52 protein-coding genes (2 of these 52 only partly in view) are annotated in these 55,755 nt (G+C 75.0%); 17 read left to right on the top strand and 35 right to left on the bottom strand.

The annotated features are described in order from the left end of the window. Window positions 1-183, bottom strand: the beginning of a protein-coding gene (locus IE287_RS00800; RefSeq protein WP_444545977.1) for an SCO4402 family protein. Its footprint begins 261 nt before the window's first position; only the first 183 of its 444 coding nucleotides appear in the window; the start codon lies at window positions 181-183; the stop codon falls past the left edge of the window. 203 nt (window positions 184-386) lie between these two features. On the opposite strand from IE287_RS00800, the gene IE287_RS00795 reads away from it, so the two are divergent. Beyond that, window positions 387-1,688: an ABC transporter substrate-binding protein gene (locus IE287_RS00795; RefSeq protein WP_189846903.1), complete on the top strand. Its 1,302-nt coding sequence runs from the start codon at window positions 387-389 to the stop codon at window positions 1,686-1,688. Window positions 1,689-1,706: 18 nt separating this feature from the next. Here the strand turns inward: IE287_RS00795 and IE287_RS00790 are convergent, their stop codons facing one another. Together IE287_RS00790 and IE287_RS00785 are read right to left on the bottom strand one after the other, a co-directional pair. Beyond that, window positions 1,707-3,128 (bottom strand): hypothetical protein, encoded by a 1,422-nt coding sequence (locus tag IE287_RS00790; RefSeq protein WP_189846902.1) that lies wholly within the window; start codon window positions 3,126-3,128, stop codon window positions 1,707-1,709. Window positions 3,129-3,271: 143 nt separating this feature from the next. Then, entirely contained in the window at window positions 3,272-4,654 is a 1,383-nt protein-coding gene (locus tag IE287_RS00785) for an NsdA family TPR-like regulatory protein (RefSeq protein WP_189846901.1), read from the bottom strand. Between the two features lie 267 nt (window positions 4,655-4,921). Here IE287_RS00785 and IE287_RS00780 point away from each other — a divergent pair, with 267 nt between their 5' ends. The 3 genes from IE287_RS00780 (at window position 4,922) to IE287_RS00770 (ending at window position 8,177) form a co-directional block, all read left to right on the top strand. Further along, window positions 4,922-5,626, top strand: a complete 705-nt coding sequence (locus IE287_RS00780) for a bifunctional DNA primase/polymerase (RefSeq protein WP_229883210.1) — start codon at window positions 4,922-4,924, stop codon at window positions 5,624-5,626. A gap of 86 nt (window positions 5,627-5,712) precedes the next feature. Continuing rightward, window positions 5,713-6,570, top strand: coding sequence for an ABC transporter ATP-binding protein (locus IE287_RS00775; protein WP_189846899.1), 858 nt, complete (start codon window positions 5,713-5,715; stop codon window positions 6,568-6,570). 59 nt (window positions 6,571-6,629) lie between these two features. Next, window positions 6,630-8,177 carry a transporter gene (locus IE287_RS00770; RefSeq protein WP_229883239.1) on the top strand — a complete coding sequence of 516 codons (1,548 nt, stop codon included), beginning with the start codon at window positions 6,630-6,632 and terminating at the stop codon, window positions 8,175-8,177. Between the two features lie 236 nt (window positions 8,178-8,413). Here the strand turns inward: IE287_RS00770 and IE287_RS00765 are convergent, their stop codons facing one another. Then, window positions 8,414-8,782, bottom strand: coding sequence for a hypothetical protein (locus IE287_RS00765; protein ID WP_189846898.1), 369 nt, complete (start codon window positions 8,780-8,782; stop codon window positions 8,414-8,416). A gap of 135 nt (window positions 8,783-8,917) precedes the next feature. Between IE287_RS00765 and IE287_RS00760 the strand changes: the two genes are divergently transcribed. Then, entirely contained in the window at window positions 8,918-10,369 is a 1,452-nt protein-coding gene (locus IE287_RS00760; protein ID WP_189846897.1) for a hypothetical protein, read from the top strand. A 7-nt stretch (window positions 10,370-10,376) separates the two neighbouring features. Here IE287_RS00760 and IE287_RS00755 read toward each other — a convergent pair whose 3' ends face one another. The 6 genes from IE287_RS00755 to IE287_RS00730 form a co-directional block, all read right to left on the bottom strand. Further along, the gene (locus IE287_RS00755; protein ID WP_373307768.1) at window positions 10,377-10,811 is read right to left on the bottom strand and encodes a winged helix-turn-helix transcriptional regulator; all 435 of its coding nucleotides are present in this window, start codon (window positions 10,809-10,811) and stop codon (window positions 10,377-10,379) included. A 136-nt stretch (window positions 10,812-10,947) separates the two neighbouring features. Beyond that, the gene (locus tag IE287_RS00750; RefSeq protein ID WP_189846896.1) at window positions 10,948-11,406 is read right to left on the bottom strand and encodes a glutaredoxin domain-containing protein; all 459 of its coding nucleotides are present in this window, start codon (window positions 11,404-11,406) and stop codon (window positions 10,948-10,950) included. Window positions 11,407-11,669: 263 nt separating this feature from the next. Next, window positions 11,670-12,569, bottom strand: coding sequence for a GNAT family N-acetyltransferase (locus IE287_RS00745; RefSeq protein ID WP_189846895.1), 900 nt, complete (start codon window positions 12,567-12,569; stop codon window positions 11,670-11,672). 127 nt (window positions 12,570-12,696) lie between these two features. Then, window positions 12,697-13,398, bottom strand: a complete 702-nt coding sequence (locus tag IE287_RS00740) for a DUF6058 family natural product biosynthesis protein (protein ID WP_229883208.1) — start codon at window positions 13,396-13,398, stop codon at window positions 12,697-12,699. A 51-nt stretch (window positions 13,399-13,449) separates the two neighbouring features. Then, window positions 13,450-14,628, bottom strand: coding sequence for a hypothetical protein (locus IE287_RS00735; RefSeq protein WP_189846894.1), 1,179 nt, complete (start codon window positions 14,626-14,628; stop codon window positions 13,450-13,452). 95 nt (window positions 14,629-14,723) lie between these two features. Then, the gene (locus IE287_RS00730; RefSeq protein ID WP_189846893.1) at window positions 14,724-15,134 is read right to left on the bottom strand and encodes a hypothetical protein; all 411 of its coding nucleotides are present in this window, start codon (window positions 15,132-15,134) and stop codon (window positions 14,724-14,726) included. 82 nt (window positions 15,135-15,216) lie between these two features. Here IE287_RS00730 and IE287_RS00725 point away from each other — a divergent pair, with 82 nt between their 5' ends. Both IE287_RS00725 and IE287_RS00720 read left to right on the top strand, forming a co-directional pair. After that, window positions 15,217-16,038: a helix-turn-helix domain-containing protein gene (locus IE287_RS00725; protein ID WP_229883207.1), complete on the top strand. Its 822-nt coding sequence runs from the start codon at window positions 15,217-15,219 to the stop codon at window positions 16,036-16,038. Beyond that, on the top strand, window positions 16,035-16,268 hold the full coding sequence (locus tag IE287_RS00720) for a DUF397 domain-containing protein (protein WP_189846891.1): 234 nt from the start codon (window positions 16,035-16,037) through the stop codon (window positions 16,266-16,268). The genes IE287_RS00725 and IE287_RS00720 overlap by 4 nt, the downstream gene beginning before the upstream one ends. A gap of 62 nt (window positions 16,269-16,330) precedes the next feature. Here the strand turns inward: IE287_RS00720 and IE287_RS00715 are convergent, their stop codons facing one another. The 5 genes from IE287_RS00715 to IE287_RS00695 form a co-directional block, all read right to left on the bottom strand. Then, window positions 16,331-17,569: an FG-GAP-like repeat-containing protein gene (locus tag IE287_RS00715; RefSeq protein WP_189846890.1), complete on the bottom strand. Its 1,239-nt coding sequence runs from the start codon at window positions 17,567-17,569 to the stop codon at window positions 16,331-16,333. A 72-nt stretch (window positions 17,570-17,641) separates the two neighbouring features. After that, window positions 17,642-18,865, bottom strand: a complete 1,224-nt coding sequence (locus IE287_RS00710) for an FG-GAP-like repeat-containing protein (protein WP_189846889.1) — start codon at window positions 18,863-18,865, stop codon at window positions 17,642-17,644. 115 nt (window positions 18,866-18,980) lie between these two features. Next, on the bottom strand, window positions 18,981-19,334 hold the full coding sequence (locus IE287_RS00705; protein WP_189846888.1) for a hypothetical protein: 354 nt from the start codon (window positions 19,332-19,334) through the stop codon (window positions 18,981-18,983). A gap of 205 nt (window positions 19,335-19,539) precedes the next feature. Continuing rightward, window positions 19,540-20,526, bottom strand: a complete 987-nt coding sequence (locus IE287_RS00700; protein ID WP_189846887.1) for an alpha/beta fold hydrolase — start codon at window positions 20,524-20,526, stop codon at window positions 19,540-19,542. Window positions 20,527-21,357: 831 nt separating this feature from the next. Continuing rightward, window positions 21,358-22,047 carry an iron-dependent transcriptional repressor DtxR gene (locus IE287_RS00695; RefSeq protein WP_189846886.1) on the bottom strand — a complete coding sequence of 230 codons (690 nt, stop codon included), beginning with the start codon at window positions 22,045-22,047 and terminating at the stop codon, window positions 21,358-21,360. Window positions 22,048-22,231: 184 nt separating this feature from the next. Here IE287_RS00695 and IE287_RS00690 point away from each other — a divergent pair, with 184 nt between their 5' ends. Next, the gene (locus IE287_RS00690; RefSeq protein ID WP_189846885.1) at window positions 22,232-23,023 is read left to right on the top strand and encodes an SIS domain-containing protein; all 792 of its coding nucleotides are present in this window, start codon (window positions 22,232-22,234) and stop codon (window positions 23,021-23,023) included. 98 nt (window positions 23,024-23,121) lie between these two features. On the opposite strand, the gene IE287_RS00685 is transcribed toward IE287_RS00690, so the two are convergent. From IE287_RS00685 to IE287_RS00675, 3 genes are all read right to left on the bottom strand, one after another. Then, a complete protein-coding gene (locus tag IE287_RS00685) occupies window positions 23,122-24,447 on the bottom strand; it encodes a PAS domain-containing protein (RefSeq protein ID WP_189846884.1) in 1,326 nt (441 codons plus the stop codon). A gap of 123 nt (window positions 24,448-24,570) precedes the next feature. Next, entirely contained in the window at window positions 24,571-25,233 is a 663-nt protein-coding gene (locus IE287_RS00680) for a response regulator (RefSeq protein WP_189846883.1), read from the bottom strand. Between the two features lie 106 nt (window positions 25,234-25,339). After that, window positions 25,340-26,593 (bottom strand): sensor histidine kinase, encoded by a 1,254-nt coding sequence (locus tag IE287_RS00675; RefSeq protein WP_189846882.1) that lies wholly within the window; start codon window positions 26,591-26,593, stop codon window positions 25,340-25,342. Between the two features lie 107 nt (window positions 26,594-26,700). Between IE287_RS00675 and IE287_RS00670 the strand changes: the two genes are divergently transcribed. Both IE287_RS00670 and IE287_RS00665 read left to right on the top strand, forming a co-directional pair. After that, window positions 26,701-27,636 (top strand): ABC transporter ATP-binding protein, encoded by a 936-nt coding sequence (locus IE287_RS00670; protein WP_189846881.1) that lies wholly within the window; start codon window positions 26,701-26,703, stop codon window positions 27,634-27,636. 2 nt (window positions 27,637-27,638) lie between these two features. After that, the gene (locus tag IE287_RS00665; RefSeq protein WP_189846880.1) at window positions 27,639-28,424 is read left to right on the top strand and encodes an ABC transporter permease; all 786 of its coding nucleotides are present in this window, start codon (window positions 27,639-27,641) and stop codon (window positions 28,422-28,424) included. Window positions 28,425-28,709: 285 nt separating this feature from the next. Here the strand turns inward: IE287_RS00665 and pdxH are convergent, their stop codons facing one another. Next, a complete protein-coding gene (gene pdxH / locus IE287_RS00660) occupies window positions 28,710-29,336 on the bottom strand; it encodes a pyridoxamine 5'-phosphate oxidase (RefSeq protein WP_229883238.1) in 627 nt (208 codons plus the stop codon). Between the two features lie 224 nt (window positions 29,337-29,560). On the opposite strand from pdxH, the gene IE287_RS00655 reads away from it, so the two are divergent. After that, window positions 29,561-30,661 carry a citrate synthase 2 gene (locus IE287_RS00655; protein WP_189846878.1) on the top strand — a complete coding sequence of 367 codons (1,101 nt, stop codon included), beginning with the start codon at window positions 29,561-29,563 and terminating at the stop codon, window positions 30,659-30,661. Here IE287_RS00655 and IE287_RS00650 read toward each other — a convergent pair. Then, on the bottom strand, window positions 30,640-31,701 hold the full coding sequence (locus IE287_RS00650) for an isopenicillin N synthase family dioxygenase (RefSeq protein WP_189846877.1): 1,062 nt from the start codon (window positions 31,699-31,701) through the stop codon (window positions 30,640-30,642). The two genes, IE287_RS00655 and IE287_RS00650, sit on opposite strands and share 22 nt — an antisense overlap. 600 nt (window positions 31,702-32,301) lie before the next feature. On the opposite strand from IE287_RS00650, the gene IE287_RS00645 reads away from it, so the two are divergent. Then, window positions 32,302-33,264 (top strand): threonine ammonia-lyase, encoded by a 963-nt coding sequence (locus IE287_RS00645; protein ID WP_189847249.1) that lies wholly within the window; start codon window positions 32,302-32,304, stop codon window positions 33,262-33,264. Window positions 33,265-33,349: 85 nt separating this feature from the next. On the opposite strand, the gene IE287_RS00640 is transcribed toward IE287_RS00645, so the two are convergent. The 4 genes from IE287_RS00640 to IE287_RS00625 form a co-directional block, all read right to left on the bottom strand. Then, complete coding sequence (locus tag IE287_RS00640; protein ID WP_189846876.1) at window positions 33,350-33,967, bottom strand: TetR/AcrR family transcriptional regulator; 618 nt, start codon at window positions 33,965-33,967, stop codon at window positions 33,350-33,352. Further along, complete coding sequence (locus IE287_RS00635) at window positions 33,955-34,683, bottom strand: enoyl-CoA hydratase family protein (protein WP_189846875.1); 729 nt, start codon at window positions 34,681-34,683, stop codon at window positions 33,955-33,957. The genes IE287_RS00640 and IE287_RS00635 overlap by 13 nt, the downstream gene beginning before the upstream one ends. Beyond that, the gene (locus tag IE287_RS00630; protein WP_189846874.1) at window positions 34,680-36,257 is read right to left on the bottom strand and encodes an AMP-binding protein; all 1,578 of its coding nucleotides are present in this window, start codon (window positions 36,255-36,257) and stop codon (window positions 34,680-34,682) included. The genes IE287_RS00635 and IE287_RS00630 overlap by 4 nt, the downstream gene beginning before the upstream one ends. Window positions 36,258-36,366: 109 nt before the next feature. Next, entirely contained in the window at window positions 36,367-37,305 is a 939-nt protein-coding gene (locus IE287_RS00625) for an AraC family transcriptional regulator (protein ID WP_189846873.1), read from the bottom strand. A 153-nt stretch (window positions 37,306-37,458) separates the two neighbouring features. Between IE287_RS00625 and IE287_RS00620 the strand changes: the two genes are divergently transcribed. Continuing rightward, on the top strand, window positions 37,459-38,304 hold the full coding sequence (locus tag IE287_RS00620; protein WP_189846872.1) for an NAD(P)H-binding protein: 846 nt from the start codon (window positions 37,459-37,461) through the stop codon (window positions 38,302-38,304). 22 nt (window positions 38,305-38,326) lie between these two features. Here IE287_RS00620 and IE287_RS38240 read toward each other — a convergent pair whose 3' ends face one another. The 6 genes from IE287_RS38240 to IE287_RS00590 form a co-directional block, all read right to left on the bottom strand. After that, complete coding sequence (locus IE287_RS38240; protein ID WP_229883206.1) at window positions 38,327-38,977, bottom strand: excalibur calcium-binding domain-containing protein; 651 nt, start codon at window positions 38,975-38,977, stop codon at window positions 38,327-38,329. 157 nt (window positions 38,978-39,134) lie between these two features. Then, the gene (locus IE287_RS00610) at window positions 39,135-40,268 is read right to left on the bottom strand and encodes an acyl-CoA dehydrogenase family protein (protein WP_189846871.1); all 1,134 of its coding nucleotides are present in this window, start codon (window positions 40,266-40,268) and stop codon (window positions 39,135-39,137) included. Beyond that, window positions 40,265-42,187: an acetyl/propionyl/methylcrotonyl-CoA carboxylase subunit alpha gene (locus IE287_RS00605; RefSeq protein WP_189846870.1), complete on the bottom strand. Its 1,923-nt coding sequence runs from the start codon at window positions 42,185-42,187 to the stop codon at window positions 40,265-40,267. The genes IE287_RS00610 and IE287_RS00605 overlap by 4 nt, the downstream gene beginning before the upstream one ends. 8 nt (window positions 42,188-42,195) lie before the next feature. Next, a complete protein-coding gene (locus IE287_RS00600; RefSeq protein WP_189846869.1) occupies window positions 42,196-43,794 on the bottom strand; it encodes an acyl-CoA carboxylase subunit beta in 1,599 nt (532 codons plus the stop codon). A 214-nt stretch (window positions 43,795-44,008) separates the two neighbouring features. Further along, window positions 44,009-45,691 (bottom strand): acyclic terpene utilization AtuA family protein, encoded by a 1,683-nt coding sequence (locus tag IE287_RS00595; protein ID WP_189846868.1) that lies wholly within the window; start codon window positions 45,689-45,691, stop codon window positions 44,009-44,011. Continuing rightward, window positions 45,688-46,491 (bottom strand): TIGR03084 family metal-binding protein, encoded by an 804-nt coding sequence (locus tag IE287_RS00590; RefSeq protein ID WP_189846867.1) that lies wholly within the window; start codon window positions 46,489-46,491, stop codon window positions 45,688-45,690. The genes IE287_RS00595 and IE287_RS00590 overlap by 4 nt, the downstream gene beginning before the upstream one ends. Before the next feature lie 184 nt (window positions 46,492-46,675). On the opposite strand from IE287_RS00590, the gene IE287_RS00585 reads away from it, so the two are divergent. Then, entirely contained in the window at window positions 46,676-47,248 is a 573-nt protein-coding gene (locus IE287_RS00585) for a dihydrofolate reductase family protein (protein WP_189846866.1), read from the top strand. Window positions 47,249-47,347: 99 nt separating this feature from the next. Here IE287_RS00585 and IE287_RS00580 read toward each other — a convergent pair whose 3' ends face one another. Further along, window positions 47,348-47,527 carry a DUF1272 domain-containing protein gene (locus tag IE287_RS00580; RefSeq protein ID WP_189846865.1) on the bottom strand — a complete coding sequence of 60 codons (180 nt, stop codon included), beginning with the start codon at window positions 47,525-47,527 and terminating at the stop codon, window positions 47,348-47,350. 119 nt (window positions 47,528-47,646) lie between these two features. Continuing rightward, complete coding sequence (locus IE287_RS00575) at window positions 47,647-48,618, bottom strand: EamA family transporter (protein WP_373307766.1); 972 nt, start codon at window positions 48,616-48,618, stop codon at window positions 47,647-47,649. A 175-nt stretch (window positions 48,619-48,793) separates the two neighbouring features. On the opposite strand from IE287_RS00575, the gene IE287_RS00570 reads away from it, so the two are divergent. Both IE287_RS00570 and IE287_RS00565 read left to right on the top strand, forming a co-directional pair. Beyond that, window positions 48,794-49,687 carry a LysR family transcriptional regulator gene (locus IE287_RS00570; RefSeq protein WP_189846863.1) on the top strand — a complete coding sequence of 298 codons (894 nt, stop codon included), beginning with the start codon at window positions 48,794-48,796 and terminating at the stop codon, window positions 49,685-49,687. A gap of 86 nt (window positions 49,688-49,773) precedes the next feature. Beyond that, window positions 49,774-50,787 (top strand): hypothetical protein, encoded by a 1,014-nt coding sequence (locus IE287_RS00565; protein ID WP_189846862.1) that lies wholly within the window; start codon window positions 49,774-49,776, stop codon window positions 50,785-50,787. 19 nt (window positions 50,788-50,806) lie between these two features. Here IE287_RS00565 and IE287_RS00560 read toward each other — a convergent pair whose 3' ends face one another. Further along, on the bottom strand, window positions 50,807-53,557 hold the full coding sequence (locus IE287_RS00560) for an FAD-binding and (Fe-S)-binding domain-containing protein (RefSeq protein ID WP_189846861.1): 2,751 nt from the start codon (window positions 53,555-53,557) through the stop codon (window positions 50,807-50,809). A gap of 51 nt (window positions 53,558-53,608) precedes the next feature. On the opposite strand from IE287_RS00560, the gene serC reads away from it, so the two are divergent. Then, window positions 53,609-54,727, top strand: a complete 1,119-nt coding sequence (gene serC / locus IE287_RS00555) for a phosphoserine transaminase (protein ID WP_189846860.1) — start codon at window positions 53,609-53,611, stop codon at window positions 54,725-54,727. A gap of 78 nt (window positions 54,728-54,805) precedes the next feature. On the opposite strand, the gene IE287_RS00550 is transcribed toward serC, so the two are convergent. Both IE287_RS00550 and IE287_RS00545 read right to left on the bottom strand, forming a co-directional pair. After that, window positions 54,806-55,174, bottom strand: a complete 369-nt coding sequence (locus tag IE287_RS00550) for a cupin domain-containing protein (protein ID WP_189846859.1) — start codon at window positions 55,172-55,174, stop codon at window positions 54,806-54,808. A gap of 72 nt (window positions 55,175-55,246) precedes the next feature. Beyond that, a protein-coding gene (locus tag IE287_RS00545; RefSeq protein WP_189846858.1) for a WD40 repeat domain-containing protein crosses the window boundary here: on the bottom strand, window positions 55,247-55,755 show its 3' portion. Its footprint extends 493 nt past the window's final position; the window shows 509 of its 1,002 coding nt (coding positions 494-1,002); the start codon falls outside the window, past its right edge; its stop codon occupies window positions 55,247-55,249.

Below are 55,755 nucleotides of genomic sequence, written 5' to 3'. Positions count from 1 at the left end.
CCAGCTGTCGAGCCAGGTGTCCTCGACGAGCCGGTAGACGGCGTCGGTGACGTCCCCGTACCCCTCCTGGCCGGCGAGCCAGACGGACCGGTGGAACCCGGGGTCGGAGAGCATGTGCAGCGCCGAGCGCACATTGGTGCGCCAGCGCCACCACGGCATGTCGTTGAGCGGCATGCCGCCCATGGTGGAGGAGCGACGGCCGCGACGGGAAGAGTTAACCGGACCGGGGACGGAACTGGACATCGTTCGATCGTACGGTCCCCCTCCGGCAACCGGACTCACACCCTCCTCTTAGGCGCCCCGACCCCCGTAATTCACCTCCGTGTCACCCTCCGTTGAACGCCGCACACTCCCGCGTTACCCGTGAGCCGGAAGGGTGCATGCCCATGACCGGTAGGCGACTGTCCTCTCTCCTCGCGTCCGTCACCGCCGCGGCGGCCGGCGCGTCGCTCCTCACCGGGTGTGGCGTGCTCCCTGGTGCCACGGGGGGCTCCAGGGAGCCCGTCACGGTGATGACCTGGGCACCCGACCAGACGCGCGCGACCAACATGCCCGGCATGCCCGCCATGGCCCAGGCCTTCGCCCGCTGGGTGAACGCCGAGGGCGGCATCGACGGGCACGAACTGCGCGTCCTCACCTGCAACGAACAGAACACCCCCGCCGGCGCCGCCGCGTGCGCCCGCCGCGCGGACCGCGAGAACGCGGTCGCCGTCGTGGGCTCGTACAGCCAGAACGGCCGCGCCTTCATGGCCCCCCTCGAAGCGGCCGGCATCCCCTACATCGGTGGCTACGGCGTCACCGAGGACGAGTTCACCAGCCCCCTCTCGTACCCCGTCAACGGCGGCCTCGCCTCGCTCGTCGCCGGACACGGCATGCAGCTCGCCGAGGACTGCCGGCGGGTCTCCCTGGTCCGCCCCGACACCCTCGCCGGCGACCGGCTGCCCAAGCTCCTCGACGCCGGGCTGAAGAAGGCCAGCAAGCGCGGCGCCGTCGACATCCCGGCCGTCGAGGACGCCACCGAGTACACCGCGCAGGCCACCCGCGCCCGGGAGAAGGCGGGCGGCGACGACGGCTGCGTCGCCGCCGTGCTCGGCGAGCGGACCCAGACCTTCTTCGACTCCTTCCGCCGGCTCCCGGAGACCGGGTCCGGCGGCCGCGCGGACGACGGCGGAAGCGGGGGCGACGGCGACGAGAGCGGAAACGTCCGGATCTCGTCGGTCCTCGGCAGCGTCGGCCAGCCCGTCATCGACCGCACCGGCGGCGCCCGCAGCCCCTTCGAGGGCGCCTACGTCACCGGCTGGTACCCGGAGGCGGACGACAAGAGCTGGGAGCCGATGCGGAAGGTCATCAGGGAGCACGCCTTCGCCGACAACCGGGTCGACCCGACCGACACCGGCGTGCAGACCACCTGGATCGCCTACACCGTCCTCAAGGAGGTCATCGAGTCGCTCGACACCGACACGATCACCGCCTCGCGCATCTCCGAGGCCCTCGACCAGGGCACCCGCGTGGACACCGGCGGCCTCACCCCGCCGCTGCGCTGGATGTACGAGGACCTGCTCGGCGCCCCGGACTTCCCGAGGATCGTCAACCACGAGGTCACGTTCCAGGTGGTGCGGAAGGGCCGGCTCGTCGCCCAGAAGCCCGGCTTCGTCGACGTCGGCCCCACCGTCACCAACCGCGGCTGAGCCGCCCCGGGCCGCCGCCTACAGCTGGGTGGCGGCCCGCTTCTCCAGTCCGTACTTGCCGGCGGTCGGGTTCCACAGCCCGGCCGCCTCCTTCTTCGCCGCGGTCGCCTCGCCGCTCTTCGCGTCGGCCGCCTTGAGCCGGTTGGTCGTCTTGGCCTGACCGCCCTTGCAGGCGTTCTTGGCCTTCATCTGGTCGGCCCAGCCCGCGTAGTGGTCGTCGGCCGCCGCGGACGCCTGCCACGCGCGCGTGAGGGCCGCCGTCAGCGCCTGGTGGTCCGGGAGCTTGTCGACGCCGAGGGACTGGAGCTTCGTCACCAGGCTCCGGCGCTGCTCGGCCGCGCCCCGCAGGTCGGAGGCGGCCTTGTCGAGGTTCTTGCACTGCTTGATCGCCTCGACCGAGCTGATCACCGCGTCCCGGCTGTCGTTGCTGGTGGCGAGGAGCTTGTCCAGCTCCTTCGCCTGCGGCTCGGCCGGGTCGTCCTTCTTCTCCGGCTCCGCCGAGGCGCCGTCGCCCGCCCCGGCCGCCTGCGAGCTCGGGACGGCGCTCGGACCCGCCTTGGGGTCCTTCTCCTCGTCGCCGCCGCTGAGCAGCGCGCCGACGCCGAGACCGACGACCGCGCAGCCCACCACCACGGCCGCGATCAGCGCGACCGGCGACTTCCGCCGCGGGGGCTCCGGCTCGTCCCGGTCGTCGTAGTAGTACGCCTCCTGCTGCCCGCCGGGCGGCTGGTAGCCGTACTGCTGCGGCTGCGGCGGCTGGTGGTGCTGCTGCTGGTACGCCTGCTGCTGGTGCTGCGGCGGGTGCTGCTGGTACGGGGCCGGGGCCGGCTGCCGGTACGCCGGCGGCGCGGGCTGCGCGGGCGCCGAGTCCCGGAAGAGGCTGTCGAACTCCGCGGGCGGCTGCGTCGTCCCCGGACCGCCGGGCGCGGGCCCCGCCGGCACCGGCGCGATGTACTGGGTGGCGTCCGAGGCCCCCGCCGGGGCGGGCGGCTGCTGCGGCAGCGGTCCGGTGCCCAGGAACTGGGTCTGGGCCCCGCCCCCCGGCCCGGCCTGCGGCGGCACGGGCGCGATGTGCTGGGTCGCCTGCATGTCCGCGACCGGCGGCGGGTAGCCGTACCCGGCCGGGGGGCCCACCGGCGGCACGCCCCCGGGCACGGGCGCCATGTGCTGGGTCGCCTGCATGTCCGCGACCGGCGGCGGGTAGCCGTACCCGGCCGGCGGACCGGCCGGCGGCATGCCGGGCGCGCCCGGCGGCTGCGCCGGGACCGGGGCTATGTACTGCGTGGCCTGGAGATCACCGGCGGGCGGCGCCTCGGGCGGCAGGGGCTGCGCGGGGGGCAGCGGCTGCCCGCCCGGCTGGGGCGGGCCGCCCGCGGGCCCCCAGGCACCGCCCCACGCCTGAGCGCCCCCCTGCTCCGGACCCTGTCCGTTCTGCGTCACCGGGACTCCTACTGATGGACCTACGGAATCGTCGGGTCACGCTACCGGGTGCGCCCATGGCTCCGCACACACGTGTGAGCCCGGTAACACCCTTCGCACGGAACCCGGCCCGCCGATCGGCCGTCCGCCGCCCGGTCGCGCGCTCAGGCCGCGTGCGCTCCCAGGCGCGCCTCGAACTCGCGGACCACCGGCTCGCCCGCGAACGGCTCCAGGCGGTCCCTCAGGTCCTCCAGGTACTCCGCGCCGCGCGACGACCGCAGGGTGCCGAGCAGTTCGAGCGCGCGCGTGCCCGTCCGGCAGGCCTCCTCGACCTCCCGCTGCTGCACCTGGGCCGCCGCCAGCAGGGCCAGGCCGATCGCCCGCCGCCGCACCCGCCCCTCCGGATGCCCGTCGAGCGCCCGCTCCGCCGCCAGGGCCGCGTGGTCGGCGCGCCCCAGGTCCCGGTAGCAGTGCGCCAGTTCGTCCGCGAGGTACGCCCCGTCGAAGTGGGCGATCCACACCGGGTCATCACCGGACTCCGGATCGGCCCGCTCCAGCGCGTGCTCGGCCCGTCCCGCCACCGCGTCGAAGGCGAGCGCGTCCCCCATCAGGGCGTGCCCGCGCGCCTCCGCCGCCAGGAACATCGCCTCGGCCCGCGGCGGCACCCGCCCCCGGGTGCCCTCCTGCGCGGCGCGCGCCAACTGGGCGATCTCCCGGGGGTTCCCGAGCTCCGCCGCCAGATGGCTCATGGAGGCGGCCAGCACGTAGCCGCCGTACCCCCGGTCCCCGGCCGCCTGGGCGAGCCGCAGCGCCTGGATGTAGTACCGCTGCGCCAGGCCGGGTTCGCCCGTGTCGACGGCCATGTACCCGGCCAGCTCGGTCAGTCGGGCCACGGCGCCGAACAGCTCCCGGCCCACCGCCTCCCGGTAGGAGCCCGAGAGCATCCCGGAGACCACGCTGTCGAGGTAGTGGACCACCACCGGGCGGACGTGCCCGCTGCCGAAGCGCCGGTCGAGCTCGACGAGGGCCGCCGTCGTCTCCCGCACCGCCGCCACGTCCGAGCGGCCGACCCGGGCCCCGGCCGTGCGCGCCACCTGGGCGTCCGCGCCGGTGATCAGCCAGTCCCGGCTGGGCTCCACGAGCGCGGAGGCGGCGACCGAGGACCCGGTCAGGAACTCCCGGCGGCCCACGTCGCTCCGGTACAGCTCGCAGACCTGCTCGATGGCGCCGGGCACGGTCGGCGCGAACTGGAGGCCGACGCCCGCCGCGAGGTTCCGGCCGTTGGCCATCCCCACCTCGTCGATCGTCACCGCGCGCCCCAGCTTGCGGCCGATGGCCTCGGCGATGATGCCGGGCGCCCTGCCGCGCGGCTGCTGGCCGCGCAGCCAGCGCGCCACCGAGGTCTTGTCGTACCGCAGGTCGAGACCGCGCTCCGAGCCGACCATGTTGACCCTGCGGGCGAGGCCGGCGTTGGAACACGCGGCCTCCTGGATGAGCGCCTGGAGCCGTTCGTTGGGCTGTCGTGGCACGAGTGGCCTGGCTGCCATGAGTGGAACCCCCAGACGGGACAGATACGGACACGGAATGATCACTGCCCTGCGAATATCAGGTCAATGCCGATGTGAACACGCGAAACCGGACACGTCGGTTGCCGGTCGGCGCCCCCTCGTGCCGCCCCCCGTCCCGGGTCCGCCGCCCTCTTCCGTACCCCTCCCCCGCTCCCCGGTCCCCCGCGCGCCCCCGCGCGTGCACCCATGCGCCCCGCATGCAGGATCGATGCCTCACCCCCGGCGCCGCCGCGCCCGTAACCCCAGGTGACGGGCGCAGTTGTCTTCACCGTGGAAGAGACCATCGGAGTCACGACGGAAGCGGCGCAGATCCCCGAGCAGCGAGGGGAGCAGCTGCTCGACAGCGCGGTGCGGTACGCGGAAGAGCGGCACTGGGACGTGTTCCCGGGGACCTGGCTGGAAGCCGTCGAGGGCCGGGAGCGCTGCTCCTGCGGCACCGCCGACTGCCCGGCGCCGGGCGCCCACGCCGTGAAACCGGACTGGGCGACGCTGGCGACGGGGAGCGCGGTCGGGGCGCGGCGCATGTGGTCGAAGCAGCCGAAGGCGTCGATCCTCCTTCCCACCGGCCGCACCTTCGACGCGATCGAGGTGCCCGAGGCGGCCGGTTTCCTCGCGCTCGCCCGCATGGAGCGGATGGAGCTGACGCTGGGGCCGGTGACCTGCACCCCGGACCGCCGGATGTTCTTCTTCGTGCTGCCCGGCGCCTCGGCGAAGGTCCCCGACCTGATCCGCAAGCTCGGCTGGTCCCCCGCCTCGCTCGACCTCGCCACGCGCGGGGAGGGGCATTACGTGGCGGCGCCGCCCACGCGGGTCGGCGGCCGGGGGGCGGTGCAGTGGGCGCGGCGGCCCACCGCCGCCAACCGCTGGCTCCCGGACGCGGAGGAGCTGATCAGCGCGCTCGCGTACGCGTGCGGGCGCGAGGCGGCCGAATCGCGGGCCCGGGGCCAGTGACCCGGTGGTTCCCGCGGGCCGCCCCGTAGGGTGGCCGGAAAGGCGCGAACAGCGCCTCGCGGGGACCGCCGAAGGGTTGACCGATCATGCCCGACCAGGCATTTGACGGAGCGTTCGAACCCGCGGGCGCCGTACCGGACACCTCCGGTGCGGCGCCCGCGGTGCAGGTGGAGGGGGTGTGGAAGCGGTTCGGCCCGCAGATCGCGGTGCACGGGGTCGACCTGGTGCTTCCGGCGGGCAGGTTCATCGGGCTCGTCGGGCCGAACGGTGCCGGCAAGACCACCACCCTCTCCATGATCACCGGTCTGCTGCGGCCGGACGCCGGCCGGATCCGCGTGGCCGGCCACGACGTGTGGCGCGACCCGGAGTCGGTGGCGCGGGTGAAGGCGCGGATCGGCATCCTGCCGGAGGGGCTGCGGCTCTTCGAGCGGCTCTCGGGCCGTGAACTCCTGGCGTACGGCGGCCGGCTGCGGGGGCTCCCCGGCGCGGAGGTCGACAAGCGGGCCACCCAGCTGCTCGACGTGCTGGACCTGGCCGGTGCGCAGCACAAGCTGGTCGTCGACTACTCGACCGGCATGCGGAAGAAGATCGGTCTGGCGGCGGCGCTGCTGCACAACCCGGACGTGCTCTTCCTGGACGAGCCCTTCGAGGGCGTCGACCCGGTGTCGGCGCAGACCATCCGGGGCGTCCTGGAGCGGTACACGTCCTCCGGCGCGACCGTCGTCTTCTCCAGCCACGTGATGGAGCTGGTGGAGTCGCTGTGCGACTGGGTCGCGGTGATGGCCGGGGGCCGGATCCGGGCGCAGGGTCCGCTCGCGGAGGTGAAGGGTTCCGCGGCCACCCTCCAGGAGGCGTTCCTGGAGCTGGTGGGCGCGAACGACCGGGCCGCGGCGGGCGATTCGCTGGACTGGCTGGGCGGCGGGTCCCGCGGGGACCGCTCGTGAGCGCCACGGCCGCGGCGCCGTCGCTCACCCCGGTCCTCGTCCGTCTGAAGCTGTCGCTGATGCGGAACGGGCTGCGGCAGTCGGGCGGGCGCACGGCCGCGTTCGTGACCTCGCTGGTGGTGGTCCTGCTGATCGCCGCCTTCGTGGTGCTGGGCTTCCTGCTGCTGCGGGGGCACGAGGCGGCCGGGGCGGTGGCGGTGCTCACGGTCGGGGTGTTCGCGCTGGGCTGGGCGGTGATGCCGCTGTTCCTGCCGAGCGGGGACGAGACGCTGGACCCCTCGCGGCTGGTGATGCTGCCGCTGCGGCCGGAGCCGCTGGTCCGGGCGCTGCTGGTGGCCTCCCTGGTGGGCATCGGACCGCTGTTCACGCTCTGCCTGGCGGTCGGGGCGGTCGCCTCGGTGGCCCACGGGGCGACGGCGACGGTGCTCGCCGTGACGGCGGTGCCGCTGGTGCTGCTGGTGTGCGTGGCGCTGTCCCGGGCCATCGCGACGGCGAACGTCCGGCTGCTGACCTCCCGCAAGGGCCGGGACATGGCGCTGCTCAGCGGTCTGGTGATCGCGCTGGGCATCCAGGCGGTGAACTTCGGCGCGCAGGCGCTGGGGCGCGCGCAGGACCTGTCGGTGCTCGACACGGTCGCGTCGGTGGTGGGCTGGCTGCCGCCGGCGTCGGCGGTGGCGGCGGTGGTCTCGGCGGCGGACGGGGACCCGGTGGTCGCCGTGGCGCGGCTCGTGCCGTCGGTGGTGGCGCTCGCGGTGCTGCTGTGGTGGTGGCGGCGGAGTCTGGTGCGGCTGATGGTCGAGCCGGACGGTTCGACCATCGGCGCGGCGCCCGGCGCGGTGCGGGACCCCGCCGAGGGGCGCGGACGGGTGGCGCGGCTGCTGCCCGGGGGGCGTACGGGCGCGGTGATGGAGCGGTGCTTCCGCTACATCTGGCGCGATCCGAAGACGAAGGCCTCGTGGGTGTCGGCGCTGGCGGTGGGTGCGCTGGTGCCGTTCTTCAACGCCTTCCAGGAGGCCGGTTCGGTCTACTGGGCGTGCTTCGCGTCGGGGATGCTCGGCGTGCAGATGTTCAACCAGTTCGGGCAGGACTCGTCGGCGTTCTGGATGGTGGCGCAGACGATCGCGACGCCGGAGGACGCGTACGCGGAGCTGCGGGACCGGGTGTACGTGATGGTCGCGATCACCGTGCCGTTCACGGTGGTCGTCGCGGTGGGCACGGCGCTGGTCACGGGCGGCTGGTCGCAGCTCCCGGAGGTCTTCGGCCTGGCGTTCGCGCTGCTCGGGGCGATGCTGGCGCTGGGAGTGGTCGCGTCGGTCAGGTATCCGTACGCGATCCCGCAGGAGTCGCGCCGCAACGTGGCGCCGGGGCAGGGCGGCGTGGCGGTCGCCGCGATCTTCGGCGGCATGCTCGGCGGTCCGCTGCTGTGCGCCCCGCTGATCGGCCTGCTGGTCTGGCTGCGGGTGAGCGACCACCACGCCCTGCTGTGGCTCCTGCTGCCGCTGGGCGTGACCTACGGCGCCCTGCTGACCTGGGGCGCCCTGAGGCTCATGGCGGGGCGGATGCTGCGGCGCCTGCCGGAGATCCTGGCGGCGGTCGGCAAGGGCTGACGTGCGGGAAGGGGGCGTTCTCCTCCGTCCAGGCGCAGAAGTAGCCCTGCGGGCGGTCCGAGACGGCGGCCCGGGCGGGGGCGGCCGGCCCGGCGGCACCGAGGGCCACGGCCCCGGGAAGGCCGCCCCGGTCTTTCCGATGGCCGCGCGCACGACGGGTTCTCCTCGGGGGCGGCGGCGGAGCCGCGCGGGTGCGTTCCACCGCGCGGCCGCTTCGGCGGTGCCCTCCGCCCCGGTCAGCGGAACTCGTGGGTCACGGTGATCGGACCGACGAGGTGCGCGTTGAGATCGGCCAGCTCCTCGGCGGGGATCCACAGCTCCAGGATGGTGCGGCCGCCGGCCTGCCGGACGGGGTAGCGGGCGAGGAAGGCGGAGTCGACCTCGAAGCGGGTGACGTACCCGGCACCGCTGTGCTTCACGTTCCAGTCGCGGGCGATGCGGATCGCGTAGTCCTCGTTCAGCACCGGGTAGAAGATCGGCTGCTCGGGGAGGCGGGGCGGCCAGGCACGCCACTCCAGCTCGCGGACGAGGGCGAGCTCCTCGGGCCCGGTGGGGCGCCAGAGTGTCGTCGTCGGCCGCTGCGGCGTGGGCGGGGTGCTGGTCATGGCGGTGACCGTATACGGGCGGGGAACGCGGCGACCAGCGAGTTTTCCACAGGCGCCGTCCACAGGGGTGTCGGAGGGGGCGGGTGCGGGTCATGATGCTGACGAGGGGTTCGGACGGAGACGGGGGAGGTTCGCGTGGGGTTCTTCGGGCGGCGGAGGAAGAAGGGCGTCGAGGGGACGGCCGGAGGGACGGCCTCCGAGGCGACGGCCCCCGGCGGGACGACTTCCGGCGGGCCGGGGCGGCGGGGCGGCGGGGCCGCCCGCGAGGCCGCGCCGATGACCGACGAGGAGCGGGAGCGGCTGACGCGCCTCACGCAGGAGGCGTACGAGCGGGGGATCGCGCACCAGGTGCTGCCGAGCCGCGCGCGGACGGCGCTCGACGCGTTCGACCGGTCGGCCGGGCACCTGGACGAGCTGTTCCGGGCCGCACCGGACGATCCGGAGCTGTGGCACATGCGGGGCGCGCTGCTGTACTCCCGGGCCTCCACGCTGCTCGCGCTCGGGCGCGCGGAGGAGGCGGTGGCGGACCTGGGCGCGTGCGTCGACGCCTACGGGAGGAGCGGGCTGCCGAGCGCACCGCTGCTGGCCGCCGACGCGCTGATCCGGCGGGCGCGGGCCCACGGTGAGGCGGAGCGCCCGATGGCGGCGCTCGCCGACGTGGACCGGGCGATCGGCGCCTACGTGACGGCGGGGGCGTACGAGTCGCCGCATCCGCTGCTCCCGGACTTCGCGCGGGTCCTGGCACTGGCCGCGGCGGTCCAGCTGAAGGTCGGGGACGTCGACCAGGCCCTGGCCTGCGCCCGGCAGTCGCTGGCCCGCTACAAGGACCTGACGCGGCAGCAGGGCGGCCTCGGCCGGATCGAGGCCGGCTACATGGTGGACGCGGCCGGGGACACCGCCTCGCGCCTCGAAGCGGTGCGGGGCAACTGGGACGCGGCCCTCGGGGTGGACCTGGTGGTGCGGGAGGCCGCGGAGGCGGGCCTCGGCCCGCTGGGGCCCGCGCTGGCCCGTGAGGGGCTGCACCTGCGGCTGGCGGGCCGGGTGCGGGAGGCCGGGCCGGTGCTGGCCCGCGCGGAGGAGATCGCGCCCGGTGCGGTGGCCCGGGAGGAGGAGACGGCCGCACTGCCGCTGCCGCCGTCGCTGGCGGACGCGCTCACGGCGGCCGAGGCCCTGCTGCGGGAGCGGAAGGACGCGCCGGTGCCGGTGGGCGAGCTGGCGCCGCTCCGGCAGGAGCTGACCGGCCACGAGTCGTACTCGGCCTCGGTGCGGGTGCGGATGGGGTCCGCCTTCGCGCCGAAGGCCGCCGTGCTGGTGAGGACGGCGGAGCTGCTGCTGGAAGAGGGACAGGTCGCCCAGGCGTGGCGGATCGCCCTGGAGACCCACCTCATATGCGGCTCGATCGTGCACCGCGCGGGCGACGCGGCGCCGGACCTCCTGCCGGGCCTCGCCGGGCCGTGGGGCGATGCCCTGGAGGTGGCCCGGGAGGCGGCGGTGACGGCGGGCAAGGGCTCCTTCGTGAAGGACGTGGACGCGGCCGCGGCGCAGTTGCGCGCGATGCTCACCGCCGCGCCCGACGACGGCTCGTGACGGGGGTTCAGGAGACCAGGACTTCCTCCTGGCGGGCGTCGAACGCGGCGCGGGCCCGGGCGATCTCCTCCTGATGGTCCTCGGTCCAGGTCACCAGGGCCTGGATCGTGGTGTGCAGGGTCGCGCCGAGCGGCGTGAGCGCGTACTCGACACGGGGCGGGACGACGGGGTAGACGGTCCGGCGGACCAGGCCGTCCCGCTCCAGCTGACGGAGGGTCACGGTCAGCATGCGCTGGCTGATGCCCTCGATGCGGCGGCGGAGTTCGGTGAAGCGGAGCGACTGGCGGTCCAGGTGGGCGATGGCCAGCAGCGACCACTTGTCCGCGACGCGGTCGAGGATCTGGCGCACCTCGCACCCCTCGCGGACGTCCCACTGGAGGACTTCGTACTCGCGGTCGGTTCCCTCGCAGGGACCGGGTGACATGACAGGGCGTTCTTCCATGCCTCCCCAGGCTGCCGGATGACGCCGGTGACGACAAGCGAGAACCGGCCTCCCTCGCGCGCGCTCTTCCCGCCGGTGCCTCCGCGGGGACGCCCCGCCGGGGCCGCGCGGCGGCCCCGCGCCTCCCGGGCGGGCGTCACCGAGGCGGGCCGGCGTCCTCGCCGAGGCCGTCGATCCGGTCGCGGAGCCAGGCCGGATCGGGGTTGGTGTGGTGGCGGCCGGCCAGGAGGACCGTGGGGACGGTCTCGTCGCCGCCGTTCGCGGCGCGCACCGCCGCCGCGCCCTCCGGGTCGCGCCGGATGTTCACCCAGTGCGCCCGGCGGGCCCGCCGGCCCAGCCGGAACCGGAGCCGGACGCAGAACGCGCAGCCGGGGCGCCAGTAGACGACCGGGCGCCCGTCGGACGCGCCGCGGCGCAGGGCCTCCGCGGCGCCGACGGACCTCGGGAAGACGAGCGGGGAGCCGACGGCGGCCAGGAGGAGGAAGAACACGAGGAGGACGAGGCCGGTGACCACGTCCCCGTCCGCCGCCCGGCCCCCGGCCACGAGCAGGCCCGCGAGGGTCAGGAGGGCCGGAAGCAGCCAGGAACGGATCACCGCGCCAGGCTAGTACGCCGCCCCCGGAGTACGCCGCCCCCGGAGTACGTCGCCCCCCGGAGTACGCCCCCGCCGGTGCGCACCGCCTGGGGCGTGCCGGTTGGCGCGTGCCGGTTGAGGCGTGCCTCTTGGCGCGGCCGGACACGGGTGGCGGCGGGAGGCGCGCCGCCGCCCGCCGCCGTGCGCCGCCGTGCGTGGGCGTGCGTGGGCGTGCAGGGCCCGGACCGGCCGGTGTCGGCGGCCGGTCCGGGGCTGCGCGGCCGCTAGGACGTCCGGTCCGCCGGGTGGAAGTTGATCCGTTCGCGGACGACGGGGAAGCCGGCCTTGGCGAAGTTCGCGGCCATGGGGACGTTGCCCCGGTCCGTCGCCGCGCTGATGGACTCGGCGCCGTGCTCGACGAGGAGGTGGGCGCACTCCGCGAGGAGGTCGTAGGCGTAGCCGCGGCCGCGCTGTTCCGGGACGACCCCGATGAAGCCGATGGTGGGGCCGGAGGGGTTGTGGGCCGGGATGTGGATGCCGGCCAGGTCGCCCTCGGGGGTGTGCGCGACCTGCCACCACTCCCTCGGCGAGGGGCACCAGTGGAAGAAGTCCAGCTCCTCCTGGGCGGCCTGGTCGACGCCGCCCTCCTCGACGGCCCGCAGCGCGTGCGCGTCCAGGGTGACGGAGTGGATGCGGCGCAGCGCGTCGAGGAAGACGGCGTCGTCGGCCTCCGCGCGGAAGTCCAGCCGTCCGGGCCGCTCGGGGAGGCCCCGCTCCGGGGTCCAGCGGTACAGGAAGCGTTCCACCAGGAGCGCGTACCCGGCGGCTCGCGCGGCGGCGAAGCGCGTCTCGGCGGCGGCGCGCAGAGCGGGCTCGTCCCGCCAGCCGCCGGGCAGGTTGATCTCCAGCTCGACCTGCCGGGGAGCGGAGCGCAGGAGCGCGGCTCCGGCCTCCTCCTCGCCCTCGGCGACGTCGAACCAGTTGATGTTGACGGGCTCCGTGTCGTCGGGTCCGCCCCACCACGCGCCGCGCGCGACGACCTCGCCGTCGCGCAGGGCGACGCGCTTCCACTCGGGGCGGAACAGGGTCCGGCGATGGGCCCCGGCCGCGTCCAGCGGGTCGGGGAGGGCGTCGAAGAGAGGGGCGTCGCTCGCGGAGAGCGAGCGGATGACCGTACCGGTCATGGTGTTCCTCCGGGATGCAGGCTGCTCGGAGCGCTCCCGGTCAGACGAGGCCGACCACGCCGGTACGGGGGAGAGGGGAGCGCGGGAAGGGGATGCACAGCACGGCACTCGCCTCCTTCCGTCCGCATCAGGGCGTGGAGGCACACCGTAGGCGGTCCTCCGCGGGCCCGTCCACGGGTTTTCCGGGAAGCTGCGGGGCGACCGCCCGGGGCGCGCCGTCCGGGCGGGGGTGGCGGGCGCGGACGGCGTCGACACAGGTGTCCCTGGACGTCGGCCCGCCGAAGCGGAGCCGATCGTAGGGCGTGAACGCCGGTTCCAGCGCGTCGAGTTCGTCGACCAGGGCGTGCAGCCGCGCCGTCCAGCGGGGCGAGCCGGCGTCCGGCTCGGCCTCCGCCGCGGCGATCGCCCCCGTCAGGTGCTCCTTGCGGAGGATCGACGCCGGGGTGACCGCGCGCAGGCAGACGTACCGCCCGCTGAGGTACGCCTCCCACTCCGCCCGGCCGGCGCGGGCGTCGTCCCAGTGCGCGGTGAACCACGCTTCGAGCCGGTCCACCCCGCCGGCCTCCTCCGCCAGGGCGAACAGGTCGCCCGGCACCATCTCCGCGCCGTCGGAGCGCAGGTACCCCGGGAGCGGCAGCCGTCCGGCCAGCATGAGCCGCCGGACCTGGTCGGCCTCGCGCCCGTGGGCGGCGCACAGCCGGTCCAGCGGGACGAACTGCGCGCTGACGTAGGCGTCGTCGGCGGCGGTCATCGGATGGTCGCCGTTCACCTCGCGGAACCGCTCGGCGACGCGCCGCCTCCACTCGTCCCGCGGCGTCTTCTCCGGCATCGAGCCCTCCCGGCGTCCGGCGCGGGACCTCCCCGCGCGGGACTCCGCACGCTAGCCTCCGGACGCTTCGGCCCCCGCCGCACCGTGGAGCACGCCCCAGGCGGCGCCCGGGCGTTCGGCGAAGGCCTCGGCGACGCGTCCGCGCCAGTCCGCGCGGGCGGGCCGGACCTCCGGGCGCGGGGCCCCGAAGGCTTCCCCGCGGGCCGCCTCGCGGCGGCAGGGACCGCAGCGGGTCTCGCCCGCGACCGGCCGGAACACGTGGGGCTCCCCCGCCCCCTCGCACTCCACGAGCGGCCCGGGCGCCGGGCGCGGCGCCTCGCCGAACGGGGCCTCCGGCGGCGTCTCCGGCGGGAGCTTCTCCGTCAGCCGGTGCCGCAGGAACCCCGCCGCCGAGCGGACGCCGGTCCGCGGCAGATGCGCCGTCAGCGCGTGGCGGAGGTCGCCCGCCGAGACGCCCCGCCGGAGCCATTCCGCGGCCACGGCGGCGAGGGCCCGCGCCTCCCGGACGCCGAGCCGCAGGTCGCGGTGGGCGTGGTGGAGGGTCAGCAGGAGCCGCTCGGCGCGGACGAGTTCGGGGCCGGGGTCGGGATCGGAGCCGGGAGCGGAGTCGGATTCGGAGCCGGGGCCGGGGTCACCGGCGGCGGGGGCCGGGGGCGGGACCTCGGGCCGCTCCCGGACCTCGGCCCGGGCCCGCTCCTGGGCCTCGGCCCGGGCCCGCTCCGGACTTCCCCGCCCTCCCCGCTCCTCCGGCTCCTCCCGGTCCCCCGCGTCCGGCGACGGCGGGCGGCCGGTGGGGGGTAGGGGGTTGTTCTTCTCTCCGTCTTCGTCCTGGGGAGAGCCGCCGGGTTCCGAGGGGGCCGGTCCGCCGACCGTCGGATCGGGCACGGTCGGTGACCGGTCGCCGTCCCGCAGGGCCGTCGCCTCGTCACGCGTGAGGGTGACGTTCGCGACGAGCTGTTCGGTGATCCAGCGGCCCCGGCCGCCCTGCCATCGCCATTCGTGCAGATATCCGCATGCGGCGAGGGATTCCTTCGCCCGCTGGTACGCCCGCGGCTTCATGCCCAGGTCGGCGGCGTGCTCACCCAGGGCCTTCGACGTCGCGGAGCTCTCCGGCAGGCCCTGGAGGTAGCAGAGGAGGACTTTGGCGTCGCTGGTCAGTCGCGGATTCCGGACGACGCTGTGCGAGACCTTCGTGTACGCCGACAAGGGCGCGATAGCATGCCGAAGCATTTCTGGTGGACTCCTGATCCACTGGCGGTGAAGGCCCTCGGATGGTGTTGGCGCACCCCCGGGGGCCGCTCCCTTCACGGAGCGTGATGATGGCGTCACCGTAGCGCACGCTCCACCGTCCGGCGCAACAACTCTCCCTCCACGAACGGATCTTCGAGCGTCGGGAGCGACCTCCAGCCGAGCGGCCAGGTCGTCCCGTCGAGCGCCGGGATCCCGACGTACGACTCGCCGCCCCCGTTGCCGCAGAGCGCCCGCACCGGGGCGGGCCACGCGCCCCCGGAGGCCGTACCCGGCGCCAGGAGGAAATAGAGGTTCCGCCCTCGCGTCGCCTCCCGCACGATCGGCCCCGCGCGGAAGTCCGTGAACTCCATCAGCCGGTACGCCACCTCCTCCCCGAGATACCCGCCGATCCGCACGGCGTCGAAGTGCACGCCGGCGAGACGGAGGGCGTGACCGGTCCCGGGAACCCAGCTGGGCTTGCTGTCAAGCGACTTGCGCAGATTCATGCGGCCAGCTTTCCGAGCGTGGTCTGCTGTCGCCAGGGACACAGTGATGTTGTGCAGGACTGTGCACTCGGGGAGGCGGGGTGTGAACAAGGAGAGCAAGCAGGGCGCCGGAGCCGCGAAGACGTTCGGAATGATGCTGCGGTTCTATCGCGAGCGGGCCAAGTACTCGCAGGAGGCCGTGGGCAGGGAGACCGGATATTCCAAGTCCCAGGTGGCCATGATCGAGCGTGGCCTGCGGCACCCGAAGGGCGATTTCGTCCCGACCGTGGATCCGCTGCTGGGTGCACAGGGTGCACTGCTGAAGCTGGCGGAGGAGGTTGTGGCGAGTGGGGTCGCTCCTTGGTTCGAGGACTATTTGGAGGAGGAGATAAGGGCCGCCGGGATCCACTGCTACGAAACCCATCTGGTGCCGGGGCTGCTCCAGACCGCCGATTACGCGCGGTCCGTTTTCAGGTGCGCCGTCCCGGCCCTGGATGACGAGGAGATCGAGACGCATGTCGTCGCGCGGCTCAAGCGCCAGGAGGTCTTCTACCGAAAGCCCGCTCCCCTGGTGACTTTCGTCCTGGAGGTGTCTGCGCTCCGGCGGCCGATCGGCGGGCCGGACATCGTCCGGAAAAACCTTCTCCACGTCCGGGATGTGGTCGCTGAGCTGCGCAATGTCACCATCCAGGTGATGGACGAGACACGGCACGTCCACGCCGGGCTCAACGGCCCTTTCATGTTGCTGGAAACCGAGGAGCGCAAGGGGCAACTGGTATACGTCGAAGGGCAGGGCAGCAGTTACATTCTGACCGAACAGCCGGAGGTGGGGGACAGCTTCGCCCGCTACAGCGCGCTACGGGCACAGGCCCACACCCCGGAGCACTCCGTACGACTCATCGAACAGGTGGCACGAGAGCTATGAGTTCCGACCTCAAGTGGTTCAAGAGCAGCTACAGCGGCGATCAGGGCGGCAACTGCGTCGAGGTCGCCGTCGGCTGGACGAAGTCCTCGTACAGCGTCGATCAAGGCGAATGCGTCGAGGTCGCCGCCTGTGTGCACTCCGTGCACGTCCGTGACTCCAAGGACACCACCATTCCGTCCCTCTCCGTCTCCCCCGACGCGTGGGACGCGTTCCTGCGGCGCGTGAAGTAGGCGGCGGCACACCACAGGGCCTCCCCCTCTCCGGGGCGGAGGCCCTGCGGTGGGTGCGAGCGCTAGAAGACCGCGTTCATGTCGTCCCAGTTGTAGTCGCTCTCGTGGCCGAAGCCCGGGTTCAGGCCGCCGGTGCCCTTGCCCGTGTAGACCATCATGCAGCCCGCGCCCTGGCAGGAGTTGCCCGTGAGGGACGTCGAGGCGCCGCTGCCGGTGATGGTCAGCAGGTCGTTGGGCTCGCCGTACTCGACGTTGCCGATCCCGACGAACGTGGTCATCACGTTCCAGCCGCTGCCGACGAGGGCCCGGGTGCCGAGGCCGCCGGTCCTGGTCGGGTAGCGCCAGAGCTTGCCGGTGGAGGCCTCGCGGACGAGGAGGTCGTCCTTGCCGTCGCCGTTCAGGTCACCGGGGGCGACCAGCGCGTTCATCGCGTTCCAGCCGCCGGAGCCGACCAGCTTGCGGGCGCCGAGGGCGCCGGAGGCCGTACCGGGGTAGAGCCACAGCTTGCCCGTGGACTTCTCCACCGCGAGGAGGTCCGAGCGGCCGTCGCCGGTCATGTCCCCGACGGCGGTCGGGCGGTTCATCGAGTTCCAGCCGCCGGAACCGATCAGCAGGCGGGAGCCGAGCGCACCCGTGCCGGAGCCCTTGTACAGCCAGAGCTTGCCGGTGGACGCCTCGCGGGCGATCACGTCCTCCCTGCCGTCACCGGAGAAGTCCCCGTGCCGGGTGAGGGCGTTCATCGCGTTCCAGCCGCCGGAGCCGACCAGCTTGCCGGTGCCGTTGCCCGGGAGGAACCAGAGGCGGCCGGTCTTGTCGCGGACCAGGAGGTCCGCCGAGAGGTTGCCGTCCATGTTGGCGAAGGAGGAGCGGGTCGAGGACTCGCTGAAGACGTTCCAGGAGGGGTACGCGGGGCCCGTGCACTCGCGCTCCGTGGGGACGAGCTTCAGCGAGCTCAGCGAGTGCATGCCCATGTATCCCCACTCCGTGCCGCCCGGGTCGGGCTCGCGGGTGCCGACGCTCCAGTAGGACGTCGTGTAGTGGGGCTCGTCGTAGCCGCAGGCGTACTTGTCCGTGCGGTTGGAGACGGCCTGGATCTTGTTGTCCCAGGTGCCGAGGGTCGGCAGGCTCGTGGTCGTCTTGAGCATCGTGCCCGTGGCGTGCGCCGTCGTCCAGGCGCAGAAGTAGCCCTTCGGGCAGTCGCTCGGCTCCGCCTGGGCGGGGGCGGCGGTCGCCACCCCGAGGGCCCCCAGGGCGGCGAGGCCCAGCAGGGATGCCAGTCCCCGCTTCAGCGTCGTACGCAAAATCGTTCCTCCCCAAAGCCGTGGGTGCGGGGCTCTCCCCGTCCCGTCCCCACGGGCCGTTCGTGTCGTGTGTCAGAAAGTGCCGTTGAGGCCGAACCAGCCGTCGGACTCGGGGTGCCCGGCGGCGAAGCCGTTCGTCGCACGGCCGTCGTACTCGATCCTGACGCCGGCGCCGCGGAAGACGGGGGACGAGTAGCCCGGGCCGCTGACGGCCACCAGGTCGCCGTGGCCGTCACCGGTGTGGTCGCCCACGGCGAGGAAGGAGGCCATCACGCCCCAGCCGCTGCCGATGAGGACGCGGGAGCCGAGGCCGCCGGTCCTGCCCGGGTAGAGCCAGAGCTTGCCGGTGGACGCCTCGCGGGCGAGGAGGTCGGCCTTGCCGTCCTTGGTCATGTCGCCGAAGCCGATGAGGGCGTTCAGGCCGTTCCAGCCGCCCGTGCCGATCAGCTTGCGGGCGCCGAGCGCGCCCGTGGCCGTGCCGGGGTAGAGCCACAGCCTGCCCGTGGACTTCTCGACGGCGAGGAGGTCGGAGCGGCCGTCGCCGGTCAGGTCGCCGAAGGCGGTGAGGTGGTTCATGGCGTTCCAGCCGCCGGAACCGATCAGCAGGCGGGAGCCGACGGAGCCGGTGCCGGAGCCCCTGTACAGCCAGAGCTTGCCGGTGGACGCCTCGCGGGCGATCACGTCCTCCCTGCCGTCACCGGAGAAGTCCCCGTGCCGGGTGAGGGCGTTCATCGCGTTCCAGCCGCCGGAGCCGACCAGCTTGCCGGTGCCGTTGCCCGGGAGGAACCAGAGGCGGCCGGCCGTGTCGCGGGTGAGGACGTCGGACAGCCTGTCGCCGTTCAGGTCCCCGAAGGCGGGGGCGGCGGCCTGCTCGTTCGCGGACCACTCGGGGTACGCCTCGTAGCCGCCGCACTCGCGCTCGGTGGCGACCAGGCGGACCGAGCTCACGGAGTTGCTGCCGGGGCCGCCCCACTCGGTGCCCGACGGGGTCGGGGCGACGGACCAGACCGAGCCGTCGTAGCCGTGGTCCGGGTCGTCGTGGAGGCAGGCGAACCGGTCGGTGCGGTTGGAGACCGAGCGGAACTGGTCGTTCCACGTCCCGAGCGTGCCGATGCTCGTCGTGGTCTTGAACATGGAGCCGGTGGCGTCGTCCGTCTTCCAGGCGCAGAAGTAGCCCTTCGGGCAGTCGCTCGCCGCCGCCTGGGCGGGTGCCGTGCCGGCGCCGAGCGCGGCGAGCGTGGTGAGGCCGAGCGCCGTGGCCGTGGCGGCCAGGCGCCGGCGCAGAGGTATGCGCATGCGTTCCCTTGTGTCCCTCGTGCTGGACGGCGCGGAGACGTACCGCTCGACGCGCCGTGGGAGGGACCGTACCGCGTCGGACGGCGGGCGCGGTAGGAGGGTGCCGGAAGCCGGATCAGAGCGCGCGCATCCCCGGGAAGCCGTAGCCCTCCGCCTCGTCCCAGTCGACGTCGAGGTCGTCCATGTGGACGTGCCACTCCGCGTCCGGCAGGGCGCGGCGCAGCTCGGTGACGGAGTCCAGCACGGCCACCATCACCGGCAGCACGCGGTCCCCGTCGAGGGGCAGCTTCGTGGAACCGGCCACGATGCCGTCCGGATCGGAGCCGCCGCCCTCGTACAGGCAGAGGCCCTCCTGGTCCTCACCGGGGAACGAGGCCGGGTGGCCGGCGACGACCCGCCCGACGGCGGCGGCCTCGGCCTCCGTCAGGGGCGACGGACGACGGGCGGAGTAGTAGAGGGAGACGCTCATGCGGCGAGCGTAGGGCGGGGGTACGACAGCGGCGGGGCGGTACGGGACCGGGGCGTGGTGCGGGGCGGGACCGGGCGTGCGGGGCGGGGCCGGGGGCGGGGGCGTGTGTGCGGGGCCGGGCGTGGGTGTGGATGCGGCTCGGGCGGGGGTGTGGGTGCGGCTCGGGCGGGGACCGGGGCGGGCCCCGCGCGGCCCCCGCCCCGGGTCAGGGGCCCGTGGTCAGGGCGCCCGTCAGGAAGGGGGCCACCGCTTCCGCCCAGGCGCGGGGGTGGGTGTAGTGGAGGAGGTGGCCGGCGTCGGGGATCTCCGCGTAGGCGCCGTGCGGGAGGACGCGGACCATCTCCTGCGCCTCGGCGCGGCCCAGTTCGCCGTCGAGGCCGCGGACGACGAGGGTGGGGCAGCGGACCTGGGCGAGGGAGTCCCAGTGGGCGTCGTGGACCCAGGTCTCGCGCGAGGTGAGCATCTGGTCCGGGTCGAAGACCGGGTGCCAGCCGTCCGCCCGCTCGGCCATCACCTCGGCGAAGAACGCGCCCCGCGCCGGGTTCGGCGTCTCCGCCCAGGGGTCGTCCGCGCCGAACCAGCGGTGCACGGCGTCCAGCGTCGGGAAGGGGGCCGGCCATCCCGCGAACCAGTCCCGCCACGCGCGCTGCGAGGCCGCGCCGAGCGCGGAGGCCCGCATGTCGCAGATGACGAGGGCGCGGACCAGGTCCGGGTGCTCGGCGGCCAGCTGCCAGGCCGTCAGGGCGCCCATGGAGTGGCCGACGAGGGTGACGGGGCCGAGGCCGAGGCGCTCGATGACGGCCGCCGCGTCCGCCACGTACGCCTCGCGCGTGAAGGGGCCGCCGGGCGGCTTCTCGCTCGCCCCGTGGCCGCGCTGGTCGAGCGCGATCGTGCGGTGCCCGCCCGCGAGGAGGGCCGCCGCCGGAGCCCAGTGGGCCGCGTGGCCCATCAGGCCGTGGAGCAGTAAGACCGGGGCGGCGTCCGGCGGCGGGGCGGGGGGCCCGGCCGGACGGGGGCGGTCCTCGGCGCCGGTCGGCTGGCGGGTGATGCTCACCGCCGGGTGCGCCGCCGCGGGACGCGCGGGCGTCCCGCCCTCGGGCCCGGTCCGCGCGCGGACCTCGCCCTCGGCCGTGAAGTCCCAGGCCGCCAGCCGGATGCCGTCGGCTCCGGTGACGTCGAGTCGTCGCGCCATGGTGTGGCACCCCCTCTCTCCGTCGAACCCCGCCAGACTATCGAACTCGCATTCGAAAATGCGCTCCTGCCACGCAACACCCCTCGTTCGAGTGACAGGCCTCAAGGATTGGTGCGCGCGGCCGAGGGGAGATCTTCAACGGGAGGCGGACCGCTCGGGGAAAACGGTCCGAGGGGACCGACCTTGAGAGCTCGGGGCTCCAGGTCGGGACAGGGGAGGACAGGCCCCGGCGCCGCGAGGCGCCGGGGCCCTCTGCCTCCCGGGACCCGTCACCCGCCGGCCCCCCGGCGGCCACCGGCCCCCGGACGGCGCTCGACTCCTGGCCACCGACAGGCCCCCGGACGGCGATCGATTCCCGGACGGCACTCGATTCCCGGACGGCGATCGCCCCTTGGACGGCTATCGCTCCCCGGACCGTGGACGGACGCAGGACCGTGAACGGACGCAGGACCGTGAACGGACGCAGGACCGTGAACGGACGCAGGACCGTGAACGGATGCAGGACCGTGAACGGACGCCGTGCCGTGAACGGACGCAGGACCGTGGACGGACGCCGGGCGGGGCCGGGCAGGGCGTGCGGCCGTCGGCGTACGGACCCCGTCGGTCGCATGGCCCCACCCTTCCGCGCATCACGCAGCGCACGCAGCTCGCTCCAGCGTGGCACGCCGAGGGCGCGCGCGGGGCCAATCCGGCGTAAATCGGGTCGCACGGGGGAGGGAACCGCCCCCACGCGGACGGGCGGCCGGCGGCATCATGCCGCCGGCCGCCCGTGGGGAGCCCCTGCCGGACCCGCGGGGAGCCTCGGCCGCCCCGTCCCGGCTCCCAACCGCCTCAGCGCTTCGCGACGAACACGTGCGCCGCGACCTCCGCGTCCAGCTCCGCCGCCTCGCCGCTGCTGCCGACGAGCACGCCGCCCGCCGACTCCGACACCGACACGACCGAGCCGGGCTGCACGCCCGCCCGCCGCAGCGTGTACATGAGCTGGGCGTCCGTCTGGATCGGCTCGCCGATGCGACGGACGATCACCGTCTTGCCCTCGCCCGGGTCCAGGTCCGCCAGCGACACCATCGAGTCGTCGAGGAACGCCTCCGCCTCGGCCTTCTCGCCCAGCTCCTCCAGACCCGGGATCGGGTTGCCGTACGGCGACTCCGTCGGGTGGCGCAGCAGCTCCAGGACGCGGCGCTCCACGGCCTCGCTCATGACGTGCTCCCAGCGGCACGCCTCCGCGTGGACCTGCTCCCACTCCAGGCCGATCACGTCGACGAGCAGGCACTCGGCGAGCCGGTGCTTGCGCATGACGCGGGTCGCGAGGCGGCGGCCCTCCTCGGTCAGCTCCAGGTGCCGGTCGCTCGCCACGGCGACCAGGCCGTCCCGCTCCATGCGGGCGACCGTCTGGCTCACCGTCGGGCCGCTCTGGTCGAGCCGCTCGGCGATCCGGGCACGCATCGGGACCACACCTTCCTCTTCCAGCTCCAGGATGGTGCGGAGATACATCTCCGTGGTGTCGATCAGTCCGGACATTCGTGCCCCTCGATGAGTCGTGCGCTGGCCCTGCACCAATTCTTGCGCATCGCGCCGACAAGCGGGCGGCCCCCGCCCCCCAGCGGGAGAAGTGGGGACACGGAGGCGGGGGAGGCAGTATTGACAGAGCAATGGTCCAGACCGCACCGTGATCGGCGACCTCGACGAGAAGGAGCTTCCTCACATGGGCGAGAACGCGGGCGGCAACGCGAACGCGAGCACGGCGGAGAGCAAGCTGGCGGGACGGTTCTTCGACGCGGCGATCGGCCTGCTCCAGCAGGTCCGCGACGAGGACGCGGCCGAGATCGCCGCCGCAGGGGCCGCCGTCGCCGAGGCCGTCGCCCACGGCAACCGCCTCTTCGCCTTCGGCGCCGGACACTCCTCGCTGCCCGCCCAGGACGTCGTCTACCGGGCCGGCGGACTCGCGCTGATGAACCTGCTCGTCGTCCCCGGCGTCGTCGGCGTCGACGTCATGCCGGCCACCCTCGGCTCGGCCCTGGAGCGGGTCGACGGGCTCGCCGGAGCCGTGCTCGACTCCTCCCCCGCCGCCGTCGGCGACGTGCTCTTCATCATCTCCCTCTCCGGCCGCAACGCCCTGCCGGTCGAGATGGCGATGAACGCCCGCGCGCTCGGCCTCACCGTCATCGGCGTCACCTCGGTGGCGTACGGCACGGAGACGAAGTCCCGGCACGTCTCGGGGACGTACCTGAAGGACCACTGCGACATCGTCCTCGACTCCAGGATCGCGGTCGGCGACGCGGAGCTGAGCCACGAGGGCGTCGAGGCGCCCTTCGCCCCCGCCTCCACGGTCGTCACCAGCGCGCTCATGCAGGCCACCATGGCCGCCGCGGTCGAGGAGCTGGTGCGGCGCGGCGTCGAGCCGCCGATGCTGCGCTCCGGGAACGTCGACGGCGGCCACGAGTGGAACGGGCGCGTGATGACCGAGTACGCGGACCGGATCTTCTACAAGCACTGAACCCCGGTCACCGCCCCGAGCACTGGCACCGGTCACCGCCCGGGCGTCCGGCACCGGCCGGACGCCCGGGCGCGCGCCGGACTCCCGGCGGGCCGTCCTCAGCCGAGCGGCGGCAGTTCCAGGGCCGCCGCCACGCGGGCCGCGACCGTCTCCGCGTACAGCGCGTCCTGGCGGTCGAAACCGCCCCGGGCGGCCGTCCGCAGGAAGGTGAGGACGCCGACGGTACGGCCCCGGGACCGCAGGGCCGTGCACAGCGCGTGCGCGGTGTCCGCCGGCCACCGGCGGGCCGCCGCCCACTCCTCCGCGTCCCGGCCCGCGCTCAGCCGCACCGACCCCGCCCGGTCCCACGCCTGGAGGGCCGGGTGCTCGGCGCCGTACCGCTGCGGGAAGCCGCCGCCCAGGCCGCCCGCCTCCGGGGCGCCCGCCGGGGACGCCACCGCGCGGGTCAGCCGCCGGGCGCCCGCCACCCGGTCCACCAGGCCGTGGTCGGCGAACCCGGCCAGCGCGAAGTCCAGCAGCACCGCCACCGCTTCGGCCGGATCCGTGTACTCGGCCGCCGCCACGCCCGCCCGGTGCAGCTGGCTCCAGCGGAACCGGGTCCGGTCCGCCTCCCGCGCCGCCAGCCGCTCCGCCGTCACGTCCTGGAAGAGCCACGCCACCCCCAGCGGCACCGGCTCCTCCGTCATCGGCGAGGTCAGCCGCACGAAACCGCTGCGCCAGCACCGCCGCCGCTCCCCCGCCCCCGGGGCCGGCACCGGCGTCACCCACAGGTCCGCCGGCGCGGGCGGGGCGCCCTCCGCCAGCACGTGCTGGAGCGCGCCCTCCAGCTCCTCGACGCCCCCGGCGAGGACCTCGCCCAGGGGGCGGCCCAGCAGCGTCGTCCGGCCGGTGCCGATCACCCGGGCCGCGTACGCGTTGACGACCGCCGGGCGCAGGTCGGCGTCGATCAGGACGACCCCCCAGGGCGCGTCGTCGAAGAGCGCCTCGCTCAGCGCGATCGACCGCTCCAGGTCGATCTGCACGTGGACCTCGCTGAAGGCGCAGTACACGCCGGCCGGACGGCCGTCGGCGCCCCGCACGCCCGCCGACTGACTGCGCACCAGCACCCGGCCGCCGTCCTTGCGGAGCAGCGCCAGCTCGTGCACCTGCCGCCCCGGCGTCCGCATCGCGCCCATCACGCGCGCGAGGGTCTCCTCCGCGTCGGCACTGCGCGCCGCCCAGCCGTCGAACCCGCGCCGCCCGACGGCCTCAGCCGCCGGCCAGCCGAGGATCCGCTCGGCCTCGCGGTTCCAGTGCGTCACCGTCCCGCCCGCGTCCAGCGCGCAGAGCGCCGCGTCCATCCCGTCGAGCAGCGCGGCCAGCAGGTCGCCGCCCTCCCCCGGTACGGAAGCGGTGTCCCGCGCGGACCCCGTGAAGGCACTCACCTGGTACTCCCCCCGGTAACCCCCCTGATGCAGGCCATTCAACTGGAACGTGACCCAGAACACACCGGGTTCGGCGAAACGGATGCGGCGAAACGAACGCGGCCGCAAGGCCGGGCGGGCGGGTCAGGACGGCGAGACGAAACCCGACTCGTAGGCGGCGATGACGGCCTGGGTGCGGTCGCGGGCGCCGAGCTTGGCGAGGACGGAGCTGACGTGGGACTTGACCGTCTCGGTGCCGACGACCAGCCGGGCGGCGATCTCGGCGTTGGACAGGCCCCGGGCCACGAGGCGCAGGACGTCCTCCTCCCGGTCCGTCAGGTGGGCGCGGACGAGGGCCTCGTGGGCCTCGTTGGCCGGGCGGTCGCGGCCGTAGGAGGCGGCCAGGTCGCGGACGGCCGCCGGGAAGAGCAGGGAATCGCCCTCGACGACCAGGCGGACCGCGTGGACGATCTCCGCGGGGCGGGCGCGCTTGAGGAGGAAGCCGTCGGCCCCGGCGCGCAGCGCCCCGTACACGTACTCGTCGTTCTCGAAGGTGGTCACCACGAGGATCTTGGGCGGGGAGCCGACCGTGCGCAGGACGGCCCGGGTCGCCTCGATGCCGTCCATGAGCGGCATCCGGACGTCCATCGCCACGACGTCGGGGCGCAGGCTCCGGACGAGGGGGATGACGGCGGCGCCGTCCGCCGCCTCGCCCACCACCTCGATGTCGGGCTGGGCCTCCAGGACGGCCCGCAGGCCCGCCCGCACGAGGGGTTCGTCGTCCACCAGGAGGACCTTGATCACCATCCGGCCAGCCTAAGGCCGCGCCTTCCCCGGCCGGACCGGTCCCCCGCGGCCGGGCTCCCCACCCGGGCCCGCGCCTCCCCCGGGGCCCCGCCCGGGCCCCCGCCCGTCAGCGCAGCGGCAGGACCACGGCCACCCGCCACTCGCCGTCCCTCACGCCCGCCTCGGCCTCGCCGCCCAGCAGCGCGGCCCGCTCCCGGATGCCGCGCAGGCCGCTGCCCGACCCGGGGACGGCCGGGGGCCGGTCCCCGGGCACGGGGTTGGCGACCAGGAGGCGCAGCCGGCTGCGGTCCGCCGTCACGCGGACGTCGACGGGCACCGGGCCCGCGTGCCGCAGCGCGTTCGTCAGGGCCTCCTGGAGCATCCGGTACGCCTCCCGCGAGACGGGGCCCGGCAGGTCCTCCACGGGGCCGGTGATCTCGGCGGCCACCGGGGCGCCCGAGGAGCGGGCCGCGTCGAGGAGGCGCGCGGCCTCGTCGAGACCGGGGCTCGCGCCGGCCGGGCGGCGGCCGGTCTCCCGGAGCAGCAGCAGGACCCGCTCCAGGTCCTCCAGGGCCGCGCGCCCGGTCTCCTCGATGGCCGCGAGCGCCCGGTCGGTGAAGCCGGGGTCCTTCGCCGCGCGCGCGGCGCCCGCCTGGACCACGGCCAGGGTGAGCGCGTGGCCCAGGGAGTCGTGGAGCTCGCGGGCGATCCGGTTGCGTTCGAGCAGCCGCTCCGTGCGCTCCTCCAGGGCCGTCATGCGCTCCCGCACCGACGGGCCGAGGAGGCGGCGGGCGATCCGCGTGTCCAGCCGGCCGCCGGCGACGACGAGCGCGAGGAGGGCCAGCAGGGGCAGCGGCGCCAGCGCCGCCGGACCGGCGTGCGGGGTCAGGGATCCCACCACCGGCTCCTCCACCGACACCCCGGACAGCACGAGGCCGACCTGGAGCAGCCAGATCGACAGCAGCCAGGCCGCGAGCCCCGCCTCCATCCGGAACACCAGCCACAGCGCCGTCCTGCCCCGGTCCGTCCAGGAGGCCGACGGGGCCGTCGAGATGCCGGTGTCCGCCGGGGCGCCGACCGCCGCGCCGCCGTCCGCCCCCGCGCGCACCCGGGCGTGCTTGCCGGGGAAGAGCATCAGGCGCGCCTGGAGGCCCTCGGCCCGGCGCGCGGAGGGGAGCAGGGCGACGGCCGCGACCAGCGGGACGGGCAGCGCCGCCACGGTCAGCCAGTCCCCGATCGACGGGTCGGAGAGGCCCGGGTGGATCAGTCCGCCGGCGAGCGGCACGATCGCGCCGATCACCAGGTGCAGCCACCGGGTGTACGTGACCGCGCGGACCAGGGGCCGTACGAGGGAGCGGAGGGGCGACGACGGTGCGGGCATTCGGCGATCCTCCCAGGCAGGGTGCCCGGGGCGGCTCCCCCGCACGGGGGAGACGGTCCCCTCCGGCAGGGGAGGACCGGGGGCGGCCCGGCGGCGAGGCTGGGGCCATGACCAGCATCGACGTCAAGAACCTCACCAAGGAGTACGCCGGCCGGCGGGCGGCCAGGGCCGTGGACGGGCTGTCGTTCCGCGTCGAACCGGGGCGCGTCACCGGCTTCCTGGGGCCGAACGGGGCCGGGAAGTCGACCACGATGCGGCTCGTCCTCGGTCTCGACCGGCCGACCTCGGGCACCGCCACCATCGGCGGCCGCCCCTACGCGGAGCTCGACCGGCCGCTGTCCACGGTCGGCGCGCTGCTCGACGCGCAGGCCGCGCACCCGTCGAGGACCGGGCGCGACCACCTCCGGTTCCTCGCCGCGAGCAACGGCCTGCCGGCCCGGCGGGTCGACGAGGTGCTGGCGGAGACGGGCCTGGAGCCGGCCGCCCGGCGCCGGATCCGCGGCTACTCGCTGGGCATGCGGCAGCGGCTCGGGATCGCCGCCGCGCTCCTCGGCGACCCGCGGGTGCTGATGCTGGACGAGCCGGCCAACGGCCTGGACCCGGAGGGGATCGTCTGGATCCGCGGGCTGCTGCGCCGGCTCGCCGCCGAGGGGCGGACGGTCCTGGTCTCCAGCCACCTCATGAACGAGACGGCGACCTTCGCCGACCACCTGGTGGTCCTGGGCCGGGGACGGCTCCTCGCGGACGTGCCGGTGCGGGAGTTCATCGACGCCCACAGCCGGGCGCGGGTCCGGGTCCGCACCGGCGACCCGGTGCGGCTGCGGGCCACGCTCCTCGCGAAGGGATGGGCGGTCGGGGAGGCCCCCGACGGGGAGGGGCGGTGGGTGGTGGAGGGCGCCTCCGCCGAGGAGATCGGGGCGGTCACCGCGCGCGAGGGCATCCCCGTCTTCGAACTCGCCGACGAGCGCGCCTCGCTGGAGCAGGCGTACCTGGCCCTCACCTCGGACGCCGCCGAGTTCACCACCGTGTCCCAGGAGGTCTGACCGTGTCCGTCACCACCGCACCCGCATCCGCGCCCGCCGCCGTCCGGGCGGTCACCGTCCGGTCGGTCCTCCACTCCGAGTGGATCAAGATCCGTTCGGTCCGGTCGAGCTTCGGCTCGCTCCTCGCCGTCCTCGTCGCCGCGCTCGGCATCGCCCTGGCGGTCTTCCCGGCGATCGGGCAGCCGGAGGCGGCGACCGGCGACATCGACCGCCTCTACTGGCTCTACTACCCGATGAACTTCGTGCAGATCGCCGCCCTCGCCTTCGGCGCCACCGCCGCCTCCTCCGAGTACCTGAACGGGGCGCTGCGGAACTCGCTGGCGGCCGTGCCGCGCCGGGGCCTGTTCTACGGGGCGAAGGTGGCGGTCGTGGCGGCGTGCGCGCTGGTCGCGGGCGTGGCGGCCGGCTTCGTCATGTTCTTCACGGCGAACGCGTTCCTCGGGGAGTACGCCGTCGGGATCGGCGAGCGGGGCGCGCTGCGGTCCTGCTTCGGCGCCGGGCTCTACCTCATGCTGATCACGCTGTTCTCGCTGGGACTGACCTTCCTGCTGCGCAGCGCGGTGGCGGTGCTCAGCCTCCTGATCCCGTTCCTCCTCCTCGTGTCCTTCGTCATCGGCGGGGTGTCCGAGGGCGCGGCGACCTGGCTCCCGGACCGCGCCGGCCAGCAGATCCTCTTCCAGGACCCCACCGGTCCGCTCGGGCCCTGGAGCGGGCTCGGGGTGACCGCGCTGTCGGCCGCGGCGGTGCTGCTCGCGGGCTGGTGGGCCGTGCGGCGGCGGGACGCCTGAGGAAGGACCCTTAAATCGCTTGTGGCCCCCCGGAGAGGTTCGTAGGGTGGGGCCACACGCGAAAGGAGGTGATCCGAAAAAATGGTTTCTTTTCGGACTCGTGAGGTGACTGCGGGCTAAGGCCTGCCGTCGCACGATGTGCACCTCGGCAGGCCTGCTGCCGAAACCCAAGCAGTCACCCGACCCGTGGGCCGCCGGTAAGTCCGGCCGGCTCCCGTCCGAACCTAGGCGGACGGGACCAAAGGCCCACGGGTCGCCTGCGTTCCCGGACACCCTCGGACGGGGTCAGGGCGCCAGGCGCTCCACCCGCCACCCGTCGCCCTCGCGGACGTAGCGCAGCCGGTCGTGCAGGCGGTTCTCGTGGCCCTGCCAGAACTCGACCGTCTCCGGCACCACCCGGAAGCCGCCCCACTGCGGGGGCACCGGGACCTGCTCGGAGTCCGGGTAGCGGGCGGCCAGCTCCTCGTACCGGGCCAGCAGCTCCTCGCGGGAGGCGATGACCGAGGACTGCGGGCTCGCCCAGGCGCCCAGCCGGGAGCCGTGCGGGCGGGTGCGGAAGTAGGCGGCGGTCTCGTCGCGGCCGGTGCGGGCCGCGCGGCCGGTGACGATGACCTGGCGGGCCAGCGGGTGCCAGGGGAAGAGCAGCGAGACGTACGGGTTGGCGGCCAGCTCGGAGCCCTTGCGGGAGCCGTAGTTGGTGAAGAAGACGAATCCGGCGTCGTCGTAGTGCTTGAGCAGCACCGTGCGGGACGAGGGGCGCCCGTCCGGCGTCGCGGTCGAGACGATCATCGCGTTGGGCTCGTGGATCGCCGGGCTGGCCGCGGTCTCCTTGAACCAGGAGGCGAACTGGAGGATCGGATCGGGGGCGAGGTCGGCCGCGGCCAGTTCCTTGGTGCGGTACTGCTCGCGCATGTCGGCGGGGTCCAGGGCGTCGGTCACGGGGCCATCCTGCCGCAGCGGCCCAGTCTGCCCGCCACGGCGGGGCGCCAATCCTCCGTCGCCGGTTCGGCGCAGTGTGCCGGATGTCACGCTTCCCCGCATCATCGGAACCGTACAGACTCAACCGCTGGATGACTGTTCAGTCCCGCCAGCGACCGCCGTTAGGTTGATCGATCATCGATAGAAGGAGCCGCCTGATGTCCGACTTCGTACCGGGCCTCGAGGGAGTCGTCGCGTTCGAGACCGAGATCGCCGAACCCGACAAGGAAGGCGGCGCGCTGCGCTACCGCGGGGTCGACATCGAGGACCTCGTCGGCCACGTCTCCTTCGGCAACGTGTGGGGTCTGCTCGTCGACGGCGCCTTCAACCCCGGCCTGCCCGCCGCCGAGCCCTTCCCGATCCCGGTCCACTCCGGCGACATCCGCGTCGACGTGCAGTCCGCGCTCGCCATGCTCGCGCCGGTCTGGGGCCTCAAACCGCTCCTCGACATCTCCGCCGAGCAGGCCCGCGACGACCTCGCCCGCGCCGCCGTCATGGCCCTCTCCTACGTCGCCCAGTCGGCGCGCGGCCAGGGCCTGCCGATGGTCCCGCAGAGCGAGATCGACAAGGCCGAGTCGGTCGTCGAGCGCTTCATGATCCGCTGGCGCGGCGAGCCGGACCCGAAGCACGTCAAGGCCGTCGACGCCTACTGGACCTCGGCCGCCGAGCACGGCATGAACGCCTCCACCTTCACCGCCCGCGTCATCGCCTCCACCGGCGCCGACGTGGCCGCCTCCCTCTCCGGCGCCGTCGGCGCGATGTCCGGTCCGCTGCACGGCGGCGCGCCCTCCCGCGTGCTGGGCATGATCGAGGAGATCGAGCGGACCGGCGACGCCGTCGCGTACGTGAAGCAGGCCCTCGACAAGGGCGAGCGCCTCATGGGCTTCGGCCACCGCGTCTACCGCGCCGAGGACCCGCGCGCCCGCGTGCTCCGCCGTACCGCGAAGGAGCTGGACGCCCCGCGCTACGAGGTGGCCGCCGCACTGGAGAAGGCCGCCCTGGAGGAGCTGCACAGCCGCCGTCCGGACCGGATCCTCGCGACGAACGTCGAGTTCTGGGCCGCCATCGTCCTGGACTTCGCCGAGGTCCCGGCGCACATGTTCACGTCGATGTTCAGCTGTGCCCGCACGGCCGGCTGGTCGGCGCACATCCTGGAGCAGAAGCGCACCGGCCGCCTCGTGCGCCCCTCCGCCCGCTACACGGGCCCCGGCCGCCGGGACCCGCGCGACATCGAGGGCTACGCCGACATCGCGGGCTGATCCCCCCGCAGCAGCAGGTCCGCGTGGTGGCGGGCCGCGACCAGCGGGTGCGCGCGGAGCTTGCCCTTGAGGGCGTTGCGGCCGTACTCGGCGAACAGCGGGTTCGCCGGGTCGGTCGTGGCGCCGGGGGCCGCGGAGGCGTACGGGAAGTCCAGCGGGGCGATCCGGGCGTCCAGCCGCGGGTTGTAGAAGAACGGCACGGAGTACCGCTCCGTCGCGCCGGGCGGGGAGACCACCCGGTGGTTGGTGGCGAGCAGGTAGCCGTCGGTGGCGACCTCCAGGAGCTCGCCCAGGTTGACCACGAAGGCGCCGGGCAGCGGCGGCACGTCGTGGAAGTCCCCGTCCTCCCGCTGCACCTGGAGCCCGCCCACCTGGTCCTGGAGGAGCAGGGTGAGGAAGCCGTAGTCCTTGTGGGCGCCCACGCCCTGGTCGTCGCCCTCGCCGCTGCTGCCGGGGTAGCGGACCAGCTTGAGCTGCGGGTGGGCGCGGGGCCCGAAGACGGCGTCGTAGAAGTCCGGGGCCGCGCCGATGGAGGCGAGCAGCTCGTGGAGCAGCCGCTCGGCGACGCCGCTCAGCCGGTCGATCCAGTGCAGGGCGGCGGTGCGCAGCTCCGGGAGCGCCCCGGGCCACTGGTTGGGGCCTTCGAGCCACCAGTACGGGGGCTCCCAGGGGGCGGGGGCGCGGGCGGGCAGCTCGGCGCCGATGTCGAGCTGGTCGCGCCAGTCCCGGGCGCCCCGGGTGCGCTCGTCGCCGACCCGGGTGTAGCCGCGGAAGTGCGGCGAGTTGAGGTTGTCGAGGGCGCGCCGGTCGGCCTCGGGGAGGGCGAAGAAGGCGCGCATGGCGTCGGTGAGGGCCCGGGTCTCGGCCTCGGTGACACCGTGCCCGACGAGCTGGAAGAAGCCGACGTCGTGGGCGGCGGAGTGCAGCTGGGCGTGGAGCAGCCGGCGCGCCCCGGGGCCCCGGTCGGCGGCCGAGAGGTCGACGATCGGAAGCTGCGAGGCGTACGAGACGGAAGGGGCGGTGGTGGCGCTGAGGCTCATGGGTGCGTCCGCGGGGTGTACGGGTCCCGGGGCGGCCGCCGGGGTGGGGCGGGGGCCGCGGGTGCCGGTCGACGGGGGTCGGTGAAGGGACCCTGCGGGGCGTACGGGTGGTGGCCCCCGGGGTCAGGCGGCGCGGCGACAGCTCATGCTCGTGACGCGGACGAAGTCCACGTGACGGCGGCGAACGAGCAGAGGCATGCGACCAGCGTACTGCGGACGGCGCCGTTCGCCTGTGGCCCGCGTCACAGCGGATCCCGCGCTTCGCGCGAAGACCTCCGCCCCGCGCGCCGCACGGCCGCCCGTCGTCCCGTCGCCGCGCCCCCGCGCGGGAGGATGTCCGCCACCGGCCGCGCCGCCGCCCCGCCCGGTGGGGCGGCGGCGACGGCGGCGCGGGGCGGCGCCTTCCGGGCCCGCGGGCCCCGGAGCCCGCACCGGCCCGGCACGCGCCCGGCCCGGCCCGGCCCGCACCTCCCCGACCCGCCCCGGCCCGCACCCCTCCTCCCCGACCCGTCCCGACACCGCACCGCTGCCCCTCCCGCCCGGCCCCCGTGTCCGAACCCGTCCCGGAGGCCGGGGGCGTGGGGCACAGTGGGAGGCGTGCTGATCACCGTCGCGGACGTCGAAGCCGCAGCCGAACGCCTCACCGGACACGTCGTACGGACGCCGACCCTGCCCAGCCCGGGGCTGACCGCGCTCCTCGGCGCCGACACCACGGTCAAGCTGGAACTCCTCCAGCGCACCGGCTCCTTCAAGGCGCGCGGGGCCGCCGCCCGGCTCCTGTCGCTCACCCCCGCCGAGCGCGCCGCCGGCGCGGTCGCGGTCAGCGGCGGCAACCACGGCATCGCGCTCGCCGTCATGGCGGGCGCGCTCGGGGTCCGGGCCACCGTCGTCATGCCCCGCTCCGCCCCGGCCCGCGCCGTGGAGACGGCGAAGGCCGCCGGCGCGGAGGTCCTCCTCGCCGACACCATGCCCGGCGCGTTCGCCCTCATGGAGGAGCTCCGCGCCGGCGGGCTCACCGCCGTCCACCCCTTCGACGACCCGGTCGTGGTCGCCGCCCAGGGAACCGTCGGCCTGGAGCTCGCCGAGGACGCGGGCCCGCTCACCGACGTCCTCGTCAGCATCGGCGGCGGGGGCCTGATCGCCGGCGTCGCCACCGTGCTGCGCGCCCGCCGCCCCGGCGTGCGGGTCTGGGGCGTCGAGACCGACGGCGCCCACGCCATGACGGCGGCCCTCGCCGCGGGCGGCCCGGTGCCGGTCGACCTCACCTCGGTCGTGTCGACGCTCAGCGCCCCCGCCGTCTCCGCCCTCACCCACGCCCACGTCGAGGCGCTGGTCGAGGAGGTGCTCACGGTCACCGACGCGGAGGCCGTCCAGGGCACCCTCGACCTCGCCGAACACGCCAAGGTCTGGGCCGAGCCCGCCGCCGGCTGCCTCCTCCCGGCGGCCCGCAGGGTCGTCGACCGGGTCGGCCCCGACGCGCGCCTCGGCCTCGTCGTCTGCGGCGGGAACGCGACCACGGCCGACGTCACCGCCTGGGCCGGCCGCTTCGGCCTCCGCGGCTAGCGGAGCGGCCGGCGGGACGGGGCCGGCGGGACGACCGGCGGGACGACCGGCGGGGCGGGACGGACGACGGGAGCGGGACGGGGGGCTACGCCGCCAGCGCCTCGTCGATCAGCCGGGCCCACTGCGCGACCACCCGGTCGCGCCGGGCCGTATCGTCGGTCAGCAGGGTCGCGAGACCGAGCCCCCGGGCCATGTCGAGCAGCCCCTGCACGGTCTCCCGCACCCCCGGCCGCGACTCGTCCGCGCCGAGCAGCTCGACGGCGATCCGGTGCGACTCCCGGCCCACCCGGGCCTCCAGCTCGGTCACCCGGGCCCGGAGCTGCTCCTCGTTCGAGGCCGCCACCCACAACTGGAGGGCGGCCCGGAAGAGCGGCCCGGTGAAGAGCCCCACGAGCGCGGCGACGGTCTGCGCACGGTCGTCGGTGGGCAGCGCCCGCAGCGCCTGCGAGCGCTCCTCCGCCACGTACTCGACCGCCGCCGTGAACAGGTCCTCCCGGGTCGGGAAGTGGTGCTGCGCCGCGCCCCGCGACACCCCCGCCCGCTCCGCGACCGCCGCCACCGTGGACCCCGCCCAGCCGAACTCGGCCAGACAGGCCACGGCGGCCTCCAGGAGCCGCTGCCGGGTGGCCCGGCTCCGGTCCTGCTTGGGGCTGCGGTCGGGGGCCGGACGCCCGTCCTGCCGGTGCGCGGTCACAGCCGCCATTCGGGGTCCCGTCGTTCGAGGAAGGCCGTCATGCCCTCGCGCGCCTCGGCGGAGGCGAAGAGCGTGGCGGAGCGCTGCACGAGCTCCTCCGCGTCGCGCTCGAAGGTCTCCAGGACTCTAGCGGTGACCAGCCTCTTCGACTCGCGCAACCCCTGCGGCGAGCCCGCCCGCAGGCCGTCGAGGATCGCCCCGAGCTCGTCGTCGCCGGCCGTGACGAGGCCCATCGCCCGCGCCGCCGGGACGCCGAAGCGCTCGCCCGTGAGGAAGTACCGGGCGGCCGCGCGCGGCTCCAGCCTCGGCAGCAGGGTCAGCGAGATCACCGCCGGCGCCACCCCGATGCGCACCTCCGTGAGCGCGAAGTCCGCCCCCTCCCCCGCCACCACGACGTCGCAGGCGCCCAGCAGTCCGAGGCCGCCCGCGCGGGCCCGGCCGCCGGCCGTGACGTGCCCGACGACCGGCTTCGGCAGCTCCACGACCTGCCGGAGCAGGTCGACGAAGGCGTACGGGCTCGGCGGCGCCTTCAGGTCGGCGCCGGCGCTGAAGGTGGAGCCGGTGTGGGTGAGGACCACCGCCCGGACGGCCGGGTCCTTCCCCGCGGCGGCCAGCGCCTCGCCGAGCTCGGAGACGAGCGCCGCCGAGAGGGCGTTGCGGGTGTCGGGGGAGTCGAGGGCGAGGGTGGTGATCCCCCGCTCCTCGGTGACGGCGATCAGGGTCATGGGCGGTCCCTCAGCTCTCGGCGCAGGATCTTTCCGGAGGCGGCCCGGGGCACCGCGTCGACGAACTCGACGGCCCGGACCTTCTTGTAGGGGGAGACCCGGGCGGCCACGTGGGCCATGACCTCCTCGGCGGTGAGCCCGGGCGCGGACGGCTGGCGCACCACGAAGGCCTTCGGCATCTCGGTCCCCTCGGCGTCCGTCACCCCGATGACGGCGGCGTCGGCGACGCCCTCGTGGGTGAGGAGCAGGGCCTCCAGCTCGGCCGGGGCCACCTGGAAGCCCTTGTACTTGATGAGCTCCTTCACCCGGTCGACGACGTACAGCCAGCCGTCGGCGTCGACCCTCCCGATGTCGCCGGTGTGCACCCAGCCGTCCGCGTCGATCATGGCGGCGGTGGCGTCGGGCCGGCCGAGGTAGCCCTTCATGACCTGCGGGCCGCGGATGGCGATCTCGCCGTCCTCGCCCGCGGCGGCGTCCTTCGACGGGTCGTCGAGGGAGAGGATCCGCAGCTCGGTGGAGGGCAGCAGCTTGCCGACGGTGCCGGGCGGCGGGTTCTGCGCGGTGAGCGGGGTGACGTGGGTGCCCGGGGAGAGCTCGGTCATGCCGTACGCCTGCCGGACCGGCGGGAGCCCCAGCCGGGCCGAGCACGCCTCGGCGAGCGCCGCGTCGAGCGGGGCGGCGGCGCTGACGATGTACTCCAGCGAGGACAGGTCGTAGTCGGCGACCGCCGGGTGCTTGGCGAGGGCGAGCACGATCGGCGGGGCCACGTACAGGCCGTTGATGCGGTGCTTCTGGATCGCGCCGAGGAAGGTGTCGAGCTCGAAGCGTGGGAGGACGACGACGGTGGCGCCCTTGCGGAGCGGCGCGTTCATCAGGGCCGTGAGGCCGTAGATGTGGAAGAAGGGCAGCACCGCCAGGATGCGGTCGCCCGGGCCCATCGGGATGAAGGGCTCCAGCTGCGCCAGGTTGGTCGCGATGGAGGCGTGGGTGAGCATCACGCCCTTGGGGACGCCGGTGGTGCCGGAGGAGTACGGGAGGGCGGCGACGTCCTCGGCGGGGTCGAGGGCGAGCTCCGGCTCGGGGGCCGTGGAGCCGAGGAACGCCTGGAGCGACCGGACGCCCTCGCCCTCCGGCGCCGCGTCGCAGACGAAGATCTCCTCGATCCCGCCCGCGAGTTCGGCGGCGGCCCGGGCGGCGGGCAGCAGCGGCGAGACGGTGACGATCCAGCGCGCGGCCGAGTCCCGGAGCTGCTTGGCGAACTCCTCGGGCGTGGCGAGCGGGTGGACGGTGGTGACGGAGGCGCCGGCGCGGGTGGCGGCGTAGAAGGCGATGGGGAAGAGCACCGTGTTGGGGCTGTGCAGGGCGAGCACGTCCCCCTGCCGCACGCCCGTCTCCGCGAGGCCCGCGGCGACCCGCCGGTGGAAGGCGTCCACCTGCGCGTACGAGAGCGACAGCTCCCCCGCCCCGTCGACCAGCGCGGGCGCGTCCCCGAAGGCGGCGGCCCCGCCGAGGACGGCGTCGTGGATGGGGAGGGACAGGGTGGAAACCGGCTCGTACTCGCTGTGGAACACCATGCGTGGCCCCCTGGAGAGGTGGAAGGTGGTCGCCAGGATCGCTCGTGCGGGCACTGCTTGGGGAGACCCTGTCAGCCACCCGTAAAACAATCAAGCACGCCTGCATGGTTCATCGGGGGCGCGCCGCCCTCAGCGCCGCCGGCCGGGTGTCGTGGACCCGCTTGAGGGCGGCGCTCAGGGCGAACGGGGTGTAGCCCACCCGGCGGGCGATCGACGCGACCGTCGCGTCGGTGCGCGCCAGCAGGTCGGCCGCCACCGCCAGCCGCCAGTCGGTGAGGTACGCCATCGGGGGCCGGCCCACCAGGGCGGTGAACCGGCGGGCGAGCGTCGCCCGCGAGACCCCCGCCTCCGCCGCCAGCGCCTCCACCGTCCACGGGTGCTCGGGCCGGTCGTGGATCAGCCGGAGGGCGCGGCCCGCCACGGGGTCGCCCAGCGCCCGGTGCCAGCCGGCCGGGCCGGCCTCCGGACGGGCGAACCACTCCCGCAGGGTCGACAGGAGCAGCAGGTCGAGGAGGCGGTCGAGGACGGCCTGCTGGCCGGGCGCGTCACGGCCGGTCTCCACCGCCGCCAGCTCCAGGACCGGGTCGGGGGCGTCGTGCGGGACGAGGAGGACGCGGGGCAGCGCGCCGAGCAGCCGTTCGGAGACCCGGCCGGTGGCCTGGTAGGAGGCGGTGAGCAGGACGGTCCGGCCGTCCTCGCAGTTGCCGCAGGTCCGCAGGCCCAGGATCACGTCCTCGCCGATGTCCCTGCCGTCGGCCGTCGTGCAGCGGTCGGGGTGCACCACGAAGAGCGGCGGGGCGGCCGCGCCGGTGTCGTCGGCGATCGAGAAGGGCTCCGGCCCCGTCACGATCGCCACGTCCCCCGGCCCGATCCGGACCGGCGCGGCGTCCCCGTCGGGCAGGATCCACCCGTCGCCGCTCAGCAGGGTCACGAGCGTCAGCGCCCCGCGGTCGGCGAACCGGACGGACCACGGGGGCTCCAGCAGGTTCCGGCCGAACAGGGCACCGCAGGAACGGACTTCGTTCAGGAGACTGGTGAGCGGGTCCATGCCGGCGAGTCTAGGCAGAGGGAGGCGGGAGCGCGGGGCGCAGGGACGCGAGGGCACGGGACGAGGGGGTGCGGCACGGGGCGAGACGGCCGCGTATGCGGGTGAGCGTCCGGGCCATTCCGGCGCTCACCCGTCCCCGGTTTGACTGGCCGCATGACGCACAGCACTCCCTCGAAGCCCCTCCTGGTCCTCGGCGGCACCGGCAAGACCGGCCGCCGCGTCGTCGCCCGCCTGCGGCAGCGCGGGCACCACGTCCGCATCGCCTCCCGCACGGGCCCGGCCCGTTTCGACTGGAACGACCCGAACACCTGGGAACCCGTCCTCGACGGCGTCGGGGCGGCCTATCTCGTCGACTCGATGACCGCCGACGCCGGTGAGCTGATGCGGGAGTTCGCGAAGCTCGCCGCGGCCCGGGGCGCCGAGCGGCTCGTCCTGCTCTCCCACCACGACTGGGCGGCGCGGGAGGGCGAGGAGAAGCTGCCCTGCGAGCGGGCCGTGCGCGAGTCGGGCACCGCCTGGACGCTCCTCAAGCCGGCCTGGTTCGCGCAGAACTTCAGCGAGGACGCGTTCTTCCGCGGCCAGGTCCTCCGCGGCGAGGTGGCGTGGGCGGCCGGCCGGGGCGTCGAGCCCTTCGTCGACGCCGACGACATCGCCGACGTGGCGGTGGCCGCCCTCACCGAGGACGGCCACGCCGGGGCGGAGTACCCCCTCACCGGGCCGCGGTCGCTCTCCCTGGCCCAGGTGGCGGAGGAGCTGGCCCGCGCCACCGGCCGCGAGATCTCCTACCGCGCCGACTCCCCCGCCGAGTTCGCGGACCGGGCGGCGGCGGCCGGGGTGCCGGACGAGTTCACCGCGCTCCTGAACCTGCTCTTCGGCTGGATCGCCGACAGCCGCTTCGGGCAGGTCGAGGACGGGGTGCGGCGGGCCCTCGGGCGCGAGCCCCGCGACTTCGCCGACTACGCCAGGTCAGCGGCCGGGACGGGGGTGTGGCACCCCTGACCCGGCCGCGGGGCCGGACCGGTCAGTTCTCGCAGGCGACGCCGTCGCCGTCACGGTCGAGCTTGCGGCTGTAGCCGGGGTCGCCGGCGCGGATGGGGGCGGCGCCGGCCGCGCGGACGGCGGTGCAGTTCTCGTAGTACACGGACGAGCCCGCGTCCTCGGTGGGCTCCGGCTCCGGCTCGGCGGTCTCGGCGGGACGGGTCGTCGGGGCCGGCGGCTTCGGCTTGGGCCGGGGCTCCGCGGTGGTGGGGACGGGGTCCGGGGCGTCGGTGGTCGGGGCCTCGGTGACCGCGGGCGTGGCCGGGGCCCCGGTGGCCGGCTCCGGGGCGGGCGTGGTCGGGGTCCCGGTCGTGGGCTCCGGGGCGGGCGCGGGGCTCTCGGTGGTGGGCTCGGGCGTCGGGGTCGCCGTCGCGGTCGCCGTCACGGCGGGCTTCGGGTCGCCGGCGTCCGGGGCCTTCGCCGGGTCGCTCACCAGCACGTAGACGAACCACAGGGCGGACAGGACCGTCGCCACGGTCTTGGTGCGGGTGGTCCAGTGGCCGAGCCAGGCCAGGACGATGCCCGCGGGCGGGAAGACCACGAGGAGCGTGATGATCACGGCCGGGTGCTGCCACCAGCGGCGCGGGGGACGCCACGCCGGGGCGGGCCGGTACGGATTCGTCTGCGGGTGCACGCGCGGCTCCTGGGGCGTGAAGAAGTCGACGGCACCGAGCGGGGTGCCGTGAAGCGTGGATCGTACACACGGTCTTCACCACCGGTAAGGGGTCGGCGGGGACCGGCCCGCCCGCGCCCTCCGGGAGGCGCGGGCGGGACCGGCCGGAGCCCCGGACTCAGTACGACTTGGGCAGCCCCAGGGTGTGGGCCGAGACGAAGTTCAGGATCATCTCCCGGCTGACCGGGGCGATCCGCGCCACCCGGGAGGCGGTCACCAGGCGGGCGAGGCCGAACTCCTTGGTGAGGCCGTTGCCGCCGAGGGTGTGGACGGCCGCGTCGACCGCCTTCACGCACGCCTCGGCCGCCGCGTACTTGGCCATGTTGGCGGCCTCCCCCGCGCCGGCGTCGTCGCCCGCGTCGTACAGCTTCGCCGCCTTCTGCATCATCAGGCGGGCGAGTTCGAGCTCGATGTGGGACTGGGCGAGCGGGTGGGCGATGGCCTGGTGGGCGCCGATGGGGGCCTTCCAGACCTGCCGCTCCTTGGCGTAGGCGACCGCCCGGCCGAGGGCGTAGCGGCCCATGCCGATCGCGAAGGCGGCCGTCATGATCCGCTCGGGGTTGAGGCCCGCGAAGAGCTGGAGCAGGCCCGCGTCCTCGTCGCCGACCAGGGCGTCCGCGGGCAGGTGCACCTCGTCGAGGGTGAGCTCGAACTGCTTCTCGTCCGCGTCGAGTTCCATCTCGATGTGACGCCGCCCGAAGCCGGGGGTGTCGCGCGGGACGATGAAGAGGCACGCCTTGAGGCTGCCGGTGCGGGCGTCGGAGGTGCGGCCGACGATCAGCGTCGCGTCGGCGATGTCGACGCCCGACACGAAGACCTTCCGCCCGTCGAGGACCCAGCCGTCCTCGGTGCGGGTGGCGGTGGTGGTGATGCGGTGCGAGTTGGAGCCCGCGTCCGGTTCGGTGATGCCGAAGGCCATCGTGCGCGAGCCGTCGGCGAGGCCGGGGAGCCACGCCTCCTTCTGCGCGTCGGTGCCGAAGCGGGAGATGACCGTGCCGCAGATCGCCGGCGACACCACCATCATCAGCAGCGGCGCCCCCGCGGCGCCGGCCTCCTCCAGGACGATGGACAGCTCGGCCATGCCGCCGCCCCCGCCGCCGTACTCCTCCGGCAGGTTCACGCCCAGGTAGCCGAGCTTGCCGGCCTCCGCCCACAGGGCCGCCCGGTCGAAACCGGGCCCGTGGCGGCGGCCCAGCGCGGAGACGGCGGCCCGCAGCTCGGTGTGCTCTCGGGGCTCGATGTCGGTGCTCATGCTGTCTGGTCCTCCTGTGCTTCGGTCTGTACGACGGCGAGCAGGGCACCGACCTCGACCTGGCGGCCGGGGGCGGCGTGGAGCGCGGTGAGCGTGCCGGAGGCGGGGGCGACGACCCGGTGCTCCATCTTCATGGCCTCCAGCCAGAGCAGGGGCTGCCCCGCCTCCACCCGGTCGCCGACGGCGAGGCCGTCCGCGAGCCGGACGACGGTGCCGGGCATGGGCGCGAGCAGGGAGCCCGGGAGGGTCTGCTCGCGCGGGTCGGTGAAGCGGGGGCGGGGGACGAGCCGGTGCGGGCCCACGTGGACGACGCCCGCGCCCCCGGGACCGTACGAGGCCACCTCGAAGTCCCTGACCACACCGTCGGCTTCGAGGCGGACGCGGTCGGGCGCGGCACCGAGGACCCGCACCCCCTCGGGGGCGAGGACCTCGAAGCCGCCGTCCCGGGTGGGGCGGTAGCGGACCTCGTGCTCCCCGTACGCCTTGGTCTCGTCGCCGGAGCGGACGTTGCGCCAGCCGCCGCCGAAACGGCCGGAGTTGCGGACCGCGTCGGCCAGCGCGGCGGCGACGGCCGCGTGCCCGGCGCCGGCCGGCGGGGCGGCGAGGGCGTCGAGGTGCCGGTCGTAGAAGCCGGTGTCGAGGCGCCGGTCGTCCCGGAAGTCGGCGTGCCGCAGCGAGGCGACGAGGAGGTCCCGGTTGGTGGCGGGCCCGTGGAGGACCGCCCGCTCCAGCGCGCGGGCGAGCTTGCGGACCGCCTCGGCGCGGGTCGGCGCGTGGGCGACGACCTTGGCGAGCATGGCGTCGTAGTGCACCGGCACGGTGTCCCCGGAGGCGTAACCGGTGTCGACGCGGACACCGGACACCCCGAAGGCGTGCAGCCGGCCCGTCTGCGGGGCCCATCCGGCCGCCGGGTCCTCCGCGTAGAGCCGGGCCTCGACCGCGTGCCCCCGGGCGGCGGGCGGCTCCGGCGGCAGCGGGGCGCCCTCGGCGACGGCGATCTGGAGCGCGACGAGGTCGACGCCGTACACCTCCTCCGTCACCGGGTGCTCGACCTGGAGACGGGTGTTCATCTCCAGGAAGTGCGCCTTCGGGCTCCCCCCTGCCGGAGCGGGGCCGAGGGGCCGGGGGAGGTCCGCGACCAGGAACTCCACCGTGCCCGCGCCGACGTAGCCGACCGCCTTCGCCGCCGCCTCCGAACGCGCGTACAGCTCCTCGACGAGCGCGTCCGGCAGGCCGGGCGCCGGGGCCTCCTCGATCACCTTCTGGTGGCGGCGCTGGAGGGAGCAGTCGCGGGTGCCGAGGGTCCAGACCGTGCCGTGGGCGTCGGCGAGGACCTGCACCTCGACGTGCCGGCCGTTCTCCACGTACGGCTCGACGAAGACCTCGCCGTCGCCGAAGGCGCTCTCCGCCTCCGCCGAGGCGGCCTTCACCGCCTCCTCCAGCTCGCCGAGCCCGCGGACGATCCGCATGCCGCGCCCGCCGCCGCCCGCCGCCGCCTTCACCAGCACCGGCAGGTCGCCGGCGGTGACCTCGGTGAGCGGGGCGATGCCCAGGAGCTCCTTGGCGCGGGTCTTGGACGCCATCGCCTCGATGGCCTCCGGCGGCGGGCCGATCCAGCGCAGGCCCGCGCCGGTCACGGCCCGCGCGAAGCCGGCGTTCTCCGACAGGAAGCCGTATCCGGGGTGGACCGCGTCCGCGCCGGCGGCGAGCGCCGCCGCGACGACGAGGTCCCCGCGCAGGTACGTCTCCGAGGGCGCGGCCCCCGGCAGCCGTACCGCCGCGTCCGCCTCCCGCACGTGCAGGGCGTCGGCGTCGGCGTCGGAGAAAACGGCGACGGTCCTGATGCCCAGCTCGCGGCAGGTGCGGAAGACGCGGCAGGCGATCTCGCCGCGATTGGCGACGAGCAGCGTGGAAATCACCTGGTGCCTCACATTCGGAAGACGCCGAAGCCGCCGCGCGCGCCCTCGACCGGTGCCGTGTGGATCGCGGACAGGCACAGTCCGAGGACCGTGCGGGTGTCGCGGGGGTCGATGACCCCGTCGTCGTAGAGCAGGCCGGAGAGGAACACCGGCAGCGACTCGGACTCGATCTGCGCCTCGACCAGCGCCCGCAGACCGGCGTCCGCCTCCTCGTCGTAGGGCTGCCCCTTCGCCGCGGCCGACGCCCGCGCCACGATCGACAGCACGCCCGCGAGCTGCTGCGGGCCCATGACGGCGGACTTGGCGCTCGGCCAGGCGAAGAGGAACCGGGGGTCGTAGGCCCGGCCGCACATGCCGTAGTGGCCGGCGCCGTAGCTCGCCCCCATGAGGACGGACAGGTGGGGGACCTTCGAGTTCGACACCGCGTTGATCATCATCGCGCCGTGCTTGATGATGCCGCCCTGCTCGTACTCCTTGCCGACCATGTAGCCGGTGGTGTTGTGGAGGAAGAGCAGCGGGATGTCCCGCTGGTTCGCCAGCTGGATGAACTGGGCGGCCTTCTGCGACTCGGCGGAGAAGAGCACGCCCTGCGCGTTGGCGAGGATCCCGACGGGGTAGCCGTGCAGCCGCGCCCAGCCGGTCGCCAGCGACGGCCCGTACAGCGGCTTGAACTCGTCGAAGTCGGAGCCGTCGACGATCCGGGCGATCACCTCGCGCGGGTCGAAGGGCGTCTTGAGGTCGCCGGGCACGATCCCGAGGAGCTCCTCGGGATCGTGCTTCGGCGGCTCGGCCGCCACCGGGTCGGGGTGCGCCTTGCGGTGGTTGAGGCGGGCGACGATCCGGCGGGCCTGCCGGATCGCGTCGGCCTCGTCGACGGCGTAGTGGTCGGCGAGGCCGGAGACGCGGGCGTGCATGGCCGCGCCGCCCAGGGACTCGTCGTCGCTCTCCTCGCCGGTCGCCATCCTCACCAGCGGCGGGCCGCCGAGGAAGACCTTCGACCGGTCCTCGATCATGACCGTGTGGTCGGACATGCCGGGCACGTAGGCCCCGCCGGCGGTCGAGTTGCCGAAGACGACCGCGACCGTCGGGATCCCGGCGGCGGAGAGCCGGGTGAGGTCGCGGAAGAGCGCCCCGCCCGGGATGAAGATCTCCTTCTGGGAGGGCAGGTCGGCGCCGCCGGACTCGACGAGCGAGATCACCGGGAGGCGGTTGGCGTACGCGATCTCGTTGGCGCGCAGCGCCTTCTTCAGCGTCCACGGGTTGGAGGCGCCGCCGCGCACGGTCGGGTCGTTGGCGGTGATCAGGCACTCGACGCCCTCGACCACGCCGATGCCGGTGACCAGGGAGGCGCCCACGGGGTAGGTGCTGCCCCAGGCGGCGAGCGGGGACAGCTCCAGGAAGGGCGAGTCGGGGTCGACGAGCAGCTCGATCCGCTCGCGGGCGAGCAGCTTGCCCCGCCCGCGGTGCCGGGCGGTGTACTTCTCGCCGCCGCCGGCGAGGGCCTTGGCGTGCTCGGCGTCGAGGGCGGCGAGCTTCTCCAGCATGGCGGAGCGGTGGACCTCGTAGTCGGGCCCGCCGGTGTCGAGGGCGGAGTCGAGGACGGTCACAGCGGTCCCTCCGGGAGATCGGGGCGGGCGGTCACAGCGGTCCCTCCGGGAGGTCGGGGCGGGCGGTCACAGCGGTCCCTCCGGGAGGTCGGGGCGGGCGGTCACAGCGGTCCCTCCGGGAGATCGGGGCGGGCGGTCACGGTGGCTCCCTTCCGGGGGCGGCGGCCGCGGACGGTCGCGGCGGCTTCCCCCCGGAGGCGGGGGCCGCGGGCGGTCACAGCAGCTCCCGGGGGACGTCCAGGTGCCGGGAGCGGAGCCATTCGCCGAGGGCTTTGGCCTGGGGGTCGAAGCGGGCCTGGGAGGCGACGCCCTCGCCGAGGATCCCGGCGACCGTGAAGTTCAGCGCCCGCAGGTTGGGCAGCACGTGCCGGACCACCTCGAAGCGGGCCGTCTCCGGCAGGAGCGCGCGGAACCGGTCGACGGTGAGGGCGTGCGCGAGCCACCGCCACTCCGCGTCCGTCCGCACCCACACCCCGACGTTGGCGTCCCCGCCCTTGTCGCCGCTGCGGGCCCCGGCGATCCGCCCGAGCGGCGCCCGCGCGGTGGGCCCGGCCGGCAGGGGGGAGGGGAGGTCCGGCTCGGGCACCGGCGCCAGGACCCGGGTCTCGGCCGGTACGGGGACCGCGACGCGGGTCCCGTCGGGGAGCACCGCCGTGTGCGGCACGTCGGCGGCGGGCACGTACGCGGTCTCGAAGACGCCGTAGGGGGCGCCCTTGCCGGGCGGGGCGGTGACGTGGAAGCCGGGGTAGCTCGCGAGGGCCAGCTCGATCGCCGCGCCCGTCAGGCCCCGGCCGACCTTCCCGGGGTCCGGGTCGCGGACGACGAGCCGGAGCAGGGCGCTCGCGGTCTCCTCGGTCTCCGCGTCCTCCCGGTCGGTGCGGACCAGCTCCCAGCGGACGTCGGCGGGCGGGTCGGCGGCCAGCGCCGCGCCGATCTGCTCCCGGACGAGCGCGGCCTTGGCCTCGACGTCGAGGCCGGTGAGGACGAGGACGACCTCGTTGCGGTGGCCGCCGAGCCGGCAGTGCCCGGCCTTGAGGGCGGGCGGCGGCGCCTCGCCCCGGACCCCGTCGATCCGCACCCGGTCCGGGCCCTCCCGGGTGAGCCGGACGGTGTCGAGCCGGGCGGTCGCGTCGGGCCCGGCGTAGCGGGCGCCGGCCGTCTCGTACAGCAGCTGGGCGGTGACGGTGGAGACGTCGACGACGCCGCCGGTGCCGGGGTGCTTGGTGACGACGGCCGACCCGTCCTCGTACAGCTCGGCGAGCGGGAAGCCGGGGCGGAGCAGGAGCTTCTGGTCGTACTCGCGGAAGAAGGCGTGGTTGCCGCCGGTGGCCTGGGTGCCGCACTCCAGGACGTGCCCGGCGACGACGGCCCCGGCGAGCCGGTCGTACTCCTGCGGGCCCCAGCCGAAGTGCCACTGCGCGGGCCCGGTGACGAGCGCCGCGTCGGTCACCCGGCCGGTCACGACGACGTCGGCGCCGGCGGCGAGGCAGGCGGCGATCCCGGCGCCGCCCAGGTAGGCGTTGGCCGTCAGCACGCCGGGGGCGGAGGGCAGCAGGTCGCCCTCGACGTGCGCGACCCGGGTCGGCAGGCCGAGGCGGGCGGCGAGCTCCCGCAGGGCGTCGGCGAGCCCGGCCGGGTTGAGCCCGCCGGCGTTGGCGACGATCCGCGTGCCGCGCTCGTGGGCGAGCCCGAGCCCCTCCTCCATCTGCCGCAGGAAGGTCTTCGCGTAGCCGGAGGACGGGTCCTTCAGCAGGTCGCGGCCGAGGATGAGCATGGTCAGTTCGGCGAGGTAGTCCCCCGTGAGGACGTCGAGCGGGCCGCCCGTCAGCATCTCGCGGACGGCGTCGAAGCGGTCGCCGTAGAAGCCGGAGGCGTTCCCGATCCGCAGCGGCGTCACCGGGCGTCCCCCCGCGGCGCGCGGCCGGCGCCCGCCGGACCGGCGAAGGCCTGGGCGATGCCGAGCCAGTGCTCGGCGTCGGCGCCCTCGGCCCGGAGCGCGGTGTCGGCGCGGTGCACCCGCTGGGTGACGAGGAGGCAGAAGTCGAGGGCGGTCCCGGTGACGCGCTGGGCGGCGTCCTCGGGGCCGAAGGTCCACGACCCGCCGTCCGGGGCGAGGAGTTCGACCCGCACGGGCTCGGCGGGGGGCCGCTCGCCGCGCACCAGGTAGGCGTAGTCGCGGGCCCGGTGGCCGATCCAGGCGACGTGGCGCAGGCGCGCGGTGGGCGGCCTGACGACGCCGAGGGCGTCGGCCACGTCCTGGCCGTGGGCCCAGGTCTCCATGAGGCGCGCGGTCGCCATCGCCGGGGCGCTCATCGGCGGCCCGTACCAGGGGAACCGGCCGCCCGGGGGCACCGCGAGGAGCGCCTCCCGCAGCCGTGCGCGCCCTTCCCGCCAGCGGCGCAGCAGCTCGGCGGGGGCCAGCGCGGCGCCCTCCTCGGCCCCGTCGTCGACGAACCGCTCGGGTGCGGCGAGCGCCTTCTCCACCTCGGCGGCGAAGGCGTCGGGGTCGGTGACGGCGAGCAGCGCGGCCCGGTCGGTCCAGGCGAGGTGGGCGATCTGGTGGGCGACGGTCCAGCGGGCGGCGGGCGTGGCGAGCGCCCATCGTTCGCCGCTCAACCCTCCGACGATCAGGTCGAGTTCGTCGCCTTCGGCACGCAGGTCGGTGAGAACCGCGTGGACGGCGCCGGGGTCGGACACGGTGCGCTCCCCTCGGGAGGACGGGCCTGGGGAGTCGGAGCATGGCAGCGATCCGAGAAACAATCAAGCATGCTTGCTTGGAAAAAGATCGGCGGGAGGCCGATGAGTTTCGCTCCGGGGCCCGGTCCTAGACCATGAAAGCGCCACCGAGACCGACACCTTCGGCAGACGAGGAACCCCCGACATGCGCACTCTCATCAGCTCCGCCTTCGTCTCCCTCGACGGCGTCGTCGAGGCCCCCGGCGGCGAGGAGGGGTACCGGAACTCCGGCTGGACCTTCAAGGACATCGAGTTCGTCCCGGAGGCGTACGAACTCAAGGGGCGCGAGCAGGGCGAGGCGAGCGCGATCCTCCTCGGCCGGGCGAGCTACCAGGCGTTCAGCCCCGTGTGGCCGGGGATGGCGGACTTCGCCGGGTACAAGGCGATGCCGAAGTACGTCGTCTCCACGACGCTCACCGAGGACGACCTGGTCTCCGACTGGGGCCCGACCACCATCCTGCGCACCCTGGACGAGGTCGCCGCCCTGAAGGAGACCGAGGGCGGGCCGATCATCATGCACGGCAGCGCGGCCCTCAACCGCGCCCTCTCCGACGCCGGCCTGATCGACCGCTACCACCTGCTGGTCTTCCCCCTCCTCCTCGGCGCGGGCAAGCGCCTCTTCAGCGCCACCGACAAGGACGCCCAGAAGCTGCGGCTCGTGGAGCACGAGGCCTACTCCAACGGCATCCAGAAGCAGGTCTTCGACGTCGTCCGGTAGGACGGCGGGACTGGCGGACCGGGGGACGACGGAACGGCCGGACCGGCGGGAGCCGTTCACGGGCCGGGGCCGGTGCCGGAAGCGCTTCCGGCGCCGGCCTCAGGCCGTGCGGCGCGGCCGGGGGACCAGTTCGCCGCCGCAGTTGGGGCAGACGCCGGCCATCCCCTCCGCGCAGGGCACGCAGAAGGTGCACTCGTACGAGCAGATCCGGGCGGGGCCGTCGGCGGGCAGGGCCGCCGTGTCGCAGCGTTCGCAGCGTTCGCGCATCTCAAGAGCCATGCGCTCCATGATCGCCGGGCCGGGGCGGCCCGGAAACAGCCTCACGGCCAGGGACCGACAGGATCGGGACACGACCGGCGTCCGCTCCGGGACCCGTCCGCCCCGGGCCCCGCCCGCTCCTACTTCCGCTTCCGCTTCCCCACCGCCGCCGCCTGGGTGCGGACCGCGCCGATGCTGGCCGCGATGACGAGCGCGATGGCGAGGCCGTCCGCCGGGGAGAGGGCCTGGTGGAGGACGAGGAGCCCGGCGGTGGCCGCGATGGCCGGCTCCAGGCTCATCAGGACGGCGAAGGTGGGGGCCGGCAGGCGGCGCAGGGCGAGCAGTTCGAGGGTGTACGGCAGCACCGAGGAGAGCAGGGCGATGCCGAGGCCCAGCGCGACCGTGGACGGGACGAGGAGCGCGCCGCCCGCCTCGGCGATGCCGAACGGCAGGCTGAGGACCGCGCCGAAGGCCATCGCGAGCGCCAGGCCGTCGGCCTGCGGGAAGCGGCGGCCGGTCCGGGCGCTGAAGACGATGTACGCCGCCCACATGGCGCCCGCCGCGAGCGCGAAGCCCGCGCCGAGCGGGTCGAGCCGCTCGAAGCCGCCGCCGCCGAGCAGGGCGACGCCGCCGAGCGCGAGGCCGGCCCAGAGGAGGTTGACCAGCCGCCGGGAGGCGACGACGGAGAGGACCAGCGGGCCGAGCACCTCCAGGGTGACGGCGGCACCGAGCGGGATCCGGTCGACCGACTGGTAGAAGAGGATGTTCATGCCCGCCATGGCGAGGCCGAAGGCGACGACGGTCCCCCAGTCGGCGCGGCCGTAGCCGCGCACCTTCGGCCGGCAGACCAGGAGCAGGACGAGCGCGGCGAGCACGAGCCGCAGCGTGACGACGCCGAGCGCGCCGGCCCGGGGCATCAGCAGGACGGCGACGGCCGAGCCGAACTGGACGGAGAGGCCGCCGGCGACGACGAGCGCGACGGGCCCGAAGCGCGACGGGCCGCCGGCGCGGCCGCCGCCCGCGGCGGGGGCCGCCGCGGGAGCCCCCGCGTCCGTCCGCACCGCCACCGGGGCCGCGACCGCCCCCGTCGCCCCCGTCACCTGGCTGTCCACGCCCACCACTCCTCCCCGGCCCTCCACCGGACCGGACCGCAAGTCCACTGCACTAAACCCTCAGTCCAGAGTAGTGCACCGCACTCCACCCTGACGACTGCATTCCGCTTCCACGCTACGGAGCCCGGGCGCGGGAGCGGAAATACCGATCGGCCTGCGGTTATGCTCCGAAGACATGACCGTGAGCATCGAGCTGCGCCACCTCCGCTGCTTCCTCGCCATCGCCGAGGAGGAGAACCTCACCCGCGCCGCCGCCCGCCTCCACCTCACCCAGCCCGCCGTCTCCCGCACCCTCGCCGCCCTCGAACGGCACCTCGGCGCCCGGCTCGTCGACCGCTCCACCCACCACCTCGCCCTCACCGCCGAGGGCCGCGCCTTCCGGGAACGCGCCACGGCCGCGCTCGCCGCCTTCGACGCCGCCGTCGACCCCGCCCGGCTGCGCCTGCGCCCCCTCCGCCTCGGCCACGCCTGGTCCGCCTTCGGCCCCTCGACCACCCCGCTCCTGCGCCGCTGGCAGCGCGAGCACCCCGAGACCCCCCTCGAACTCCTCCGCGTCGACGACCGCACCGCCGGCCTCGCCCGCGGCCAGGTCGACGCGGCCCTGCTGCGCGGCGCCGTCGAGGCCCCCGGGCTCGTCACCGCCGAGCTGACCACGGAGGCCAGGGTCGCCGCCCTGCCCGCCGACAGCCCCCTCGCGGACCGCCCCGGCGACCTCGCCCTCCTCGACCTCGCCGGCGAGACCGTCGTCCTCAACACCGTCTCCGGCACCACCACCCTCACCCTGTGGCCCCTGACCGCCCGCCCCACCAGCACCGTCACCGTCGCCAACACCGACGACTGGCTCACCGCCATCGCCGCCGCCCGGGGCGTCGGCGTCTCCTCCGCCTCCACCGCCGCCCTCCACCCCCACCCCGGCGTCACCTACCGCCCCCTCCCGGACGCCCCGCCCCTCCCCGTCCTCCTGGCCTGGCGCGACGCCTTCCCCCACCCGGCGACGGGGGCCCTGGTCGCGATGGCCCGCGAGATCGTCGGGGACGCCCCCGCACCCCGCCCGGACCGGGCGACCTGACGGACTGCGCGCCGCCCGTCCTCCCGCCCCGGAGCCCCTGGTAGCTTCCCGAGCCGAAGATCAGCCGAACGAACCCGGGGGGATTCGTGACCATCGACCGCCGCACCCTGCTCAGAGGCGCCGCCGCACTCGGCCTGAGCGCCCCGCTCCTGTCCGCCGCCGCCACGTCCGCCCACGCGGCGGGCACGATCGCCGGCAACTACGACGTCCTCCTGACCGAGCACGTGAAGAACAAGGTGATGCTCTTCCGCGCCTTCAAGGAGTGGACGCCCGCCAACGAGGGCTGGTCCTGGCAGGCGCCCGCGACCGCCGCCTGGGCACGCCTCAACGACGCGCGCTTCCGCCGGACCGACCGCCACGGCTGGGTCTGCGTGGTCGCCGCCGGCGGCGGCAGGGTCGGGATGGTGAACTTCGGCGACGACGACGCCCTGCTCTGGTCCGCGGCACCGGGCGGCAACCCGCACGCCGTCGAGTACCTCGGGAGCCACGGCGCCGTCGTCGTCGCCTCGACGAGCACCGCGACGGGAGCCGACGAGTACCCCGGCTACGTGACTCTCTACGCACCCACCGACGCCGACGACGCCACCACGCTCGGGCTCGTCCAGCAGTTCAGGTTCCAGGACGCCCACGGCCTCTGGTGGGACGGCACGCACCTGTTCGTCCTCGGCAAGTGGACCCTCGCCAAGTACCGCCTCACCGGCTCCCTCCGCACCACCCGGCTCGCCCTCGTCGACGAGCACAAGTGGACGTACGAGTTCTTCGGCCACAGCCTCGACATGGACTTCACGAGCCCGGACCGGCTCGTGCTGACCGGCGGCGGAGCCGTCTGGAGCGTCGACAAGAACACCCTCGCGCTCACCGAGGTCCGCCCCGCGAGCTACGGCGTGAAGTCCTTCTCCCGCGCCGCCGACGGCGAGTCCTTCTGGCTCCAGGCGATCAACGTGAAGTACCCGGAGTACGGCACCGGCGGCTACTGGAACAACCACGTCCAGTTCTTCGACCCCGCCCTGCGCACGACCGAGACGCGCGGACTGGTCGGCTACGGCTACACCGCCAAGTTCTACCGCTCCCGCATCGCCACGGTCCTCCTGACGCCCTGACACCGGGCGCGCGGCGCCGCTAGGGCTCCTCGCCCAGCCCCTCCGCCAGCAGTTCCGCCAGGTGGCGGGCCCGGCGGTCGGTCAGTTCGGCGATCTGGGTGCGGCAGGAGAAGCCGTCGGCCAGGACCTCCGCCGCCGGGGCCGCGCGCAGGGCCGGGAGGAGGCGGTCCTCCGCGCAGGCGGCCGACACCTCCTCGTGGCCCGGCTCGAAGCCGAAGTTGCCGGCCAGGCCGCAGCAGCCGCCCTCGAGGGCGCCGGTCAGACCGGCGCGCTCCCGCAGGCGGCGGTCCGCCGCGTCGCCCAGGACGGCGTGCTGGTGGCAGTGGGTCTGGCCGGTGACCTCGCGGTCGAGGCGCGGCGGGGTCCAGCCGGGGGCCAGGGACTCCAGGGCCTCCGCGAAGGTGCGGACCCGCGCCGCGAGACGGGCGGCCCTCGGGTCGCCGGGGAGCAGCCCGGGCAGGTCGGTGCGGAGGGTCGCCGCGCAGGAGGGTTCGAGGACCACCACCGGCCGGTCCCGCTCCCCCTCCGCGCCCAGCGCGTCGAGCGTCCGCCGCATCACCCGCCGCGCCGCTCCGAGCCGCCCCGTCGACACGTACGTCAGGCCGCAGCAGACCCGGCCGGGCGCCAGCCCCACGCCGAGGCCCGCCGCCTCCAGGACGCGGACCGCCGCCCGGCCCGCCTCCGGGGCGAGGTGGTCCGTGAAGGTGTCCGGCCAGAGGGTGAGGGCCGGCGGACGGGACGGCGCGCGTCCCTCCCACCAGGCGGTGAGGGTGCGGTCCGCGACCACCGGCAGCCGCCGCCCCTCCGTCACCCCGGCGAGCCGCGCCGCGAACGGCAGCCGGGTCAGCGTGTTCAGACCGCGCCCGAAGAGGTCCAGCCAGCGCGGCAGTCCGCCCATCGTCCAGTGCGAGCGGGGGCGGCGCAGCGCCCCGCCCGGGCCCGCGTGGTGCCGGTCCAGGAACTCCGCCTTGTACGCGGCCATGTCGACGCCCACCGGGCAGTCGGTGCGGCAGCCCTTGCAGGAGAGGCAGAGGTCCAGCGCCTCGCGGACCTCCTCCGAGCGCCAGCCGTCCGTGATCACCTCGCCGAGGGCCATCTCGTGGAGGAGCCGGGCCCGGCCCCGGGTGGAGTGCCGCTCCTCGCCGGTCGCGCGGAACGACGGGCACATCACCTCCGGGCCGGCCGCCGGGCCGGACTCCCGGCACTTGGCGACGCCCACGCAGCGGGCCGCCTCCCGGCCGAGGCCGACCAGGGGCAGGCCCTCGAAACGGAGCCCCGAGTCGAGGGGCTCCGGGCGGACGAGCATCCCCGGGTTGAGACCGCCGTCCGGGTCCCACAGGTCCTTCACCGCGCCGAACAGGGCGACCAGTTCGTCCCCGTACATGCGGGGCAGCAGCTCCGCCCGCGCCTTCCCGTCGCCGTGCTCGCCGGAGAGGGAGCCGCCGTGCGCGACGACGAGGTCGGCGACCTCCTCGGAGAAGCGGCGGAAGGCGCCCACGCCCTTGCCGGTCCACAGGTCGAAGTCGATGCGGACGTGCACGCACCCGTCGCCGAAGTGCCCGTACGGCGTCCCCCGCAGCCCGTGCCCGGCGAGGAGCGCCCGGAAGTCGCGCAGGTACGCGCCCAGCCGGGCCGGCGGCACCGCGCAGTCCTCCCAGCCGGGCCACGCGTCCCCTCCGCCCGGCATCCGGGTCGCCGTGCCCGCCGCGTCCTCCCGGATCCGCCACAGCGCCCGCTGCCCGGCCGGGTCGCGCACCACCGACGCGTCCACCGCGTCCGCCGCCCGGACCAGCGCGGCGGCCGCCGCCTCCCCGTCCACCTCGCAGAAGAGCCACGCGCCGCCCCGGGGCAGCCCGGCCGCGTCTCCCACCAGGTCCGCCGCCATGCCCTCGACGGTCAGCGGGCCGAGCGGCAGCAGTCCCGCCGCCGCGTCGGCCGCCGCCGTCTCGTCGGCGTGGCCGAGGACGACGAGGACCGGGTCCGCGGGCAGCGGGACGAGCCGGACGGTCGCCTCCGTCACCACGCCCAGCGTGCCCTCGCTGCCGACGAAGGAGCGGACGACGTCCCGGCCGTGCTCGGGGAGGAGCGCGTCGAGGGCGTACCCGGAGATCCGGCGGGGCAGTCCGGCCGGATAGCCGGTGCGCAGGAGGGCGAGGTTCCGGTCGACGAGGTCCGCCAGGCCCGGCGGCGCGCCCCGTCCGTCCCGCCCGAGCGTCAACCGCTCGCCCCGGTAGCTCACCACTTCCAGTGAGCGCACGTTGTCGGCGGTGGTGCCCCAGGCGACCGAGTGCGCCCCGCAGGCGTTGTTGCCGATCATGCCGCCGAGGGTGCAGCGGCGGTGCGTGGAGGGGTCGGGGCCGAAGGTGAGGCCGTACGGCCGGACCGCCTCCCGCAGCCGGCCCAGGACGAGCCCGGGGCGGACGACCGCGGTGCGGGCCTCCGGGTCGACCGAGACGAGGCCGTCGAGGTGGCGTGTGAGGTCGAGCACGACGCCGGTGCCGGTGGCCTGGCCCCCGATGGAGGTGCCGGCGCCGCGCGGGACGACGGGCACGCCGTGCGCCCGGCACACCTCCAGGGCCGCGGCGACGTCGTCGGCGTCCCGGGGGGCGACCGTACCGGCGGGCACGCGGCGGTAGTTGGAGGCGTCCATGGTGGCGAGCGCCCGTGCGGTGGCGGTGAAGTCGACGTCCCCGGCGAGCGCGGACCTCAGCTCCCTGGCGAGTCTCTCGTGTGTTCCCACGACGCAAGGATGTCTCGTTCCTCGTCTCATCCGGCGGACATCGGGCGCTCCGGGGCTTCCCGACCCGATACCCTCCGGCTCGTGGCCGATATCCAGATTCCCGCTGACATCAAGCCCGCAGACGGCCGTTTCGGCGCGGGCCCCTCCAAGGTGCGGACGGAGGCGCTGGACGCCCTGGCCGCCACCGGCACCTCTCTCCTGGGCACCTCCCACCGCCAGGCTCCGGTCAAGAACCTGGTCGGCGAGGTCCGTTCCGGCATCTCCGAGCTCTTCTCGCTGCCCGAGGGCTACGAGGTGATCCTGGGCAACGGCGGGTCGACCGCCTTCTGGGACATCGCGACCCACGGCCTGATCGAGAACAAGTCGCAGCACCTCACCTTCGGCGAGTTCTCCTCCAAGTTCGCGAAGGCCGCGAAGCTGGCCCCGTGGCTGGCCGAGCCGACCGTGATCTCCTCCGACCCGGGCACCCACCCGGAGCCGGTGGCCGAGGCGGGCGTCGACGTCTACGCCTACACCCACAACGAGACCTCGACCGGTGTCGCCGCCCCGCTGAAGCGGGTCGCGGGCGCCGACGAGGGCGCGCTCGTCCTGGTCGACGCGACCTCGGGCGCGGGCGGCCTCCCGGTCGACATCACCGAGACGGACGTCTACTACTTCGCCCCGCAGAAGTCCTTCGCCGCCGAGGGCGGCCTGTGGCTGGCGGCGTTCTCCCCGGCCGCCCTGGAGCGGGCGCAGCGCGTCCACGCCTCGGGCCGGCACATCCCGGAGTTCTTCTCGCTGCCGACGGCGATCGACAACTCGCTGAAGAACCAGACGTACAACACCCCGGCGCTGTCGACCCTCTTCCTGCTGAACGAGCAGCTGAAGTGGATCAACGGCCAGGGCGGCCTGGAGTGGGCCGTGGCCCGGACGAAGGAGTCCTCGGACGCCCTCTACACGTGGGCCGAGGAGTCGAAGTACGCGACGCCGTTCGTGACGGACGCGGCGAAGCGCTCGCAGGTCATCGGCACGATCGACTTCGCGGACGAGATCGACGCGGCGGCGGTCGCGAAGGTGCTGCGCGCCAACGGCATCGTGGACACCGAGCCGTACCGCAAGCTGGGCCGCAACCAGCTGCGCATCGCGATGTTCCCGGCGGTCGACCCGGCGGACGTGCGGGCCCTGACGGCCTGCATCGACCACGTCATCGAGAAGCTCTGACGGCCTTGCGGGCACGGAGGGCCCGGGGTCGGTGAGCACCGACGCCGGGCCCTCCGGCGTTCACGGCGGCCGACGGGGTCAGCCGGACGCCCGCGCCTTCACGTGGTCGACGACGGCGGTGAACTCCGCCGTCGGGGAGAACTCGACGACATCGACGTCCTCCAGCGCCTCGGGGGCGTGGCCGGGGCCCCAGTAGTAGGCCTGGCCCTCCTCGTAGATCTCGTCGCCCGCGGCGGTGCGCATCCTGATGCGGCCCCTGAAGACGTAGCCCCAGTGCGGGCACTGGCACAGGTCGTCCTCCAGCCCCTTGAGCACGGGCGCCATGTCGGTGCCCGCGGGGAGGTGGATGAAGGCGACGCTCATACCGCCTCCCGCCTCGCCCATGCGGAAGTCCAGCCCACCACCCTCCATGGCGACCGGGGTGCCTTCGCGCGTGAATGCCGTCATGACGCCTCACCTCTTCGGTCTCCTTCCAGTCTGCCCCCGGGGCGGCCCGGGGGCGACGCGGCCCGGAGGGGGTCAGCGGCGCAGCAGCCTCTTGATGCCGAGGACGAGGACGGTGCCGCCGGCGAGGACCAGGAAGCCCTTGGCCGCGCTGCCCTGGGAGCCGGTGGCGGCCGGGGCCTGCCCCGGGTCCGGGGCGGCGCCGTCGGCACCGGGGGCGGCCGGCGTCGGGGCCGGGTCCGCGGGCGCGGGGGCGTCCTCGCGGTCGACGCGGACGACCCGGCTGTGGGCGCCCTCCGAACCGAACAGGAAGGCCGAGCCGTCCGGGGTGTACGTGGCCGACTCCGCCTGCCCCTGGAAGGGGGCGCCGGCCGGGGTGCCGTCGCCGGAGATCCGGCCGTCCTTCCAGACGTACTCGCGGGCGCTGAAGTAGCCGCGCAGCAGGAGCCGTTCGCCGTCGGGCGAGAAGGCCCCGTCGGTCACCCAGGGGACCTCGCCGACGCGGCGGAAGGTGTTGGTGCCGGAGGTGGTGAGGCGTTCGGGGCCGGCGTAGAGGCCGCCGCCGTCCTCGCGCTTGCTGGCGA

Source organism: Streptomyces omiyaensis (assembly GCF_014650895.1).
GTDB classification, from domain to species: Bacteria; Actinomycetota; Actinomycetes; order Streptomycetales; family Streptomycetaceae; genus Streptomyces; species Streptomyces omiyaensis.
Note: the sequence above shows the minus strand (reverse complement) of the source record. Positions and strands in the feature narration are given on the sequence as shown.

What these genes read in the sequence shown, in the direction of transcription:
- IE287_RS00610 (WP_189846871.1), bottom strand. Translation starts at nt 40,268, where the DNA reads ATGAGCACCGACATCGAGCCCCGAGAGCACACCGAGCTGCGGGCCGCC.
- IE287_RS00640 (WP_189846876.1), bottom strand. Translation starts at nt 33,967, where the DNA reads ATGGCGGCTGTGACCGCGCACCGGCAGGACGGGCGTCCGGCCCCCGAC.
- IE287_RS00635 (WP_189846875.1), bottom strand. Translation starts at nt 34,683, where the DNA reads ATGACCCTGATCGCCGTCACCGAGGAGCGGGGGATCACCACCCTCGCC.
- IE287_RS00730 (WP_189846893.1), bottom strand. Translation starts at nt 15,134, where the DNA reads ATGAATCTGCGCAAGTCGCTTGACAGCAAGCCCAGCTGGGTTCCCGGG.
- IE287_RS00735 (WP_189846894.1), bottom strand. Translation starts at nt 14,628, where the DNA reads ATGCTTCGGCATGCTATCGCGCCCTTGTCGGCGTACACGAAGGTCTCG.
- IE287_RS00620 (WP_189846872.1), top strand. Translation starts at nt 37,459, where the DNA reads ATGACGCACAGCACTCCCTCGAAGCCCCTCCTGGTCCTCGGCGGCACC.
- IE287_RS00690 (WP_189846885.1), top strand. Translation starts at nt 22,232, where the DNA reads ATGGGCGAGAACGCGGGCGGCAACGCGAACGCGAGCACGGCGGAGAGC.
- IE287_RS00755 (WP_373307768.1), bottom strand. Translation starts at nt 10,811, where the DNA reads ATGGAAGAACGCCCTGTCATGTCACCCGGTCCCTGCGAGGGAACCGAC.
- IE287_RS00775 (WP_189846899.1), top strand. Translation starts at nt 5,713, where the DNA reads ATGCCCGACCAGGCATTTGACGGAGCGTTCGAACCCGCGGGCGCCGTA.
- IE287_RS00795 (WP_189846903.1), top strand. Translation starts at nt 387, where the DNA reads ATGACCGGTAGGCGACTGTCCTCTCTCCTCGCGTCCGTCACCGCCGCG.
- IE287_RS00550 (WP_189846859.1), bottom strand. Translation starts at nt 55,174, where the DNA reads ATGACGGCATTCACGCGCGAAGGCACCCCGGTCGCCATGGAGGGTGGT.
- IE287_RS00695 (WP_189846886.1), bottom strand. Translation starts at nt 22,047, where the DNA reads ATGTCCGGACTGATCGACACCACGGAGATGTATCTCCGCACCATCCTG.
- IE287_RS00705 (WP_189846888.1), bottom strand. Translation starts at nt 19,334, where the DNA reads ATGAGCGTCTCCCTCTACTACTCCGCCCGTCGTCCGTCGCCCCTGACG.
- IE287_RS00625 (WP_189846873.1), bottom strand. Translation starts at nt 37,305, where the DNA reads ATGGACCCGCTCACCAGTCTCCTGAACGAAGTCCGTTCCTGCGGTGCC.
- IE287_RS00560 (WP_189846861.1), bottom strand. Translation starts at nt 53,557, where the DNA reads ATGAGACGAGGAACGAGACATCCTTGCGTCGTGGGAACACACGAGAGA.
- IE287_RS00630 (WP_189846874.1), bottom strand. Translation starts at nt 36,257, where the DNA reads ATGGTGTTCCACAGCGAGTACGAGCCGGTTTCCACCCTGTCCCTCCCC.
- IE287_RS00680 (WP_189846883.1), bottom strand. Translation starts at nt 25,233, where the DNA reads ATGGTGATCAAGGTCCTCCTGGTGGACGACGAACCCCTCGTGCGGGCG.
- IE287_RS00710 (WP_189846889.1), bottom strand. Translation starts at nt 18,865, where the DNA reads ATGCGCATACCTCTGCGCCGGCGCCTGGCCGCCACGGCCACGGCGCTC.
- IE287_RS00580 (WP_189846865.1), bottom strand. Translation starts at nt 47,527, where the DNA reads ATGGCTCTTGAGATGCGCGAACGCTGCGAACGCTGCGACACGGCGGCC.
- IE287_RS00700 (WP_189846887.1), bottom strand. Translation starts at nt 20,526, where the DNA reads ATGGCGCGACGACTCGACGTCACCGGAGCCGACGGCATCCGGCTGGCG.
- IE287_RS00765 (WP_189846898.1), bottom strand. Translation starts at nt 8,782, where the DNA reads ATGACCAGCACCCCGCCCACGCCGCAGCGGCCGACGACGACACTCTGG.
- pdxH (WP_229883238.1), bottom strand. Translation starts at nt 29,336, where the DNA reads ATGCGCGAGCAGTACCGCACCAAGGAACTGGCCGCGGCCGACCTCGCC.
- IE287_RS00785 (WP_189846901.1), bottom strand. Translation starts at nt 4,654, where the DNA reads ATGGCAGCCAGGCCACTCGTGCCACGACAGCCCAACGAACGGCTCCAG.
- IE287_RS00670 (WP_189846881.1), top strand. Translation starts at nt 26,701, where the DNA reads ATGACCAGCATCGACGTCAAGAACCTCACCAAGGAGTACGCCGGCCGG.
- IE287_RS00585 (WP_189846866.1), top strand. Translation starts at nt 46,676, where the DNA reads ATGCGCACTCTCATCAGCTCCGCCTTCGTCTCCCTCGACGGCGTCGTC.
- IE287_RS00570 (WP_189846863.1), top strand. Translation starts at nt 48,794, where the DNA reads ATGACCGTGAGCATCGAGCTGCGCCACCTCCGCTGCTTCCTCGCCATC.
- IE287_RS00720 (WP_189846891.1), top strand. Translation starts at nt 16,035, where the DNA reads ATGAGTTCCGACCTCAAGTGGTTCAAGAGCAGCTACAGCGGCGATCAG.
- IE287_RS00650 (WP_189846877.1), bottom strand. Translation starts at nt 31,701, where the DNA reads ATGAGCCTCAGCGCCACCACCGCCCCTTCCGTCTCGTACGCCTCGCAG.
- IE287_RS00740 (WP_229883208.1), bottom strand. Translation starts at nt 13,398, where the DNA reads ATGCCGGAGAAGACGCCGCGGGACGAGTGGAGGCGGCGCGTCGCCGAG.
- IE287_RS00675 (WP_189846882.1), bottom strand. Translation starts at nt 26,593, where the DNA reads ATGCCCGCACCGTCGTCGCCCCTCCGCTCCCTCGTACGGCCCCTGGTC.
- IE287_RS00770 (WP_229883239.1), top strand. Translation starts at nt 6,630, where the DNA reads ATGCGGAACGGGCTGCGGCAGTCGGGCGGGCGCACGGCCGCGTTCGTG.
- IE287_RS00655 (WP_189846878.1), top strand. Translation starts at nt 29,561, where the DNA reads ATGTCCGACTTCGTACCGGGCCTCGAGGGAGTCGTCGCGTTCGAGACC.
- IE287_RS00745 (WP_189846895.1), bottom strand. Translation starts at nt 12,569, where the DNA reads ATGACCGGTACGGTCATCCGCTCGCTCTCCGCGAGCGACGCCCCTCTC.